Origin of the sequence: Alteromonas sp. BL110, from assembly GCF_003443615.1 — a bacterium.
Taxonomy (GTDB): Bacteria; Pseudomonadota; Gammaproteobacteria; order Enterobacterales; family Alteromonadaceae; genus Alteromonas.
Genome location: NZ_CP031967.1, coordinates 3,460,019 through 3,517,689, shown reverse-complemented (window position 1 = coordinate 3,517,689; position 57,671 = coordinate 3,460,019). Strand labels below are relative to the sequence as shown.

The window sequence follows — 57,671 nt, the reverse complement described above, 5'->3', positions numbered from 1 at the left end:
CCTACAGGACCATTGAAAGTAATGTTTCCGTTATTGTTGATGAAAAATCTATCGTATGAAGTACCAAAAAAATTTACGCCGTTATCAAAACCGAGCGCTTCGAATGTGTTGAATACGATAGGGCCTGAAGAACCATCATCATTACTATTCATCGCTAAATTGCCATATCGACTCTCCGTAGAGCCTTCCCAACCGGAGAGGAGTACAGAAGCATTGGCAGTGGTACTTGAGATTGAAAATGCTAGCGCAGCACTTGCAAGCAGAGATAGTTTAAAACGCGAAGGTTTACTCACGGGCACGTCCTTGTAATTATTGTTAATGAAATTTTTTATATGTCAGCAAAACGTTAGCAAATTCCAGACCAAATAGTTTTATCGTTAAAATTCAGCAATATAAAACAACTGCGATTTATTAAGTAAATCATATGTAAAAGAAACTGACATCCTTGTCCTACCTTCGAGTCGTACTACCGCTTATACATTGCAGGCGCACCTTTGCGTGGCGTGCTTGCTTCTATAAACTCGCGTAAGTCTTGGTTTGATTGGTTCAAGTCATCGCGACGCAGGTACATCATGTGCCCGCTGCGATACCCTTTAAAGCTTAAACGGTCTTTTAAGGTGCCACTTTGATCAAGCTGCCACATGGTATATTTGGCATCGAAGTAATTCGTTGCACCATCGTAATAACCCGCTTGAATCATTACATTCAAATATGGATTTTGCGCCATGGCTAATCGTAAATTCTGCCCCGTTTGATTGTTACTTCTATCCCATGGGTGCACGTTTCCGAACATGTTGTACTTAATATCGGTTTTGTAGTTTAACTCTTCACGCAAATAGTAATTGATAGCAGGCGTGAAGGAGTGAAGCCATGAGGTAAGTTCAGCCCAATAGTCAGGGCGATCGCCACTTTGCTTAGCATCTATACCCAAATAGCGACTATCCAAACGGCCTAAGGTCTTCCCTTCATCTCGTAATAAATCTTTCCAGAAGAAAGCTGTGCTTACGTCTAGGTTATTTTGCGCAATAGACGCTTCAGTTAAGCCAGAATAACGCGCCATTTGTTTTAGTACATCACGCTTTTCTGTATCACTAATAAAGCCACCTTTAGCAAGTGCTGGAATAAGCGTGTTGATAGTGAAATCTTCGACTTCGGGTAAGAGTTCAGTTAGGTCTTTATTTTGCAGTTCTGGTTCAAGCTTATTGTGATACCAGGCTGCGGCGGCAAAATAAGGCAGCCGATTAGCGGCTTTTACTGGTCCATTGCGCTCAATGCCAATATCTGTTGGTGACACCAAAACGACGCCGTTTAAATACATCCATTGGCGATTTTGAAGTTCTAATGCTAGGCCTGAAACCCGTGTTGTACCGTAACTTTCGCCAATGAGGTATTTAGGAGAGCGCCAGCGATTATTGCGTGTTACAAAGGTATTCACCCAGTCTGCTAAATAGCTAATATCGGCGTTAACGCCAAAGAACATCTTCTTTTGTTCATCCTGCGAGGGCATGCTGCCGTCAGCTTTCGGCAGTACTCGGCTGTAACCAGTGTTCACTGGGTTAACAAATACAATATCAGCGACATCCAAAATAGAATAAGGGTTGGTTTGAACGCCATAGGGCTGAACAGGGTAACCTTCGTCATCAATATTAAGAATACGCGGGCCTGTGTATGCTACATGCATCCATACTGACGCTGAGCCCGGGCCACCGTTGAAAGAGATGATAAGCGGGCGCTTGGTATTTTCTTTTACGTCGGTTCGCTGGTAGTACGTATAAAACAAAGTGGCAACCGCTTCGTCTTTACTATTCCAAACAGGCTGTGTACCCGTCGTTGCACTATACTTTATGCGCTTACCAAGAATTTTGGTTTCATGCTCCGTTACTACACTACTATCAATTTTAATCGCGCGAGCATGTGCAGATGCGCTTTCTTCTTGGGCTGAAGCACTGGCTATCAAACCGAAAAAAGCAATCATTACCGTTGTAAGCCATGCTAATGGACGGTGAGTTTTCTTAGTACGTGCTAGTAAATGGTGAATCTGTGATTTGTGTTTGGAGTTAACCTGACTAAATAACAGGTCTCTCGTATTTCTATTTGATGTGAGATTATTTTTCATTTTTTCGTCTTTTGTATGTCGTTAGATTTTGGTTTTGTATTTGTTGAGTGCAAGCTAACCTGTTTTCCATACCGGGCATAATGCACCATATTAAGACTATATCGCTGTTAATAGGTGAGCTTAGCAATCAACGATAGAACTACCAATTTCTTCGATACGTTTCTGTTAAGGCGGTTTTAACCGTTATTGATATTTTCAAGGCCCCTGTCTTTTATATGGCCGATGAGGTCCGGGAAAAATGCAAGAAATCTCGCCTCTATTTCCTTTTTATTCGCACTAATATCATCTACCGCGCGATGAAAAGTGTTCGTGAACCGAATTCGTTTAGCAACGACAGAAATGGCCTTGGCAATGCCCTCTTCTTTTGCATAATCAGCAAACCAATCGTGGGTAATCATGTGCCCTACGCTGTGCTGCATTGCCCTTGGCATAGTTGGTAATCTCTGCTCAAGCAAAGAGAAGCTTTGCTCTCGAAAGTCACTAAAGCTTTGTGATGTAAACGTCGACCAATGTTTTATAAGCAAGTGGTCGAAGTAGATATCTAGCGCCACAGGCGCAAACCGCCTGCGACTCTTATCAAATAGTTTTTTTGCGGCCAAAACACTGTCGTGACTGTCGGTGAATTTATCTACTTCGTAGTGGTTTTTAAGCCCCAACTGCACTGCTTTTCCATATGTGTTTACATCAACACCACGCCTGAAATCGCCAAGTAAATTACCAAAATGGGAGTCGGCAGTAGGACGCGCTAAAAAAAGATGAGCAAGGTAATTCATTTTGTAATTTATTGGCCTCGATTTTAAGTTGTAACGGCTTATGGGTATCAAGTAAAATCAGCGCTCAGCTCAGAAGCATCGAATTTGGATAGCCTCAGTTTTGATCGCAGGCAACTGCGTTGCCGACACTAACGTTGAAAGTATGACAAATTCAAATGTAACTGAAAATTTGTAGCACTTAAAATTGAGTTTCAACATGTCTGTAATATCTTCTTCTGAAGTCACGTCTTTACTGTCCCCCGTCAATGATTTTTTACATTGCGAGACGCCACAGTCGTGGATTGACGAAGCGCAGAAAGAAGAAAACCTCCGGGTTATTCTTACTGATCACTTAATATGCGAGCTTAAAGCCGCGCAATCTGCAATGTACTTGCTTCGCCGCTATGTTGCCGATGCGGAAACCAGCAAGGTTTTACTTAGCTGGCTGAAGCCCTATGAAGACTTCACCTACCGCCATGAGGGCGATTGGCAATCGCTTAATACTAAGCACTTGTCTAAAAACGTGTTTAATGTTGAAGGTTTGGATCCGTTTAAAAAAGACATGTTAGATAAGATGGTCATGCTTATTAAAGAAGAGCTTCACCATTTTTATCAAGTACTCGAAATTATGCACGAGTTAGGCTTTGAATATAAGTCGGTGACATCAAGTCGTTACGCCAATGGTTTGCTACGTCACGTACGCACCTACGAGCCTGAAAAGCTGGTTGATAAGCTCATTTGTGGTGCTTACATTGAAGCCCGCTCGTGTGAGCGTTTTGCGAAGCTAGCCCCTTATGTTAGTGAAGATTTAGGCAAATTCTATGTGTCACTGTTACGCTCAGAAGCCAGACACTTTGAAGATTACCTCACCCTTGCTGAGCAAATTGCCAAAACCGATATTTCAGAACGGGTTACTCACTTTGGAAGCGTTGAAAAGTCGCTAATTGAAAGTGACGATAAGGAACTGCGCTTTCACTCCGGCGCTCCTCAATTAACCTAGCAGCCTATAGCCGTCTATAAATTAATCAATTTATATTGACGGCTTTGCATTTGTGCTGCACACTCAGATTGTAAACATATTGTTAATGGCAGTGTTTGGCGCTTTGCGTTGTGTTCTTGTTCTCCTGATTTTACGGTTTGTCCGTGTGTTTACCCTGCCTCGCAACAATATTCTTTAAAATAATAACGTTGGTGAATAAGGCAGGACTCTATGATTTTGAATCATCTAATCGGTATTTACACTCATCCAAGAGAAGAGTGGCAAACCATTGATACCAAACACGAAACCTATTTTTACGCGCTTACCCATATTGCTTTTATTGCACTTATCCCTTCCCTTGTAGCCTATTACTCCAGTGCTCATACAGGGTGGAGTATTGGTGCTGGAGACATAATACGACTAAGCGAAAATACCGCCATTATGATGGGTATAGGCATGTACTTTGGTTTAATTGCTGGTGTGGTAGCGCTGGCAGTGTTAATTCATGAATTGGCTAAGGCCTTCGATGCTACGCCAACGTATACCCAGTCACTAGAACTGGCGGCTTATACTGCCACACCATTGTTCATGGTCGGCTTTGCCGGTCTTTATCCTGAACTATGGGTAGTGATGACAGCACTGCTAGTGGGTATTAGCTACTCGGTTTACCTACTCTATTCCGGCGTACCTATTTTGATGCATATGCCAGAAGACAAAGGCTTCATTTATTCCAGTTCGGTAGTGACATGCGGGCTGGTTTTATTGGTTATTCTAATGACTGGTTCGGTGTTAATGTGGGGATTAACTGGCGGGCCAGTGTTTGTTCACTAACGCTTGCAACTATTCACAAAAAGAATAATGAAAAAGCCGCTTTAAAAGCGGCTTTTATCGTTAACTATTAACTTATCTCAAAGTTGCTAATCAGCAGCGTCAATATTGTGCACATCAAGGTTACTCAGTTCAGCTTGCACCACAGGTGCTTTTCTTGCTGCCTCACCCCGCGACATATCGATGCGCTCAAGATACTCCTGGTTAATATCGGCAGTGATATAGTTACCGTCAAATACTGATGTTTCGAAACGCTGAATCGTATCATTCTCTTCGCGAACGGCTTCAACCAAATCAGAAATATCTTGGAAAATAAGACCGTCTGCTTGAATAAGCTCTGCAATTTGATCTATTTCTCGTCCGTATGCAATTAACTCATTTGCAGAAGGCATATCAATACCGTATACATTCGGGAAGCGAATTTCTGGTGCCGCCGACGCAAAGTACACTTTCTTTGCACCAGACTCTCTGGCCATTTCGATAATCTGACCCGATGTAGTACCGCGCACAATAGAGTCATCTACAAGCAATACACTCTTGCCTTTAAACTCAGAAGAGATGGCGTTTAGTTTACGACGCACTGACTTCTTACGCATGGTTTGGCCAGGCATAATGAAAGTTCTGCCGATATAGCGGTTTTTAACGAAACCCTGACGATAAGGCAGTTCAAGTGTGTTAGCGATTTGCAGCGCTACATCCATCGACGTTTCAGGAATAGGAATAACCACATCGATATCGAGGTCTGCCCATTCACGCTTAATCTTTTCACCAAGCTTACGCCCCATGTTTACACGGGATGCGTAAACAGAAATACCGTCAATAAAGCTATCTGGGCGAGCAAAATAAACAAACTCGAAGATGCATGGTGACGTTACTGGGTTCTCTGCACACAATCTGGTATGTAGTTGACCTTCTTCGGTAATAAATACCGCTTCACCTGGCATTACATCGCGAACAAATTGGAAGCCTACAGCATCAAGTGCAACGCTTTCCGACGCTACCATCCACTCTTCACCTAGTTCGCTCATACGCTTACCAAGCGCAAGCGGACGAATACCGTGGGGGTCACGAAAAGCCACAATACCCTGACCGATAATGGCTGCAACTACAGCATAAGCACCGCGTATTTTTTTATGAACTTTAGTTACCACTTCAAAAATGTGTTCGGCGCTTACGCTTAGACCTGCAACCTGCTGAAGTTCATGAGCAAGAATGTTAAGCAGTAGCTCGGAATCTGACGTGGTATTGATGTGACGGCGTGCTATGCGGAACACTTCTTCTTGTAGCTCATGAGCGTTGGTTAAGTTACCGTTGTGAGCGAAGGCAATACCAAATGGTGAGTTTACGTAAAATGGCTGTGCCTCTGCAGAGCTTGACGTACCCGCCGTTGGATAGCGAACATGACCAATACCCATGTTGCCAGACAATCTTTTCATATGACGCGTATGGAAAACATCTCGAACCAAGCCATTTGCCTTACGCAAATTAAACATATTTTGGTCGATAGTCATTATGCCTGCGGCATCCTGTCCACGGTGTTGAATAACCGTTAGACCGTCGTACAGTGACTGAGCTACGGGCGTTTTACCAACTATTCCGACTATACCACACATGTGCGTTACCTATTTCAAGCGGGATTTAAGAAACTGGAGGAGTCTTTCACATAGCTGAAAAACCACTCAATGATGACACCAAACTCTGGAATGAGCACCGATGCTTGCCACCAATTAGAAGATGCAGCGCCGGTGAAGGTATCCATAAAAAAGAGCAATGCGCTAACTATCAGCACGCCACGCAGAGCACCAAAAACTATACCAAGGGCCCTGTCTGTACCAGACAACCCCGTTGCCTGTACCAACTGGCTTATAACGTAATTGATCATTCCGCCCAGGATGAGCGTTGTAATAAATAGCGCAGCGATTGCAGCGCCATTTTTCAAATAAGGTTCGTCAATGGCTGTAAAATAAACGGCGAGGTCAGCGTAGAAATTGCTTGAAATAAAGAGTGCAGCAAACCACACCACTAACGAAATGGCTTCTTTAACAAACCCTCTAATAAGGCTTATTAAGGTAGATACCGCAATGATACCCAGTATGGAAAAGTCTACCCAGTTCATCGTCTCTTTATTGCGTTGATGTTGCTTTTTAAGGTAAAGCAACGAGCCTTTGGCGAGATGGCGCGCATTCTAACAGAAGATAGAAATATTACTAGTCTGTAATGCAAACCCTGACACTCCCGTTTTCAGTAAGCGTTGTTCAATATAGAAAGAATACGTCCTACTCGACTTTGAACGTGGTGACCTTACCTTTAAGTTTCGTGAGCTCTTTTAAATGGGGTAGTGCCGATTCTAATTTCTTTTTGTCTAAATCAGGGCCTACAAAAACTTTATTGAGCGGACCAGAGCTGGTCTGAATTTTACGACTGAACGCGCGATACCCTGCCTTTTCTAGCTTTGCCAACAATGCCTTTACGTTTTTTTCATGACGAAAGCTGCCTAGCTGGATTACCCAGCCTGCGTCGTCATCGGCAGTGGCGCTTTTCGTATCAACAACTGTTTGGCTCGCTAGCTTGTCCTTTTCAACAAAGGCTTTTGGGGCTGGCGCTCTAGTGACGGTAGCTTCGTCAGTGTTTGGGCTGTCATCAGCACTTGAAGCAACCAACTCTTCATCTAACGCTGTTTCATCTTCAATTTCGACAGCTGGAACCGCTGCTTTCGCTACCCGCTCTGATGGAAAAGATTCAGGCTCTACGATGGGCTTTTTAGGCGGATTTGCAGGAACAGAGACAAATGGCTCTCTGTTCGTTTGCTTTTTGCCATCAAGAAAGTCTGGTAAAAAGATAACCGCTAGGGCGACAACAATAATTGTCCCCACCAGTCTATTCTTTAATGCCGATGTCACTGTGCTCTCCTGCTTGAATACACGGTTTTACTTACAATGCGCGTGTTAGTTTTGCTCAGCAAGCACGTCTGCAACGGTAACAAAAGAACCAAAAACGAGAATAAGTTCACCAGTTTGATAATCTGCAAGCGCACGTTGATATGCTGAGGTCACGTCTTGAAACGTGTCTATATTCTCTATGGTTGTGCCAGCATTAACAAGTGCATTTTCAAGTACTTCTGCACTGCAGCCTCGCGGCCCACTTGTTGAAGCTAAGTACCACTTGGCGTTAAGACCCGAAAGTGGCGCCAAGGTTTCAGCAATTGATTTATCTTTAAGCATACCCACAACTATACGCATTTGGCTAACATCGTAACGGTTAAGCCACTCTTGCATGGCCGTGGTCGCTTGGGGGTTATGGGCGACATCTACGACGACAAGAGGCGATTCACTAATTATTTGTTGGCGACCCGGCATAGTAGTGTTTTCGATAATATCTCTAATTACATGCTCTTCGGGCAGTAAGTTAAGCAGCTCCAACGCAGCTAATGCTGTGCTTGCATTTTGTAGAGGGATTTTAGGATAAGGTAGCGACGCGAAGCTGTTACCCTTTCCTTGCCAGCTCCACTCGCTGTAATCACTTGCCACTACTGTTACGAAGTCTTGCGTAGCCCAACGCACGTTTGCCTGTAACTCGTTAGCTACATCGTATAGCGACGATGGCGGGAACAGTTCACCCACTACTGCACTGCCATTTTTACGCATAATTCCTGCTTTTTCGCGAGCAATTTTTTCGCGCGTATTACCAAGCCAATCTTGATGGTCAAGATCGATAGTCGTAATAACAGCAAGATTAGGGTCGATAATATTTGTAGCGTCTAGACGCCCGCCCAGTCCCACTTCAAGAATAACTACATCGACCGCCCATGACTGCATCATTTTCATTGCAGCGAGGGTACCAAATTCAAAATAAGTTAGGGTAATAGGGTCGCCGGCAGTGTCCTTTCGTGCACGTTCAACAAACTCAAAAGCATCGACAAATTCTTTGGCAGGCGGTAGTTCGCCATTGTAACGCACCCGTTCTCGGTAGTCGGTTAAATGAGGCGAGCTGTATACCGCAACACTTTTGCCTTGCGATAGCATGGCTTGTTCAAGCAAACGACACGTTGTGCCTTTACCATTTGTGCCTGCAACGGTAATAACCACCGACTGGCTGAGGGATAATGCCATGGCGTTAGCCACCGCTTTCACTCTGTCTAGCCCCATATCGATGGCACTAGGATGAATAGATTCTAGGTAGGATAACCACTGGCTCAGGCTTTTTTGCGAAGCTGAAGGCGCAGGGGCGCCTTCTGTATTTGGCGCTGAGCCAGGTTTAAAATTATTTTCGTTATTCACTAATTCTTGTAATGCAACTTAACCAACAGGCTGTGTAATCTATCACGCATATCTCTGCGGTCAACAATCATATCAATTGCACCTTTCTCAACAAGGAACTCACTGCGTTGGAAACCTTCCGGCAGTTTTTCTCTTACTGTTTGCTCGATTACGCGAGGACCCGCGAAGCCGATAAGCGCTTTTGGCTCGGCTACGTTAACGTCACCAAGCATTGCCAAACTTGCAGATACACCACCCATTGTAGGGTCTGTAAGTACACTAATATAAGGCAGGCCTTTTTTGCTCATTTTGGCAAGGGCTGCAGATGTTTTAGCCATTTGCATTAGCGACATCAGTGCTTCTTGCATACGCGCGCCACCACTTGCACTGAAGCAAATAAGCGGCATATCATTTTCTAAACATGCATTAACAGCGGCAACAAAACGTGCACCTACTACTGACGCCATTGAGCCGCCCATAAACGCAAACTCAAAACACGCAACCACTACCGGCATACCTTTTAGCTTGCCCTGCATTACCACTAGCGCATCTTTTTCGTTAGTCGACTTTTGCGCAGCGACAATACGGTCTTTGTAACGTTTAGAATCTTTAAACTTGAGTACGTCTTGAGGCTCGTGCTCTGCACCTAACTCAACGCGATCGCCATCGTCTAGGAAAGCATCAATGCGTCGGCGTGCCGTAATACGCATGTGGTGGTCGCACTTAGGGCAAACTTCCTGAAGTTTTTCCAGTTCGCTCTTATACAGCACTGCTTGGCATGAACCACACTTTGTCCAGATACCTTCTGGCACATTACCTTTGTGTGAAGTTTGCGTGCGAGGAAGAATTTTTTGAATCCAGCTCATGGAAATTGAATCCTTTGTTTTTGTTTGCCGACCATAACGATTAACGTTCATTCATACTTGTGGTCAACAACGCATTAAATTTTTAAGTTTCATACTGTATTACAAAGAAAAAATACGTAACACAATAGAACAGCTACCTAATATAGCGCGCTATTAGACCACAATACAACGAAATGGAAAAAACAAAACTGGTCTTAGAAGTTGGTAAGCAGTGGTTTAAGGGGGGGGCCACCAGATTTTACCTAAGTTAACCGCTGATGAAATAGCAGCTAACTAAGGCGTGAGGTATTTTGGGTGCGTGGAGAAAAGCTTATACTTCTGGAAGAAAAAGCGGCCCTAACGGCGGTTTAGGTAAGTAATGCTCTTCAGGGTAAGTTACATCTACCAGATACAAACCATTTGGCTTCGCTGTGGCTGCCGATTTACTTCTATCTTTTAGACTTAATAAGTGAGCAATCCAATTCACATCTTGATCCCCAGCCCCAATTTCAACGAGCGCACCAGTGATATTGCGAACCATGTGATGTAGGAAAGCATTGGCACGGATATCAATAATCACATAGCGACCTTGGCGATACACACTTACATCGGTCACATTGCGAAACGGGGTTTTACTTTGGCACAACGCTGCACGAAACGACGTAAAGTCCTGTTCACCCAATAGCGCTTGGGCGGCAAGGTGCATTTTCTTCTCGTCTAATTCACGGTGAATGTGGGTAACGCCCGAGTTCAAAATTGCCGGGCGCATTTTTGCATTATGGATGACGTAGCGATAGCGGCGGTGGGTAGCAGAAAAACGAGCATGAAAATCATCACTTACGTTTTTCGCCCAAGTAACAGCAACAGAGTTGGGAAGGTTAGCGTTAACCCCAAGCGTCCATGCGCGCTCTGAACGAGGAGCATCGCAATTGAAGTGAACCACTTGCCCAGTCGCGTGCACACCTGCGTCAGTGCGTCCAGCGCATTGCACTTCAATAGGTTGGTTGGCTACTGTCGATAGTGCCTTTTCAAGATGCTCTTGAACACTCGGTACTTCGCGCTGGCGTTGCCAACCGTAAACTGCAGCACCGTCGTATTCAATCCCTAAGGCAATTCGCCCCATATCAATTTTACCCCGTTTCTTAAAAGGCGCTAAGTGTAGTCATCTCGCTTGCAACATGCAATGCTGCTTATAATCAAAGCCCAGCTACTGCATGGCAAATAAATGCAAGTTGATGAAATCAAAAGCGGCCTGTATATCTTTTCAATATACAGGCCGCTCAATACGACAATCAATGCAGGTTTAAGCCTACTCCTACAAGTGAATTAGGTTATTTTTTGTAGAATTGAAGCCGCTTCCTGTTTCTGTTCTTCGCTGCCTTCTTTCATGACTTCTTCAAGCAACTCTTTTGCAGCATCCGCATCTTCCATTTCAATGTATGCACGAGCCAAATCTAAATTGGCGTTTTGCCCTGCATCTTTATCTATATCAATTACCGTGTCTTCGTCAGAAACGCCAGTAAAGTCAGATAAACTCACATCGAGGTCTAACGCTTGGCTATCTGGGTCAAGTGCGTCGGTATCGTCGCCATCATCCATCAGCGCTTCTACATCAAGAAAATCTTCGGATGGCGTTTGAGGTTCACTTTCCGCGTCGACATCGCTTAGTAAAGCAGCCAAGTCTAAGTCAGGGTTATCAAGCTTCAGCTCTTCCTCTTGTTCCTTTTCTGGCTCAGCTTGTTCTACCCCCTGCTGCTCCTCTTCTATCTCCGTAGGCGTGGCGATATCTAAGTCCACATCATCTGGAATGTCGAGGTCGTCTAACGCTAGTTCAGAGTCTTCGTCTTCAAGAGCGAATGTCTCTTCTTCGTGTTCCTCCTGCGCTGATTCTTGGTCACCGCTATCTTCTAACTCAAAAGTTTCGTCGTTTTCATCTAGCTCGACAGTATCATCGTTTTCAGTTGGCTCAAGGTTGTCATCGACATTCTTTTCCAACTCAAACGCAGCTTCGTCATCAGCTTCCTGCTCAAGTTCGAACGTATCTTCATCATTTTCGGCAACAGACTCTTGTATATCTTCACTTTCGATGTCGCTTGCATCTGCGGCATCATCTGACTCAAGGCTCTGAAGAAGTTCATCAAACTCAGCACTGTCTAAGTCATCAAGTATCTCGTTGTCGTCAACAGCATCGTCTTCGTCAGAACCTGACAACCAGTCGTCAAGACCAGGCACGTCATCAAGTTCGTTGAATTCTTTTTCTTTACTGTCTTCCGAGTCAATCTCGTTTGGGACTGGCTCTTCGTCTGAGCCCACTTTTTCAGCGCTACCAAAGTCTTCGAGCTGCTGATCACTTTCATCAATGCCGTCGACTTCTTGTTCAAGTTCAAAGCTGTCTATTTCATCGAATGCTTCATCTAATAGACTGTCGTCGTAACCATCAATGTCTTTTTCTACCGGTGATTCTGTTTCCTCTTCGGCAAGATCATCCGGTGAAAGCTCTTGCGACGCCGATGACTCTTCGTTAGCGGAAGGCTTTTCTTCTGCTGAAGGCTCTTCCATGTCGCCGAAAGAAGGAATGTCGTCCATCATTTGCTTTTCAAACGCTTCTATGGCGTCGTCTAACGGATCGTCTGAATCATTTTCCGTATTGCCTTCGCCGCTCTCATTAGCACTTTCGAGTTCAGATTCCGGCTCTATCTCAGCTTCTGCTTCTTCCTCGAATTCCAACTCTGCTTCAGGCTCAGGCTGAGACTTTAGCTCCGCTTCTAATTCAGGTTCTGACTCTGACTCTAGTTCTACCTCTGTACTGGCTTCTTGTTGAGGTTCTACTTCAGTGCCAAACTCTGGCTGCCCTTCTAGCTCTGGTTCTGATTCTGACTCTAGTTCTACCTCTGTACTGGCATCTTGTTCAGGTTCTACTTCAGTGCCAAACTCTGGCTGCCCTTCTAGCTCTGGTTCTGGTTCTGGTTCTGGTTCTGGTTCTGGTTCTGGTTCTGGTTCTGGTTCTGCATTATCTTCTAGCTCTAACTCTGCGTCTTCTTTAAGTTCTACCTCATCTTCAGGTGCTAATTCGCTTTCTTCTGATTCAGTAGCAAACTCTAGTTCTGCTTCAGATTCTGGCTGAGACTCTAGCTCTGGCTCTGTACTAGTGCTTTGTTCAGGCTCTACTTCAGCGCCCAACTCTGGTAGCGCTTCTGGCTCTAGTTCTGGCTGTGGCTCTACGTTATCTTCAAGCTCGGTAACAGCTTCAGCTTCCGCCTCAACCTTGTCTTCTGGTGCTAACTCGCCGTCTTCTGATTCAGTATCAAAGTCTAGTTCTGCTTCGGGTTCTGGCTGAGATTCAAGCTCTGCTTCTAGCTCAGGTTCTGACTCTAGTTCTACCTCTGTACTGGCATCTTGTTCGGGCTCAACTTCGGCGCCCAACTCTGGTTGCCCTTCTAGCCCATGCTCAGCTTCTTCAGATTCCGACGCGGCCTCATCATCAGGGTCAAACTCTGTGTCTATGTCATTTTCAGACTCTATTTCAGATTCAAGTTCAGAAAGTAGTTCGTCTGTTAGCTGTTCTACGTCTTCGTTACTTTTAGATTCCTCAGCTTCTAGTTCAGCGAGAAGCTCATCAGTGAGAGGATCGCTAAAGTCTTCTACGCTTTCTTCTCTTTCAGAAACAGCTAGGTCGGAATCTTCATCGGCCGCGTCTGGATTGGCGTCAGGGCTAACTTCTGGTTCACCTTCCAGCTCGGCTTCAAGCTCAGCGAGCAACTCGTCAGTAAATGGATCTTCAAAATCCCCTTCAGGCGTATGATCCGCTGGGGGCATTTGATCCGCTGAAGGCATTTGATCCGCTGAAGGCTCTTGCGCAAGTTCATCTTCTGCCTGAAGTTCCGCAATAAGGTCGTCAGATAAAGGGTCACTGAAATCAGCATCCGTTTCTATCTCGTCCGTGACTATTTCATCTAAATCATCAGTAATAGCATCAAGGCTTTGGATTGACTGAGGTGACGGTGCCGATGTAGTTATCTCATCTTCAATATCGTCTTCGTCATCTTCTTCGCCTAAACCACCCATCATTTCAATTTGCTCTATTTCGTTAAGCAAGTCGTCGGTGATTTTATCTATTTCGTTGTTTTGCTGATTTATTTCATCGTCGAGCTTACTCAGCATGTCCTCGTTGATAAGGTCATCGTTGCTGTCTAGCTCATCGGTAAGGCCTGCATCAACACCATGCTCTTCAAGCAAATCGTCAATGCTTATCTCTGGCTTGTCGTCTTCATCTTCTACACTCGGCAAAGATGCAGTACTTTCTTCCTCGTCTTCAGCCTCTGACAGCGAATCAACAGAGCTTGCAAGTAAGGCATCTATATCGTCTTCGTCGACGTTTTCAGAATCGGTTGTTCCGTTAACCTCGGCAAGGATGTCGTCAGGATCTATATCGCCTGACTCATTGAGTTCGTCACTTTCAGATTCTTCGGTACCTTGACTTTGTACATCATCAAGCAAGTCATCAATATCAAAATCGTCGTCATCTACTGATGCTGTATCTTCAGTAGCCGCTGCCTCTGACTCACTATCATCTGCGCCATCTTCATCAAAAATGTCGTCGTCCGCTGAAAGGTCAAAGCCTTCTAGGTCATCTGCGTCTTTGTCATTTAACACCTTGTCAGATAGGTCATCATCATCAAACAAGCTGTCTAACTCACTCTGGTCGAGCTCATCATCGCCAGCCTCGAACAGATCGTCTCCACCATCGTCTGGCACTAACATATCATCTTCAAGATCTGCGAAGGTTTCTAACTCATCATCGAGGCTTTCTTCTAAATCTGAAGTCAGAACGTCATCGAGCAGGTCGTCATCATTGAACAAGTCGTCGTCTGACAACTCCGCTTTATCGTCTAGATCAGGGGCTAGTGCACTTGAAAGGTCATCAATGTCAGCATCTGGCACGGGTACTTCATCGTTATCAGCGGTAATAGTAGGTCCAGGTGCAGGCGCTTCCTCAGGCTTACTGTTGCGTCTAAGCAGCCACATGATTAGGCCACCAACCAACAAGAGCGACAGAATTGCAGAACCGATGATTAAGCTTAACGGGCTAGTAAGTGCGCTCAAAAACGAAGACCGTTTTTCTGCTTCGCGCTGCGCTTGCTCGGCTTTAATCATATCGAGCAATTCTTGCTGAAGCGCCACTTGCATATCAAGCTGGCTCTTAACGTCTCCCTCCACTTGGCTACGCAAGGTTTCTAGTTCGCCATTAACGGCCTCAACACGCTCGTACAAACGTCTGTTTTCGTTGAGGATCGCTTCAACATTTTCGAGTGAGGCGGCAAACTGCATACGCAGTTCGTCAAACTGACGGGTTTGTTCCTGATCTAAACGGGTGATCTTTTGCTCGATATCAGTTTGCGTTTGAGTGAGATCTTGTTGGTTAACCAACGGCGATGCTGGCTTAATATTTCTAACACTGCTACCAGGCTTGTTAAGCGTTTCAGCAAACGCCCTATCATCCTGCTCAGCACGCATTTGTGCTTTTTGTTTGTCGATTCTGGCAATATAACGCTCAGAAGGCAGCTTCAAAACCGCGCCATCTACTAGTAAGTTTAAATTACCATTTTCAAATGCATTGGGGTTGAGTTCGTAGATAGCAGTCATAACCTGATAAACACTCAGGTTATTGTTTTGGCGATAGCGCTCGGCGATACGCCACAGGGTATCGTTAGCGTCGATAGGTCCGTACTCTAGACCCGAATATTGATCAGTTGCGTCTTTCGGACCTTTTAAGAAGGTAGCGCGTTCTTGTGCATCAACAGTGATTATAGGGCCAGACAAACATAGTGTGAGTAAAAGTAAGCCCGTCAAATGCAATTTCATAGCAGTCCTATATGCCCTCAAGCGTCTTTACCGCCCAGTTTGTGTGGGCGGATTTTTCAGCCAATCACTACAGAAAAATATATTGGCTTTTATTTTTATTCTTAAGCCACCTTGAAATTATTAATTGTCAAGCTAGCGTTTTACAGTCTCTACGACCCTGGCAGTAAGATTTGTTTGCGCTTTTTAGAGTTCTTACTCTTTGCCTAAGTGTCTGACTGACTATTGTTTTTAACGTTGTTCTATTCCTAACTCTACAAACTATAAACCAGTTATTAAGGGTGATCTAGTTAGACAGTAGTATTGGTCTAGTCTAATGCTTAAAGTTTTGCTAAATGCCGCCTATTTATTGACCTGAGAATTATCTTCCCATCCCATTGAGCGCACCAAATTCGCTACACCCGCTATCTCTTTCACAGTACAACAGGCGCAGTCTTTGCTTCGCATCAGACCCTATGCTTATTTTGCGTATCGGCAAGCACAGAAAAATGTTTACCTTTTCCTGTGCTTATCCGATTAATCAGAGGCAGAACCTCTGCTGAAGTATTTACAGGTAATCGCGAATTAGCGTTTCAGCAATTTGAATGCTGTTTGTTGCTGCGCCTTTACGGATGTTGTCAGACACAACCCACAAATTTAAGCCACACGGGTGGGTAATGTCGTTTCTAATTCTGCCCACGTGAACAATGTCGTTACCGCTAGCACTACTAACCTGAGTTGGGAACTGCTCATTTCCGTCGTAAACCGTAACACCTGGTGCATCAGCTAGAAGCTCTTTAACCTGCTGTGCATCTATGGGAGAGCGTGTTTCTAAGTGAATTGCTTCCGCATGACCATAAAATACAGGCACGCGCACAGCTGTAGCGTTAACCAAAATACTTTGGTCGCCCATGATTTTTTGGGTTTCCCATAGCATTTTCATTTCTTCTTTGGTGTAGTCGTTATCTTGGAAAACATCGATTTGAGGGATAACGTTAAAGGCAATTTGTCGACTGAACGACTCTGGCTTCACTTCGCGAGCATTTAGCAAACCCGCAGTTTGTTTAGCCAGCTCTTCCATGGCCTCTTTACCCGCACCAGACACTGACTGGTAGGTACACACGTTAATACGGTCAATACCAACAGCTTCTTGGATTGGTTGAAGTGCTACCAACATTTGAATAGTTGAGCAGTTTGGGTTCGCAATTATATTTCTATTGCGAAACTCTGCCAATGCATGCGCGTTAACTTCTGGCACTACAAGAGGGATATCTGGCTCGTAACGAAACTCTGAAGTATTATCGATTACAATACAGCCTTCTTCTGCGGCTAGCGGAGCAAATTTTGCAGAAATGCTGCCACCGGCTGAGAAAAAACCTAATTGTACTAATGACCAATCGAAGTCGTCAGCATCTAATACTTCAATGTCTTCGCCTTTAAACGATACAGTACTACCAGCTGAACGTTTACTGGCAAGCGGATACAAACGGTTTACCGGAAAATCTCGCTCTTCTAATAGTTCAATCATGGTTTGGCCCACTAAACCAGTGGCACCAAGTACCGCTACGTCAAACGCTTGCGACATAATGCTTTATGCTCCTAATAAAAAAATATCTAAACCAGACTAACGGAAAAGCCTAGTTTGGTGAAAGTGTTTTGAATTTGTTTGCTGGTGTTCTTTGGCAATTGTAACGCATAGGCGCTGCACTCGCGACGTACTCTGTATTGCTTGCGCAATGCAGAAAACGTATTCGCGACATCAGAATTCGTTTTCTCGTTATTTTTTGACGTTGATGAAAAAGCGTTTCGCGTTATTTCGTCATCAATAGCGACATCGTACACCTTGTGAAATACTGCAATAAGATCTTCAACCGATAGGCGAGATGCTTCTGGCGATGCCAACTCAGCGTTTATTGGTCTGGTCTTATCTAGAAAATCGCTGAGCTCTTTATCTGGTGCTGTACCCACTACCTCACAAATTTGCTCGTAAATCATTTGCGTACCGCGCACTTTGCCTTCTACAGAATGACCCGCAATATGTGGCGTAACGAACCAAACGTGGTCAAATAGTGCTGTGTTTATGGCAGGTTCATTATCGAACACATCGAGCACCACCGTTGGCGCCTGTTCTTGTTGAATCAGGTTAAGTAGTGCCTCTTCATCTATAACCTCGCCCCGGCATGCATTGATAAGCAGCTGGTCAGGTGTTAATGCTTCAAGAAAAGGTTTGTCGATCATCTGGTAAGTTGGATAATCGCCGTCTTTGACAAAAGGCACGTGAAGGGAGATAACGTCGCACTTTGCGATTTGTGCTAAATCTACAAATGACTGCCCGTTATGCAGCGTCTCGCCAGTTCGCGCTAACGCTTGCTGTAGCGGTGGGTCGTACAAGCAGTGTTTAACATCAATTGCCGTTAAAATACGTGATAGCGCGCTTCCCACGTTACCCGCTCCTACTATACCGACTGTCGCATCGTATAAGCCGAGCTTTTGCGCTTTTTGTGCATGTAATAAAACACTTAATACATACTCAGCAACTGCAACGGCATTACATCCTGCTGCGCTACTATGTGCGATACCGACCTTGTCTAAATGTATTTTATCTAGATGATTGGTCCCTGCCGTTGCTGTAGTAACAAACTTAAGCATAGTAGCGTTGCTCAGCAGTTCAGGGGTAACTTTAGTGGTAGAACGCAGCGCAAGAATATCAACATCGCACAACATCTCTGGCACAAGAGACTGCCAAGCATAGGTTTCAACTTGACCTACGCTGTTAAGGTATTCCGTGCCAAAAGGGATGGTATCTTCAAGAAGTATTTTCATGGCGCTAAGTGTACCTTAAGTTAGGCTTTTAGTAACCTAGCCCCCTTAATTTACTTGCTTTTAATTGGCTTTAATTTACGTCATTTAATACAGGTTTGGCTGCAATATTCAAAATAAGGCCGAAATACAAACCACCTGCTTAAAACCATTACTTATCGTATCCAGGGAAGCGACGCTCAACACGACGTTTAATGCCCGGCCACGCCAGTGACCCACCCGCTTGCTTGGTAACTTGCTCGGCTTGAGCGCGAATACCCTCTAAAATTTGTGAGTGAATTGGAATTAGCGGCTTCCCTGTAGCCTGAGCTTTTAGCTGAATTTCACAGGCGCGCTGCATGATAAACATAAACAAAAAGGCATCGGGAATATTGTCTGCACAGGTTAAAAGCCCGTGATTGCGCAAAATCATAAATTGGGTATCGCCTAGGTCGCGAACCAGCCGTGCTTTTTCGTCTGGGTTTAACGCCACCCCTTCATAGGCATGATAAGAAAGCGACGCTAGCGGAAACAGCGATTGCTGCGAGTATGGCTGCAGGCCGTCCTCTAAAATGGATACCGCTACGCCTTCTGCTGTGTGCAAATGCAACACGCATTTGGCATCATCACGCGCTTCGTGAACAGCGCTGTGAATAGTAAAACCCGCAGGGTTAATGTCGTACTCGCTTTCCATCACTTTATTGCCGTTAAGGTCAACTTTTACTAGGCTGGATGCAGTAACCTCATCAAACATTAAACCGTAAGGGTTAATTAAAAAATGATGGTCAGGCCCTGGTACACGAGCGGAAATGTGAGTAAAAATAAGATCGTCCCACCCATACATAGCAACCGCACGATAACACGCGGCAAGGTCAACACGGGTTTGCCATTCTTCACTGCTTACCTTCGACTTTACTGAATCTGTCATAGCTTTACTCTTGTTATGTCTAAAATAATTTCATCGAAATCTGTCAGCCGTCTTTTGAAGGCTCTACAACATAAGCGCTTCAACGAAACTTCCAATTACTTTCTCTTACCGCCTACATTACGCGCAGTAATTGCTATACACTGTCGGATATACGACATTGTAAGAAACTTGTTAAATGGAAAAATTCAAACCTGTTCTGGCTGGCTCTACTTGGTTTAGCGCAATTCCTTCTTATTTACAGGAAGCCATGTTCGAAAAGATGCGCCTTAAGCATTTAAAAGCAGGACAGCAATTGCATGCCAAAGGTGAAGACGGCGCAGGTTTTTATGGTGTGTGCGAAGGCCGCTTAAGAGTTGTGACCGTGGGAGTAGACGGCCGCGAAATGCTATTTGCGTTGCTGGGGGCCGGCACCTGGTTTGGTGAAATATCAATGTTCGACGACCTCCCTCGTACCCACGACAACTTCTGTGAAACGAACTCCACCGTTGCTATTATTCAGAAAAACGCGTTCAAGGCATTACTTGAACAGTATCCAGAGCTGTATCCGCATTTTACTCGGCTTTTATGCACGCGAGTGCGCAGTGCATTTCAATTTATTGACTCAAGCGCAGGGCTTAGCCTTAAACACCAGCTGGTAAAACGGCTATTGATGCTTACCACCAGCTATGGTCAGCATTTACCTAAAAACAACGCGATTACACTTACGCTTTCGCAAGAGTCTTTGGCGCAAATGATAAATAGCAGTAGGCAAACGGTTAATCAGCTTTTAGGTGAGCTTGAAAGTGAAGGTTTGCTGAAACGGCATTATGGGAAAATCACTATTCCCGAGCCAGATACTTTGTTTAGCCGTTACCAGTTTACTTGACCGAAAGAATTAGCTGTATCGCGCAAGAGTTTGTGGAGTATTATTAAAATCGTAGAAACGCAAAGAAAAGGACAGTTCGCATTGAAAATTTTATCTGCCAGCATAGTTTTGATTTTATTGGTTGGTTTTGTTTATCAGTCATATTCAAGCTATGCCGACTCCACCTCTTTTGACAAGCGTGGAGAAATGATAAACGTCGGTGGCTACAGTCTTTATGTCGAGGATTCTGGAACAGGAAAAGTTACCGTTATTTTTGATGCTGGTATGGGTGATGACTCATCAGTCTGGAATAAAGTAGCAGATGAAGTCTCACAGTTTTCTCGGGTCATTACCTATGATAGAGCTGGCCTTGGGTGGAGTGAAAAAAGCCCGCGCGAAAGAGACAGTAAAGTCATTGTCGCTGAACTTCACTCGGTTCTAGAAAAAAAAGATATTACCGGACCAATTATCCTTGTAGGCCATTCATTTGGCGGGGTAAACATGCAACGCTATGCCCTCACCTATCCCGAATATATAGCCGCTTTGGTGTTGGTAGACTCAGCCCATGAAGATCAGATAGATGAGATGCCTCAAACGAATTCTCTTCAAAAATACCTTTTTAAATTTGGAATGTGGGCAGCCCCTGTCGGTATTCCCAGATTGTATCTTTCCAACACTTATCCAGAAGAAAAAGCCAAAAAAAGTACAACCAAGCATCAATATACCAGCTTAGATGAAGCCGAATACTTTCCAAGAAGCCTTAGTGAATTAAATGAATTAACGCCTAACTTTGGCAATTTGCCTTTGGTGGTTGTAGCTCGAAATAAAGCGTCTTCTGACATCGATAAGACAAAAACCAGAGATTTGGTATGGGCGACTTTGCAGGAAGACATTGCCACTCGCTCTACCGATAGCACAATTGTTTTTTCAGGGAAACGTCAGCATTCTATTCACAAAAGGCAGCCAGAAATTATTATTGAAGCAATTCAAAAGTTAGCTGAAAAGCTTTAAGTAATACTAGAACTCCACTGTTGAGTGCCTTGTAGTTATTTTCTGAAAACCTAGTAATGACAAAATAGATGTCCGCTACTACCAACGTGAGCTTACGGTTTTACTTAGCTAGATATGGATTTGTACGTGACACACTGTGTTGAGCGGTGCAACTTCGTTTCCGTCTTTATGGTCCGCTTAAAACAAGGAGCGGCCACCGAGTTTTGTTTGTTCGCTTGATTTAGAGCCAGTTAACGACGTCTTGCCCACCCAGAATTGCCATTATCTCAACTTCAACACCATTGTATCGATAGTAAATACTGTCTGAGCCATAAGCGCAGCGTCTATACCCCTGTCGAATATGGTCAACTGATTGGTATGCCGATGGATTACTCGCAATTTTTTCAAATGTCTGAAAAAAACCTTCGAAATACTTATCTGCTTGGAGTTCGCCAAATTCTACAAATCCATATGTATAAATACGCCTGAGATCCTCTTTTGCATTCAGCGATAACTTGTAGCTTTCCATTTATCTTTTTAACTCAGCCTTGAATTCTTTCAGCATATCTTCAGGTGATTGCTCAATGAATCCGCTTCTTTCTGCACTGACGAGCTTTTGATTTATTTCCTCAGCGCGTCTGGCTCGGCGAATTAAATCATTCACGAGTTCACTTTTGTTTGCATATTCTCGCGTATCTTCAACATGACTCTTGAGCCACGCATCATTTTTTTCAGTCAGAGTGATACTTTGACGAGGCATGACATTTACTCCAATAAATATTAGCTGGTGCAATATTACACCAGACTTGGTTAAACATCAGCATTTTTTAATTTAGAGAAGACAAAAGCCAAAATTATCACAGGCAGCTTGAGTGACGGGTAAATGCACGCAGCCGAAGAATAGTCTTTTCTGGCAACTACAGACAAACAGCAGACCTTCTCCCCCACACAAATGGTCGATAACGCGTGGGATAAAATTAGAAACGAAATGATGTAGCCCATGTATTAGCTTCCCAACGATCAGAACAAGCGCCTCAAGTGCACTATTAGAACTTGCCAAGCGTTTTCCCTAAAAATATGAATAGAGCGCCGCCAACGAGAAGGCTTATAGATAATATTAATCCATTTAATAAAACTCTATTAAGGCCTAGCGCTTGAACATTTGTAAATTCGTAAGGGTAAAATTCTGTCCATTTTCCATGAGACATTGTGTACGCCGCATAAGTCAGCGGAAAAATGAGCCAATAGCCTAAATTAGAGTATTGAAGCTGCGTTTTTTCCACAAAGAAAAACCAGTAGGAAAGTGTGATTACGGGTGTAACGGCATGAACTAATAAATCTGAAATGCGTTCAAACAATGAGAGTTTAAGCCACCCATAGATAAGGTAGTTGGCAATTCCAACTGTAACTATATAAAAAGTAATTGCAGTAGCTACATTCGGATTTTTAGCAAACTGAGTAAGTGAGTGCTCAGGCCAAAAGGTCAAAGCCGCGAACCAAATTAGGACAAGAAGGTTCGAGAGCGTTGTGTAATAACTAAAATATTTCCAGACGACAACGCCTATGCTGTCGCTGCCTCGTTTCCTAATTTCTCTTATAAGGCTAATTATTAGTGCTAATGCTGTAATTAAAAAAAGAACAAAATCCATTTAAAGTCTTTTCGAAGAAAGAAGGTTCTAACAAATAGATAAGGCTCAAGTATTAAACTAGTCGAACTCTAAAAAAAAGGAAACTGCTTTTTAGGCCTACCGATACTAAATAAATTCGTCATAAACTTAGTATATTTAGCAAATGATAGGAAATAGCAGCCGAGTCAAAGTGATAAGAACAAGTGCAAAAGCATTTTCGTCAGTAAGTAGTTAATAAAAAATATGTTTGCCTACAAATTAAAACAACTTTACTCTAACCTTTACCTGTGAATAGCTTTTGCGTTTTTCTACAGCGTATTGATGTTTGCTCTTCGTCGGAAAAATTGAAAATTAGTGATAACAAGGAATCGTTATAATGCCCAAGCTTGCAGCCCGTCTAGTCATTAGTTTTCTACTATTGATTGGTTTATTCGCCTGCCAACCATCTTCAAAACCTGAAAAGCCTCTTAATAGCCCATCACAACAAACTATCGAGTTTGACCGACTATTTACCCAATTCGATGATATTAATAAGCCAGGGGCCTCAGTTGCAGTCCTGCAGGATGGAGAGATTATATTTTCAAAAGGTTATGGTAGTGCAAACCTAGAATACGATATACCTGTTACGCCAGAAACTATGTTTCACGTTGCTTCTGTATCCAAGCAATTTACCGTATTCGCCATTCTTCTACTTGCAGAAGAAGGTAAGTTAAATTTCGATGATGACATACGACAATACATTCCAGAAGTGCCAGACTTTGGTCACACCATAACTTTACGACACTTAGCATCACATACAAGCGGCATGCGAGATCAGTGGAATTTATTGCGTATGGCTGGTTGGCGATTAGATGATGTGATCACTACCGAACACGTACTCAAAATAGTAGCGAGACAAAAAGAGCTTAACTTCGAACCTGGGGAAGAGTTCCTGTACTCAAATACTGGGTTCACACTATTAGCGGAGGTTGTTGCACGTGTTAGCGGTAAATCTTTTGCTCAATTCACACAGGAAAGGCTGTTCACGCCATTGAATATGAGTAACAGCTTGTTCTATGACGACCATCAAAAGATCGTTAGCAATAGGGCCTACTCATACGAGCGCAATGGCAATGGTTACAAAAAAAGTGTGTTGAACTATTCAAATGTAGGTGCAACCAGTTTGTTTACGACCGCAGAAGATCTGCTGAAATGGTCAGCTAATTTCTCCGAACCAACTGTGGGTAGCCCTGCTATCGTCAAGCAGATGAATACCCTTGCGTCCTTAAACAACGGAGAAACATTTGGTGGCGCATATGGGCAATTTATTAGCCATTACAAAGGTACCAAATATATTCAGCATAGCGGCGGAGACGCAGGATTTCGTTCGTATTTGGCTCGTTTCCCTAAACAAAATTTAGCAATAGCAATATTGAATAATGGCGCAGATGCAAGGCCATGGGAATTGGCTATGCAAATTGCTGACAGACTTTTGAAGCAAGACAACCCTCCCCCTCAGAACGCGATTGCTAACGCATTTCTGGAGTCAATCTCACCTAAACAAATATCTGATTCTATTGAGTTAGATGAAGAGACACTCAATGCCTATGTGGGCCACTATTGGCATGAACCAGAAACGTACTCGCGAGAGATATATTTAAAAAACGGTAAGCTAATGTATTCTAGAGGCAAAGATGACGTAAGCGAACTCGCTCCTATCAGCGAAAACACCTTTAAAATGCTGAATGTAGAGGGAGAGATTTATGTTGAATTTACTAAAAGTGACGGGAAAAACTTAATGACAGTACGGGTAGACAATGTCGATACGTATGTGTCGGTTGCCTATACACCAGTCAAAATAACCAAAACCTGGTTATCGCAATACGCCGGCAGTTACTTCAGCCCTGAACTTTCTTCCACTTATCACTTGTCACCAGAAAATAAACAGCTGAAAATTTCTCATCACCGCCTAAGCGACCATTATATTGCGCCAGTCAAAGATGACTTTTTTAGCTCACAAGTTGGCGATATCCTATTTGAGCGCGATGGTCACGGTGAGGTGAATGGCTTCAGGATATCTAACGGTCGTGTGCGCAATCTTTATTTTAGAAAGCTATAGACGAGAACAATAAAAACAATTTTTAATTTTTACTCTCATTAATAGGCGGCACAAACATGGCGGCTATAATCGGAACGAAGTGAAACATCCCCCATGTTTGTAGCTCAGCGCGAACGCGAGCGACTTTATTAGATTGTTAGCAGACACCAGCTAGTAATGGTAACGACACGAGATAACCGTAATTGCGGTATCGTCCACGGCATATACCAAACGGTTGGTGTCATCTATTCTACGGGACCAGAAACCAGCAAGATTTTCTTTTAGAGGTTCAGGCTTTCCAATCCCATCAAACGGAGAGCGCTTAACATCGGTTATTAATTTATTGATACGTTTCAAGGTTTTCTTGTCTTGAGATTGCCAATAAACGTAGCTATTCCAAGCTTCATCAGTCCATGACAACAACTTGTCACTCATCAATAAGTTCTCGCTGTGCCGTTTTTGCCGCTTTAAACTGTGTAATCGAACGATTTAAGTGTTCAGCGTTAGCTGGAGAACGAAGTAGATGAACGGTTTCCATAAGGCTGTTGTAGTAATCTAATGACATTACAACAGCATCTTCTGAGTCACGACGAGTGATTACTGTTGTATCTGCATCGTTGACTACATTGTCCAAAACGGCTTTTAGTCCATTTCTTGCTTCTGTAAAAGAGACGATTCGCATTTTTCACCCCACTTGTACATTATATAGGACAATTCTAGACCGCAAATGAGCACATGTACAGGATATTGTGCATTACGGAGGCGTGATAGCTAAAAGCTTATTGCTGACTCTTCACAATAACGAGTGTGGACGTTTGCTTCACGCACAAAACTCTCGATTACGATCACTTAAGCAACAATGTTGCTAAAGTGATTGTAATCGAAATGCAGGTTTAATTGAAAAACGGCAATAAAAAAGGGCGTAAACACAAACACTCATGGTGTTCAGGTTTACGCCCTTTTTGTTTTTGAAACTTCTTAAATAAAGCTAAAAAGTTTACTAATTCAAGCGGTTTTATTTAACCGTTGTAACGCTGCATAACCAGCGTTGCGTTAGTGCCGCCGAAGCCAAAGCTATTTGACATCACTGTGTTCAGTGTTGCTTCACGTGCTTCAGTAACAATATCTAAGCCTTGTGCTGCATCGTCCAGCGTGTCTATGTTAATTGATGGCGCGATAAAGTTATTTTCCATCATCAACAAGCTATAGATAGCTTCGTTTACACCCGCTGCACCTAGTGCGTGACCTGTTAGTGACTTGGTTGCACTAATTGGCACGCCCGCTTGACCAAACACTTCTTGAATCGCCGCAAGTTCTTTTACATCCCCCACAGGCGTAGACGTGCCGTGAGTGTTCAAGTAATCGATTGGAGCATCGATATTTTGCATCGCCATTTTCATACAGCGAATTGCGCCTTCACCCGATGGTGCAACCATGTCGAAACCGTCTGATGTAGCACCGTAACCTACTACTTCACCGTAGATTTTTGCGCCGCGTGCTAGTGCGTGCTCAAGTTCTTCAACAACAACCATACCACCGCCGCCAGAACTTACAAAGCCGTCGCGTGCTGCGTCATAAGTGCGTGATGCCACAGCTGGATTATCGTTATATTTAGAGCTTAGTGCGCCCATAGCGTCGAACTGGCTTGATAATGACCAATGTAGCTCTTCACCGCCACCTGCGAATACTACATCTTGCTTACCAAGTTGAATAAGCTCTAGCGCATTACCAATACAGTGGGCACTGGTTGCACATGCAGAGGCAATTGAATAGTTCACGCCGCGAATTTTAAACGGTGTGGCTAAGCACGCTGATACCGTAGATGCCATACAGCGAGGAACCATGTATGGGCCTACACGTTTAACGCCCTTTTCGCGAAGAATATCAGCAGAAAGTACTTGATTTTCAGAAGACGCTCCACCTGAGCCTGCGATAATACCTGTACGCTCGTTTGAAATGTCGCTTTCTTCTAGACCAGAGTCTGCAATAGCTTGTTGCATAGCCACATATGCATAGCCTGCCGCATCGCCCATAAAACGCATTGCTTTACGGTCGATGTGCTCTTTTAAATCAATATCGATGTCGCCCCAAACTTGGCTGCGAAGGCCCATTTCGGCGAACTGTTCTGAAAATGTAATTCCAGACTTACCTGCCTTAAGTGAAGCAAGTACGTCTTCTTTATTTACGCCGATGCTTGATACAATACCAAGACCGGTGATAACTGCTCTTCTCATAGTTTACCCTTTGCGTTGTTGCGGCTTATGGTAACGATTTTGAATGGTAAAGTGGTCTGCTCTGCCGACTGCCATACTCAAATTAGCCAAACTTAAGCGTTGCAGTACCTGTTTCAATTCTGGGCTTATGTGTATAAACAGGTAGTTTCCACTTCCCTTCTTTTTCGTTTTTTGCCGTCTTCGTCTAAGTTTTCTTGTTCTGAATATTACCAATGTAGCACGAATGCACAGGGTCATGACTAGCGTTAATTTATACCTTCACAAAACCTTCAAAATAGCTTTAGTGGCTTCTTTTATTGACTAAATTGGGCTCTAAGTTTGTTCTTAAATATTTTACCCGTATCTTCTCTGGGCAGAGCATCGAGTATTTGCAACATTTTAGGCCACTTGAACCGCGCTAGCTTGCCACCTAAATACCCTTGTAGCGTATCAATAGAAAGCGTATTGCCGGGTGAGCATTGAACAGCCACAACAACTTTTTCGCCATACTCAGCATCAGGCACACCGAATACCGCACAGTCTGCAACCTCAAACATTTCTATGATGACGCTTTCTATTTCAGCAGGAAATATATTGGCGCCACCTGAGATGATCATGTCTTTTTTTCTATCGCAAATATATAAGTAACCATCTTCGTCCACATAACCCATATCGCCTAATGTTGTGAATTCACCAGCGTGCAAGTCACTCGGCGCGCCCGTAGTATTGGTATATTTGAATGGCGCGAACATAGAGAGATGCGCGTATATAACGCCAACGTCCCCTACTTCACACGCCTCTTTATTGTCGCTCAGTATTTTAATTGCGGCACCGGGAATGGGTTTACCCACAGAGTTAGGCTTAGCTAATGCCTCTTGAGACGAAATTAGGGTCATAAATCCCAATTCACTCGCCCCGTATGATTCATAAAAAATTGGACCAAACCATTTTATCATTGCTTCTTTAACATCGCTTGGCAGTGCAGAGCCTGTCGATAGCGCAAACCGTAGGCTTGAAATGTCGTATTTGCTTTTTACCGATTCAGGAAGTTTGAGTAGCCTCACCATCATAGTAGGTACGATGTAGGCGTGAGTTAACTTGAACTGCTCGATGTCTTTTAAAAACCGTTCCGGGTCAAACTGAGGCTCAATGTATACGTCTATATTGCCTGCCGCTAAGCAGCATAGGGTAAGTGCGTGGGGTGCGCTGTGATAAAGTGGGGCAGAGACATAAAAGCGATCACCTTTCGATAATTGCATTAACGCTTCAGACAAACCCTTAAATATTAAATAAGGGTCCGGCCGTGTTAGGTCTTCATCACGCTTAATACCTTTAGGTTTTCCTGTACTGCCCGACGTATACGGAAACATGCCCTTGAAGCGTTTTGGCGGTTTATTGTGGCGCTTTGCGTTTGGGGCAGCTAATAGCGTATCAAGGCACTGATACTGTTCCCTAGTTTTCGGTTCTGATGCTAACAGTGAATTACCTTTAAGGTGATAGCGCTCTAAAATGCTGTCCGGCGTTTTAATCGTGTATATCACTGACAAGGTGGGAACGAGTGACAATGGTTTGAGGTCATTCTCACCGTTTAATAAATCGCGATGAGCGAACAGCACTTTAGCGCCACAGTCGTCCAGAATAGGCAGAAGTTCGGCAACAGGGCTGTGCCAATTAAGCAGAACATAGCGCGAACCCACATATCGGCATGCCTCTACTATTTCGAATATATCGACGTGGTTTCGCATAAAGATAGCTACCACATCGTCTTCTTTTAGATCTTGCAAAGCAAGTGCATGCGCGATGATACGTGCACGATCATCCATTTCGTCTCTTGTGCGTTTGCAGATGCTTTGACCACATTGGTGAAACACGCCCGCCATGCCTTCTCCTTGAACTAACTTCAATAGACTTACAGCTAAATTTAACAAATTATTTACAACAACAATTAAATAAACGTATTGTTTTTACTGATAGATTGTTATTTGCTGAAGCAATAAGAAAAGAAGAGTTTTAAGCAGACACAAACTTTTGCGGAAAAACAAAAAGGTGACAGGTAGAATACACGGCAAAACGTACGAAATTTAGATAAAACTGAAGATTGCTGTGTTATTAAAAAAGCTAAGAACCATTGCTCTACGCATTTACCAAAGTGCAGTGCCCCGACTCTCTTTTATGGTGTCTGCCTTTATCATTGCTTCTGCAGCGACTGTCTCAACAGCTGAACCTATCGTCCTTCCCGCGCTGCCAGAGCCTGTTTCAAACAATGCCGTAGCTTCTGTCACCATAAACGACACACAATATGTATTTAGTTTTATGGGGCTTGGCAAAGGCAAGACCCATAAAGACGTGCACAATCGTGCTTGGCAGCTTTCTATCGATAGCAAAGATAAACCTTTGCAGTGGCAAGCCCTTCCCCCAGTTCCATCCAGCCTTGCACTAAAAGGTCGTTTGGCTTCCGTAGCAGTGGGCGTTAATGACAGCGTTTATATTTTTGGCGGTTACACGGTTGATGAAGATCACAATGAAATTAGTACGCCAGATGTTTATAATTACTCGCCCACGAGTGGGGAATATACGCTATTGGCGCCTATGCCCGTCCCTGTTGATGATGCAACTGCACTGGTTTACCAAGACCGCTACGTTTACTTAGTTTCTGGTTGGCACAACGATGGCAACGTAAATCTTGTGCAGGTTTACGATACGCAAACCGACCAATGGCAACAGGCGAGCCCTTTTCTAGGGAATTCGGTATTTGGTCAAGCTGGCGGCATCGTTAATAACACTATGGTAATTTGTGACGGCGTATCAGTAACACCGCACAGTGACAAACGCCGTAGCTTCGCTGCAGAAACTGCCTGCTTTAAAGGCGTAATTGATAAGAAAAACCCTTTAAAGATTGATTGGCGTACACTTGACCATCCAACAGGTACTGCGCGCTATCGCATGGCGGCAGCGGGCGATGAGGCCACCAATAAAATCTATTTTGTGGGCGGTTCGACTAATCCGTACAACTACAATGGCATTGGCTATAACGGCGAGCCTTCAACTGCGGATGACGCCATTTGGGCCTTTGATATTGCAAAAGAAACTTGGGGTATATCGAAAACAGAAGCTGAAGCGCCTACCATGGATCATCGCGGATTAATTAACGTTAACGGTTCTTGGGTCACCATTGGCGGTATGCTTGGCGCGCAGCGCGTTACTAGTAAAGTCACCAAGCATTTTTCAGCACACGCAGACGCGTCTTGTTCACCAACACAACAAACTAGCTCTAACGTTTCAAGTCAATCGTCGGATGGGCAAGCTGATGAACGAGTAAAAACAGCCCCCAATTTAGAGTGCCAACACCAAAACAATGTAAACGGAGAAAAATAAACAGTGAAATCTAAGCATGCACAGGTTCATTTTAATGAGAGCGGTACGCCTGTCGCCGACCATTTTGACGACGTTTATTTTTCTAACGACAGCGGAATTGATGAAACCCAACACGTTTTTGTTGCAGGCAACGGCCTTGCTGAGCGCTGGCAACAGTGGCCCAACCCTACTTTTGTCATCGCCGAAACAGGTTTTGGAACTGGGCTGAACTTTTTGGTCGCCATGCGTGCCTTTAACGAATTTAGAGCAGCGAACCCGAATCATCCGCTTAAGCACCTTTACTTTATTACCACGGAAAAGTTTCCTCTGCCTCAAGATGATATGCAGCGTGCGCTAGAAGCTTTTCCTGCACTTAAAGCAGAAGCGCAAGCACTCGCTTCGCTTTACCCTATGGGACTTGAAGGTTGTCATCGCTTACATTTCGATAGCCACTCTACAACGCTCGACCTGTGGATTGGTGATGTTCACGAACTTCTACCTCAATGGCATTCTCCTGTAAATGGTCTCATCGATGCCTGGTTTTTAGATGGTTTTGCACCAAGTAAAAATCCGGACATGTGGACCGATGCTCTGTTTAGCCAAATGGCTCGCTTGTCAAAAACTGGCACAACCTTTGGCACCTTTACCGCTGCGGGCATCGTAAAGCGCGGGCTTGCGGGTGTAGGTTTTACCATTAAAAAACGCAACGGTTTTGGCCGTAAGCGCGACATGCTCACCGGCGTTTTTAACCAAAACAATGAAAACGTGCAGCATAAACTTCGCCTGCCTACTGGCCCCTATTACAGGTACGCTAACGGCAGTTTGGATAAAACAAGTAAAGTCGCAGTAGTAGGCTCCGGCCTTGCCGCAGCCTCAGCGTGTCTTGCGTTAGTGAAGCGCGGTGTTAGCACTACTTTGTATTTTGATGGTGACACCCTTGCAAGCGGCGCGTCTGGCAATCCGCAAGGTGGTTTTTACCCGCAGCTTCATAGCGAAGCAAGTATTGCCAGCCGTATTCAGGCGCACAGTTTTTTATATGCTAGACAAGCCTACGACCACACTATTGAATATGTGAAACCCAATGGTCTCACCAACGTTGCTCATGATTTCTGCGGCGTTATTCAATTAAGCTTTAACGACAAGGTAGCAGAACGCCAAAATAAACTGGCAACAGCCGACGTATGGCCTGAAGCTTTGATTAGGACCGTGGACAGCAAAGAGGTGAGCGATATCGCTAACCTAGCTCTTCCCTACTCTGGCTTATACATCGGCCTCGGCGGATGGATTTCTCCTCCGCAACTAGTTACTGCCATGATTGAAGAGGCACTTCAAAGTGGCAAACTCGAGCTGAAATCCAATCATACCTATGTATCCCATAAAGCGATTGAGGGAGCGCCACACAATGAAGATAGTGGCGTTTCAACCGATGCTCTTGATGCGGATGATGTGGATATAGCTAAAGGTGACAGCGTTAACGGGTCAGCAACACAGAAAGTGCAAATTTGTTTTAACCCTGGTGAGCCTGACAAATGTGCTAAGGGTGATCTTGATAGCAACACTTTCGATAGCGACTTACCACAAGAAAACGTTATTGCCGATCACCTTATTCTTGCCCTTGGCGCAGGTGCCGTGAAAGCTAGCGATTTTGACAGCCTGTCTCTTCGCCCTGTTCGCGGTCAGGTTGAAGCTATTCCCACCCAAATGCCAATTGACCAGCTTAACACTGTGCTGTGTCACAAAGGCTATATGACACCTGCGCTCGACGACAGACACGCACTTGGTTCAACCTACGTTAAAAACGACCTAAGTACCGATGTGCGAAGCGAAGAAACCGAAACAAACCTAGCCACACACGAACAGGCGCTGGCAAACACCAGCATAGTTCAGGCATTACAACACGACGGCCAAGCAAGAGCGGCAACGCGTTTAGGTTCACCCGACCACCAGCCTGTTGTCGGTGCACTGCATGATTTTAATGCGCTGAAAAAACACTACGATATGCTTGGTGTGGGCAAGCCGTTGACTAGCGCGCCAGTCTTACCAAACAGCCTAGTTTCCACTCTTACTTGCTTAGGGTCACGAGGGCTAACCACGGCGCCTTTAATGGCAGAGGTTTTGGTGAGCAGCCTATGTAAGGAGCCGTTACCTTTAAGCAATGATCTGCTTAATGCTGTAAACACAAGCCGCTTTATGACTCGCGAAGCGATTAGAAGTCAGGGTTAATAAACGAAGAGGCCTTTGTGAAAACTCTACTGTGCCTAGACGTAGAAGATCGGATGTTTAGAGGTTATGAAGCGAACACAAAATGAGTTCGCTTTAGAAGGCAAAGGACAAAAGAAGTAAATGGCTAGTTAACGCTAGCCATTTTATTTAAATCCATCACGATAAACGCAGGAATGTAGACGTTGGCACTAGCCACCACTTGTTTATTTTCCAGAGACACAATACGGGCGTTTACTCTAACGCCTCTGTCATCTTCAATGATGGTGCCGGTTACAACATGGTCCATTTCAACCTGTTTAGCTAGTGCAGTACCATCTCGAGTAAGTACGAAATCGCCAACTGGCGTTACGGTAATGCCACCTGCAAGCTTAAAGTCGACAACCGCTAACCCAAAGTCTTGCAGCTCGGCTATTAGATACTCTGAAAGCTGATTGCCTAAGACGGTGCTGTCGCTCAACGACTGATTAAGCCTCACAAAACTCGCCACACCCACCATATCTTGCTGCGTAAGACGGGTTGCATTGTCCATCAACTCCATCGCAAGCTGCGAAGCGTAATCGTTTAAACGTTTGTGCGTTTGTGAAGGTGAATAGCCATGGTGTAGCGGGTCTTTGTAGCCGGGCTCTACTTCCACGTGCTGTTGATATTGTCTATCGCGAGAATCTGGTGTGTACTCTAACCCTGAACGGCTTGGCACAGGAACTGGCTCGGCGTGATGCGTAATTTCACCGTCTTCACCTAACCAAAATGAGCCAATAGACTCTGTGCTAGTGCACCCTGTCATACAAACACTCAGCATTACGCCAACGGCTACCCAGCTATTTGCAACAAGCTTCTTTACAAACACCATACTGAAACTCCTAGCCGCGACTTAGCTTAACGCCATCGCGCATGCCGTTTTGCTGGCTGCCGTCACTTGGAATAAGTGCATCTACCACGTAGAAGGGCACTAACATTTGCGCTGTTGCCACCACTGCACGCGACTCCATGCCTAAAATACGGGCGTTAACTAACACGCCACCTTGGTGCTTGGTCATTGTTCCGGTTAACACGTATTCAATAGGAAGGCTGCTGCTCAATTCCAAATAGTCTCGGCTTAATACAAAATCGCCATCGTCAGTAATGCGAATATACTCGGTAGCTTTGAAGTCTATAACCGGCACGCGGAATTTATGCAGTTCGTGCACAAAGGATTCCGCCATCTGACGACCAAGCAAATCCGTTTTCTGCAAGTCTGTATCTAGCAGTGCAAAATGAGTTACACCGATTGGCGTCTTGTTATTCACGTATTCCATATTGGCAATTAAGTCTTGCGCCATGTTCTTCACATAGTCGCCAATGTGCTTGGTTAGAGGTCGACCTTTATACGCGCCCTGTACGCTCGAATACAAAGGAGGTTGACCGATAGCGCCATACGCATCCATCCCCTGAGACTGGATCTCACTGGTATTTTCAACTGGCTTCGTAGGAGCGCGATCGGCGGCAGTAATATCAATCACGTTCATGGCTGGGCGCTGAGGCGCTTGTTCTGCTACCTCTTCTTCCCCCATCATCATAGAGCACCCGCTAATGCTTAGCAGTGAAGCACAAAGCGAAAGCGCCGCGTATTGATTTCGTCTTTTCATGGGGTTACCTCGTACCTTCAGTTCTGTATAACTTGCCGTTTCTGGTGGTTACTTGTTCTTCGCGCCAAAACAGTTCGGCAGGGAAAAAGCGTGTTGCTGCAGCGACAATGTTTTTATTTCTAGCGTTGATAATTCGAGCGTTAACCACGGCACCAGACTCTTGATACACCAAGGTGCCGGTGATATAGAAATCGACGCGCTCAATATTGGAAAGCTGGTCGATATTGCGCGTTAACACTCTGTCGCTTTCGTCACTAACAATTATATCGTTCGAAAGCTTAAATTCTTGAGTAGAAAAGCCTCTTTTCGTGGCCTCAGTAATCATTCCCTGTTCCAGCTGATGGCCCAATAGCATTAACGGGTGTTGATGGTCGGCACTGTATTTCATAGTATCGGCAGGTACGAAGCCGACTACCGCATAGCGAGACTGACGTGCTGGACCCACATCAGCAAAAAGTTCGTTCGCCAACATATAGGTATGGTATTCCACATTCCCCAATGCCGATACGCTACTGGTATCGGCTTGCGCGAATTGGCTTTTAGGTTCGTCAGATGAAGAGCAACCAGAGAGTAAGCCCAAGAGAAGCGCGGTATATGCCAAGGCTTTCGCGACTAAGCGACCATTTTCTGTCAGCAAAGCGTGAGAGACAGGTTTTGTCATACTTTTCATTACACGTGTCCAGTGAAAAACGTCAAATTTCTATCGGAAAGAAGCAAAAACTCATCGAAAAACAGTGATCAGCTACTACGCAAACCGACATTTTCAGTGTCTTTAAACAGGCTTTTGCAAAATTCACACCAAAGAGAGGCTGCAAGCTGCATTAAGAACGCTACTTTTAAACGTGTTAGATATGGCGGCTATATTCAGGGGATATATATTTTTTAATGCTGAAAGAATTCGATATTCATCGTCATACTATTCATAAAAAGCGGAGGTGACTTGCCGCCTTTAAACGGAAAGTTGCCGTTGTTTGAAAGACGATAATTACGATACATAGTGATTTGAATAAACTTGAGAACTCTTAAGACTTTCATGTCGCGTTAATGACCAGGTAGCTAAATAAACCTGCACATGCCTAGACCTAAACTTTCACCATCACGAGGTTCAAAACCGAACTTAAGATAAAAACTTTCCTTACCATGCGCAGCCAACAAGCCAATCGTTGCGCCAGGTGCGCAGCAAGACTCTAAATGTGTAATCAAGGTGTTCATTATTTTCGATCCCAAACCTTTATTCTGATGTTCTGGATGAATAATGACGTCTTGAATGTAAAAATACATTGCGCCATCGCCAATCACCCGACCACAGCCTACAAGGTTGTTTTCGAGGTAAATGGTTGCCCAAAACAACGAGGCATCAATACTTTTTTGAACAACCGATAGGCACGGGTTACTCCATCCAATCAATTTTCTTAAACTGGCAAAGTCTTCAACTGACGGAGGGCTTTCTTTAATGGTGTAATTCGTATGCATCATTCGTCATTCCGTCCCTCATTCTCGCAAAAGCTAGCTACCTAATTCAGTAATATGAAGAAGCTCGCCCGACGGGCCCCATAGATAGAAAACACTTCCCCAATGTCGTTGCTCAATTGATGAAATTTTCGTTTTATGTAACGAGCGCGAGCACAAATCAAAAGCGTCCTGAATGTCTGCTACACAGATTTGTAGCATAAAGTTATTCGCCAATTCAGGATTATAGAAGCGCTGAAGAAAGAAGAGACAATCACCATTTTCAAACAGTGTTAGATCTTCATTTACGTATTCTGCATTAAATCCAATCTCAGAATAAAATGCTTTAGAAATGTCGTAGTTTTTGCTTGGAATAAAAGTCTTAATATCTATGACGTCCATATCTTGAGATCCCTCGCATTTCGCTGCTTTAAATTTAAATCGTGGCTAAATGGCAATAACAGCAAGCATGTCTTCGCCATCTTCATCTAACCCCACCTCTTCGAAACCAAAGCTTGAATAGAAGGCTTTGGCGACAGGATTCTTGGGGTTGTAGCATATCTCTATTTGTTTTAGCTCTGAAGTTTGCTTTATGAGCGTGATAGCTTGAGATAAAGCAACTCTGCCAATTCCCCTATTTTGATGGCTCTCATCAATCATAAAACGCCAAATAGACACCTTAGTTGGCGTTTCCTGAACCCACATAAAGAACCCTACGGGCTGGTTGTCGCAATAAATAGCTTTGCAGGTATGGCTCTGGTTGTAAAAAGACTCAACCAGCGACCACATATTGCACGCTACAAACGCTTGCTGATCTTCGGCCACGTCCAAGTCACAAACCTGCTCATAGTTAGATTTGTTTATTTCTTCCAGTGAAATTTTCATCCTGTTTTCTTTTATGCACGTTTTATTTCAATACGCATTATACGCAGAATTTTATTCAATTAATCAACGAGCGATTATAGCCAGCTCTAAAGGACGGGCCTAAGAACCAATGCCGAAAGGTACAACCCTAAGCCAAATACTGCATGGTTTAAAACGCTATGTAGACGGACAGCGTTAGGATTAGGCGCTTTCGACGCAGCAATTCCTGCGCCCATACCAGGCTGCAATACGAAAAATGGTGCAACTACTGTGGCTATACCTAGTGCTAAAGCTGGCCCTGCCGATGGTTCTAGCAACCAAGCCTCTCCAAATATAAGAAAAAGTAACACCGCATAGCCAATACCGATCACATAATGCGCTGTCCACCCAATAGTTTTCTCACCACTCACAGCATTGGCGTTGGCAATAGAAGTATGGAAGAACCGCCCTTTTCTCATATGCCCTATCCAGCGCCCCACCATGCCCCAATTTGTTGGAGCAATACCAAATAATTGTTGCCTTAGCAACGCCCATAAATCCATCACTAGGGTAGCCCCAATGCCAATCAGTACGATAAAAACAATGTTCTGCATATTCACACTCAACAGCTAGTTTCAATTAGTAAGAAATGCTAGCCTACAACTTAAAGTTAACTTTAAGTCAAGTAATCCTTTGGAAAATGTATGGAAATATCTCAAGTAGCCAAAAAGTCAGGAGTGTCAGCATCAACACTTCGGTTTTATGAAGAGAAAGGTCTTATCAGTTCTATTGGTAGGCAAGGTATACGTCGTGTGTTTAGCCCGAATATACTAGAGCGTCTTGAGTTAATAGCATTAGGTCGCGCTGCAGGTTTTTCTTTAGAAGAGATTGCGGGTATTTTGGGGAACGAGGCAAAGCCTGAAATTGATCGTGAGCTACTACTGAGAAAAGCTAATGAACTAGACGGAACAATAAAAAAGCTCACAGCCATGCGCGATGGTCTGCAACATGCGGCAGCCTGCACCGCGCCAAGCCACTTAGAATGCCCGAGATTTCGTCGTTTGATGAACCTTGCCGGTGCGGGGGCAATAAAAGGTTTAGCATCGGGTAAAAAGTAAAACGAAGCGATTATGAGGCCCTGTTCATCGGTTGCACGCCCGCATAGCACAGGCGCTTGTTGGTTTCATGCGAAACAGCTCTACCTACCAGCATCGGAACGTAGAAATTATTTGTTCAAACTATCGATAAAACCCTGCTGCGATGACGTCTGCTTAGGAGGCAACAACACGATTTTACCCACGTGCTTTTTCTCAGAGAAATCTTTTTGGGCTGTAACGATATCTTCCAGCGGGTAAGTTCTAGCTAACATAGGTTTTATTTCACCGCGTTCGATATATGAAATAAGATTCGGGAATACCGGTTCATCCCACGCGGTACAGCCAATGAAGGTAAGATCTTTTAAATAAAAGTTGCGCATATCAAGGGTGACTATTGGCCCCGCGATGGCGCCGGAAGAAGCGTAGCGACCACCGCGTTTCATAACCACGGACATTTGAGTGAACCCTTCACCTGCAACGTTATCGATAACTACATCTACCGACTTTTCTCCTAACACTTCAACTAGGTCGCTGTTGCGTTCGATAACGCGGTCTGCACCTATTTCCTTAAGCACGTCCATTTTATTTTTACCAACAACGGCGGTAACTGTCGCACCACGGCGTTTAGCTAACTGCACAACAGCAGAACCTACGCCACCGGAAGCCCCAGTCACCAAAACATGCTCCCCTTTGGAAACACCGGCTCGATGAACCATATTTTCAGCAGTACCATAAGCACAAGGTATGGTTCCGAGTTCGGCATCCGACCAATCGCAGTCGACAGCGAAGGCTTCACTTGCTGTAATCTTTACGTACTGTGCGAAAGCGCCATCGAAGTCTGACGCCATCCAAATATTCTCTAATGAGTCCCAAGAGTCTTTGCGGATACAAGAACGTATCAAAATTCGCTCTCCGATACGTGTAGAGTCCACGCCTTCCCCAACCGCTACGATTCGACCACAACAGTCAGTTCCTTGAATAAATGGAAAAGGGGTTTGTTCATTCCACCCACCGTCTAACTCTTCTGCAGCGCTTGATTTCTCATCGTCATTCTCATCCAACGCGTCAGTGCCTTGAGTGACTTTAGAAGAATACCAACCTAATCGAGTATTAATTTCTGTATTATTGACACCTGCTGCTAAAACCTGAACTAACACCTCGCCAGCAAGCGGTTTTGGCATGGGAACATCGGTGTAATTTAACTGCTCATAACCACCGTTCGCCATGGTCACCACAGCCTTCATAGTCGTATCAAGTGGTTTTACATCGAATCTCTGCTTGTCGCCAAGCAAGTTAGTAATACTCATAATCTCTCTTAAGCTTCGAATTAATAACAATTAGTAAGCTAAAATAACGAATGCCTGTTGCTCATGCAAAGTAGCTACGCCAATCAGCTATATTTTAAAACGGTTGAATAGTATTTTAGATTTGCTGCACTTAAGGATTTCTCCACCGCGCTTTAATACCACGGGTATCAATATGAATAAATGGACCTCGGTGAGGTTTAGGTCCGTAAACCCCCATACCACCGATTAAGCCTTTATATTCACTGCGTTTATTAAGCTCTGCAATCATGTTGGCCATTACGTCAGCATCTTTAATATTCACTACCCCATCGCTGTTCAAATCGTCCATTCTGTAGTTACCGTCATTATCTACAAAAATGTCGGCTGCATCGCCATATACATGTCGACTAAATTTGACGTTACCGATTGCCTTATTATATTGGGGCGTTCTGTAGCCGCTCATTATTACCATGTTTGAAACATGAATATTTTTCATATTCATTTCTCTTCTAAGCATTTCGAGCTTTAAAAGTAGAGACGGACGAAGATACACGAATTTAGGGTAGCCAGAGCGCTGTTTACTGGTGAACTCTTTTAACTTGAAATGCGGAGACAATAGTAAGTCTTGGTTTTTCTGGGTAACTTCAATAAAGCCTTCGGGTTCAACGTAAACGTCTTTATTTTTAACTTCGCTTTCATCCGGATAGGGCCCTATATGATAATATTTTAAGCGTCCACCTTGTACTTCCTCGGCAGGAATCATCACAAATACATTTAACGACATATTGACCTGTCCGTCTTCGCTTCTTATTTCTAGGCGCTGCTCGCCAGGGGCATCTTTCGCCTGCCAATGCCATGTCATAGACTCGGATTTTGCAACCATTACGCCGTTTTCAAACAGCTGATAGGTTTTGTCCGGTTGCGGATAAATAATTTCTAGCTCTGTAATCTCTTCAGGCAATACAAATAAAGAAAAGACGTTGTAAGGCACCACGATATTATTGATCTTTAAACTAAACTCAGCATCCTCCAAGTGAGCTTTATTCTCAACGACAACTGGCTCATGTGGCGCTCCTTGAGTGCTTCTTTGAGAGACTTTTTTCTGAACCACCTCGGCATTTTTCGCATCTGCGCCCTGCGCAAGGGCATGTGCATAATGTGCGTTAAAAAGTAATGCGAATGCCACTACCGAAGCTATTAGGTTGTTCACTATCATCTTCATTTACCTTGTTACCACTGTTATTCGTTTATATTTTTTTACAGAGACGCTACCTGTGTAAGCGCCTTAGCGTCGCGTCTATCGCGCTGATAAATATCATTTCTAAAGTTCACGGTACCGTCTTGGTCAGCCCATGCGGTCCAATACACCAAATGAATAGGCAGAGGCTCTTCAAGGTGAAAGGTTTTTGACTGGCTTAATTCACGAGCTGTTATGACATTGTCCATTAAACTCTCTACGCCCTGCTCTTCTGCAATTAACTTTGCTAGTGAAAAAGGGTCTTCTAATCTAATACAGCCGTGAGACGCTGCGCGGTTTGTTTCACTAAACCACTGTTGATAAGGCGTATCGTGCACGTATACGGCGTGTCGATTCGGGAATAGGTACTTAACCTTGCCTAACGGATTTTTCTCGTTGGGAAGCTTTACTAAAAAATGATCAAACTGATAGGGCTTTATGTTTTCCCAATCGATTGTATCGGGGTCAACCAACTCATCATCAACAAAACTATTTTTACGAATAACGATGTTGTTTTCTTCTAAGTAATTAGGGTTGCCTGCTACTTTTGGGGCGATCTCTTTAGTCGCGATGGAAAGTGGTATACGCCATTCTGGGTTAACTACAAATTTTTCGATATGATCGCTAAAAGAAGGTGTAGCCCAACTTGGCTTGCCTACTACCACGTCTTTAGTGGCTTTTACTCTACCTTTACTAATATAACGAAGGCGGAATTCTGGAATGTTAACTAACACGTAAGCATCGCTGTCTTTTTCTTCGAACATTTCCAAGCGTGTTATATTCAGTGCTAATTGCTGCGCTTTCTCATCTGCCGACACATTTAATGCAGCAAGCGTCTTTTTGCCTACTACACCATCTACTAGAAGGCCATGACGGCGTTGAAAATCTTTTACTGCATTTTCGACATCTTTATCGAAAATGCATGGCTTGGAGTGAGTCGCTGTTAATGCATAAGTACAATTTCTACCTATCGAGGTGTATTCTCTGCCTAAACGAGCGACTATTGCACTTACAGCTTGAGCTTCCTCTTCACTGTAGGTAGGTGTTGCATCTGCTGAAGCCTTTCTCAATGCACCATGTTTAAGAAGCAAGTCTTCGTTTAAGGCTTCCCAACCACCTTGCTGAGCTATAGAGGAGTAAAAAGCATAGGCACTTTTCATTTGCTTTAACTGTGTCTGCAAAACAGAGTTGTTATTTGTCTGTTCTAATGCTTTTGGCGAGGAAGTAGAAACGGTCGAGGCAACACCTACTAAAGGCAACCAGAAAGATGCAGCAGCAATAATGAGTTTTTTCGCTATGCTAGAAGTTCGCTTTTTAGGCGCTAAAAAGCGACCAGAAGGGTTCACTTCCAATTGATCACTATGGCGCAATTGAACAGTATGCTTGACGGCTCGATGTTCGGTTTCCATTTTTCCTTTCCTTGAGAATACACACATAGGCAAGGTCGCAAAACAAGTGCCAGGGAATAACAAAAAGCACAACCTACTGAAAAATATAAATTATTTGTATAAACAGGAAGTGAAAGGCTTTAGATAACAGAATTATTATGTGTAGGTAATTCAGCTTTTCAGTAAGATTTTTACGGGAAAAGGTTAGAAAATCGCCGTAAAACTTACAAAGAAGTAAGTTTGAGATGTGTTAGAAAGTATTAGCACACTTACAAATCATATTTGTTCAAAGCGAAAGTCAATCACCACTGGAAACTAATAAAAATCTATAGCACCATTCACTCAAACCAAGTATTGCTACAAATAAGCACTCTGCACTAATAAATAGTAGAGCGAAGATGCTCGCTTGTTCGTAATAAGTGAGAAGAAACCCTACACATGTAATCGCCCAAAGAAAGTTTGCAATAGCTAAAGCTGCTACTTCGTTAAGTGATCTATTGCGTATAAAGGCAAGCCTTAATGCGTATATGCCATAGCATACATTAGCACCCGCTAAGAATAGAATGAGCCCTTTCGGCAGTTGGTAGAAGTCGCTCGCTATATCTTGGAAAAACAGAAGCAATAGGCCAACACTCGTTCCTGCGATACCATCAATATGAAGTATGTATTTACCTAAAAAAGCTTTCATCTGTGCTGTAAGGCTTAACCTATTTCAATGTGGCATAGATATGGCTATCGTAAAAATGTCCGTTTTTAAAAATGGCGCGTTTCAATATCGCTTCCTGCTTAAATCCAGAATCTAGCAGCAGCTTTTGCGAAGCAAAATTGGATGAAAATACGCAGGCAAAAATGCGCTCTATATTTGTGTTTGAGAAAATAAGCGCAATAATCTGGCGCAGCGCATCGCGCATAATGCCTTTTCGCCAATGTGATGAACAAAGCCAATATCCAACTTCTCCAGACCTTTCGTATTCAAAATGACCGGGGTTAATACCAATACACCCTACTAACTCGCCCTCATACTCAACAGCTTTTATAAAACCGTCTTTGCTTCCCTCTTGAACCCACCACATAGCATCTTCTTTTGTATAAGGGCTGGGAATTTTTGTCGAAAGATATTGAGTGACCGACGGTTGATTCAAAATATCTACCAGTCTACCTACATCGCTCATTTTAAAATCTCTGAGTGTTACCATGCGCTTTACTTCCCACCCGCTAAATCAATAAACGACCCAGTAACATACGAAGACTGAGATGATAGAAGCCAGGCTATCGCCTGAGCGACTTCGTCAGCTGTACCGCCCCGCTGCATAGGAATTTGTGAGCTTAGCCGCTCTACTCTGCCAGGTTCACCGCCATCCGCGTGAATGTCGGTTTTGATAAATCCAGGCCTAACGCTGTTCACACGAATATTTTTTGCGGCAAGTTCTAAAGAAAGCCCTTTGGTGAATGAATCCATAGCTCCTTTCGATGCGGCATAGTCTACGTATTCAAAGGGCGCACCTGTACGAGAGGCTATGGATGAAACGTTGACTATTGCGCCACCCGTAACGTTTTGTCTGACAAAAGCTTTTGAGCACAAAAATGCACTAAGCACATTGGTATTAAGTGTTTTGGTAAAACGCTCAGCACTGACATTGATAAGCTCAGTTTTGGTAAATAAAATGCCCACATTGTTTACCAAATGCGTTATTTCACCCCATTGGCTGTTCACAGTCTCAAACATGTTCAGCACTTGTGCTTCATCTGAGACATCGGCTTTATGGGTAAATGCAACGCCACCACTTTCGGCTATCGACGCGCACACCCTATCCGCAGCATTTTTATCTGATAGGTAATTAACGCAAACCTTATAATCTTTACTTCCTAGCAGTTTAGCGGTTGCGGCACCAATACCACGGCTTGCTCCTGTAACAATGATTACCTTTGTCAAAAAAGTCATTCCCTTATCAAGCATCCAATGCTGCATTAACCTTATAAGACTAACTTACCAGCTGGCTCCGTCTTCCGAAAGTCTTATTCACCATTGACAGGTAAACAGAAAACTTCACAATAGTTCTACTTCTTATCCACTCGCAATCATAATGCTGTATCTTTCCGAATTTCAAACAAAGCTTTCTAATCAATATATTACCCCTGCGTTTTCGTTAACGCTACATAATGAAAAACCACCCTCGCATTACCTGATTGCAGGTAGAAATAGTAGCGGGAAGTCGCTCTTAATTTCATCACTAGCGGGTAACGGTAAAGTAGAAAGCGGTATTCGCGAGAGTAGTTCTCTTGTTGCGGAAGTATCGGTATTTAAGCAACAGGCGTTAATTGAAGAAGAAAAACAAAAAGACAGTGCGGATATTTTAGATGTAATCGCTGAGCCAACACAGGTACGCGAGTTATTCTTACGCACCAATGAGGATTATCAAAATCACCCTTATTACAGCGAACTTACTTCTGCGTTGAGAATTGAACATCTATTTGATAGTGCTTTCCTTTCGCTGTCGACGGGAGAAACCCGCAAGGTAATTATCATGCTAGCGTGGTTGAGCGATGCTCCAATTATTCTGCTTGATGAACCTTTCGAAGGCTTAGATGTTGAGGCGATTAATGCATTTAGTCGCTTTCTTGTTTCTCAACAACAAGCCGCACTGGTGCTGACCGCCAACAAGCTTGCAGACATTCCTGAGGGCCTTCACGCACAACTCATTGTGATGGACGATCTAGCTATAACGTGGAAATCTGACGGCACACTTAACTATGATGACTTGCGCTCAGAGTTAAGCACTTGGTTTGCCCTAGAATCTGATGATATCGATGTACCCGCTGCGCTTAGCGCTAACGACCCAAACGGCAAGGATCAAAACCGCAATGACCAAAATCATAATAAGCAGAATAGTGAACTTGATTCACTACCCCATACCTTAATTCAGCTGAATGACGGCTTTGTGCGTTTCGATGAACGTACTGTATTTGAAAAGCTTAACTTTACGCTGAATAAAAATGAGCATTGGCAGATAACCGGCCCGAACGGGTCAGGTAAAACTTGTTTGCTTCAAATGTTTACTGGTGATAATTCCCATTGTTATACCAACGACTTAACAATGTTTGGCATAAAACGGGGGACTGGCGAAAGCATATGGGATATTAAAAAGCACATTGGAATTATGTCAAATTCGCTGCACATGCAATACAAAGTAAACGCAAGTGTTGAACATGTAATCATTTCTGGCTTTCACGACAGCATTGGTCTATACACTCGCCCAACGTTGGCTGAGCGAAACGTAGCAGAACAATGGCTTGCTGTACTGGGCTTACAACAGAAGAAGAATACACCGTTTCAGTCGCTATCGTTTGGCGATCAACGATTAGTGCTTATAGCGAGGTCTATGGTAAAACACCCTGCACTGCTTATATTAGATGAACCCTGTAACGGTTTAGACGACTTCAACCGCCAAAAAGCACTTAAGCTTATTGATATATTGGCACAGGCTGGCACCAGCACGCTCTTGTACGTTAATCACAATCCAGAAGAGCGCATTCCCAGCATTCGCAACACCTTAAATATGAAAGACTATAATGTTTAGGTCTGAAGTCTTAATGTTTAGCTTTTGAATATGCCTTGTCTAAAAATCAGCGAGACAAGGCATATTTTTAAACAAACCTTAAAACAAGCGAGATAATAACGCCGGTTACGATAAGCTGAACTAAGCAAAATCCCATTATATCTTTGGCTTTTAGGCCCGCTATGGCGAGTACGGGTAGTGCCCAAAACGGCTGAATTAAGTTCGTCCAAGCATCACCCCACGCCACTGCCATTGCTACCCTATTTACTTCCGCACCCAGTTCAGCGGCCGCGGGTAGAATTACAGGAGCTTGCACCGCCCACTGCCCTCCTCCCGAAGGTACGAAAATATTAACAATGCCTGCACTAATAAAACTCCATACGGGCAAAGACTCGGCAGATGCAAAACTTATTAGCCATTCTGACATAGTCTGCGCTAATCCAGATTGCACCATAACCGCCATGATGCCAGCATAAAACGGAAACTGTATTACAATTCCGCTGCCGCCCTGAACGGCTTGCTGCAAACTATGTAAAACATTGCGTGGCGTACCATGAAGGACAATAGCAAGAAAAAGAAATAACGTATTAACGATGTTTAGGTTTAGCCCGCCGCCAGAAATAAAATAGTTTGTAAGGTAAGTAAGCCCAGCGAAACCGACAAGTAAACCGAGAGCTTTGCTGTTTTCAAGTCTATCGGCGGGTCTTTCGTTTGTCGCTGAAGGTAAAGCATCGTCTTGTAGCTTTGTGCTATCCACAATCACGCTTTCAGATTGAGGGGGTAGCATAAGGCGATTCACAAGAGGGATAACCACAAACATAATCGCCAACAACAGTAAGTTGAAGCCGCTAAAAATAGTCTCGCTGGTACCAATTACGCCTATTTGTGTCTCTGAAAAGTGCCCCGGTGTTGCAATAGTTAACGGTACAGAGCCCGCTAAGCCGCCATGCCATACGACAAAACCTGAATATGCGCTCGCCACCAATAGTCGATAATCTACCGACACTTTTCTTGCAAGTGCTTTGGCGAACAGTGCACCTACAACTAGCCCAAAACCCCAGTTTATCCAACTTGCTGTAAGTGACACTAAAGTAACCAGTACAATAGCGCTTCCTGGGCTTTTAGCTAGTCGGGCGAGACTTTCAAGCATTGTTTTGACTAGCGGCGTGCATGCCAGCATAAACCCGGTTACTAATACCAAGAGCATTTGCATTGAGAAGGTTAGCAGCCCCCAGAAGCCGTCTCCCCACTGTTGAACTGTGGTAAGTGGTGATTGGTCTTGAATGACCACCGCAAAAACAATTGTTATGAGCGTCAACAATAAAACGAAAATATAAGGGTCGGGAAGATATCTTTCGACGAGTTTTACGAAGGGTTTTGATGCACGATTTAGCATTAACGCTCTCACAACTTGTTAAAAACTTGTTGCATATTAACGCGTTTACCTCCTCGTTGGCGAGAGGCTAGTTTATTTTGCTAAGCCACTTCTGTAAGGTTGAAGTTACCTTTTGGTGATCGATAGGCTTTGTTAGAAAGTCGTCCATACCTGCTGCCATGCACATTTCTTTATCGCTCTGCATGGCATTGGCCGTCATCGCAATAATAGGCGTACTTTTATAGGTATCTCCTGCCGCCCCTTCACGAATGCATCTAGTTGCTTCAAACCCATCCATTTCAGGCATTTGGCAATCCATAATAATTGCGCGGTATTGTGCTTCAATCTTGCAGCTCTTCAACATGTCTAACGCTTCTAAGCCGTTGTTTGCCACATCTACCTGATACCCTTCGCTTTCGAGCGCGTTGGTAGCAACAAGTTGGTTTATCGCATTGTCTTCAACTAACAAAATGCGCTTTGCTTCAACAGTAAGAGGGCGATTTTCGGTTTCTAGCTCTAGTAGAACCTCATCTGGATGTTGATCTAAAAAATTTGCAGCACCCATACGTAACTGCCGTGGATGCACATCGTTTTGCGTGCCGGGTTTACCTACCGTATTTTCTAGTATTCTTAGTAAGTCTGAAGTCGTTATGGGTTTGGGCAGACATTCGTCAATCGGCAGCCCTCTAAACTCACTATAGCTATCGACATCGCTTAATTTGGTCATAAGAATAGTACGACTGCACCTTAAGTTTTCGATACCCTTAAGGTTCAGTAATTGATTGCCTTGCTCGTGGTCATCAACGACTTTTTCCAAAAACAAAATATCAATACTTAAAGGGTCTTGTTCACTAATCTCATCAGCTAAGTAAAGCGTTGCAGCCTCTTCTAATGACGATGCAGTTAACGCATTCACACCCCACAGCCCAAGCTGATTTTGGATTGCGTGCCTTGTAGACGCATTGTTATCCACTATTAAACAACGCGTGTTCTCTATAATAAGTTCAGGTTGCAGTGTCGTGCTTTCCTTTGAGCCCGTAACTTTGCATATAACGTTGAAGCAGCTACCTTTGCCAAGCTCTGACGCAACGCTTATGTCACCACCCAATAAATGACACAAATTCTTTGTAATACTTAAACCAAGTCCTGTGCCGCCGAAGCGCCTCGTTGTAGACGCGTCTACTTGGGTGAAGGCGTCGAACAAATGAGGAAGTTTGGATTCCGGGATGCCTATTCCCGTATCTTTTACAGTTAAGTGCAGCATAGCTTCATTTTCAACATCACTTGGAAGCAACTTTGCTGCAATGTATATTTCACCCTGTTCAGTGAATTTAACGGCATTGCTCAAGAGATTAGTCAGAATTTGTTGAATTCGGTTTGGATCTGAATATATCTTTGTTTCGCTGATCTCAGAGACATCAACGACTAATTCTAGATCTTTTTCTTGGGCTGAGTGCGCTACTGATAGCGCGACACTTTCCACTAGCTCCCTTAGGTCAAAATCTACCGACTCTAGTTCAAGCTTGCCTGCTTCTATCTTTGAAAAGTCTAGAATGTCATTAATAAGCACCAGTAGCGAGTTAGCACTGGTTTTTGCAATACTCACACGCTGGCTTTGTTCTACTGTAAGGTCACTTTTCTTCAACAGACCAAGCATGCCCAAAACCCCATTCATTGGTGTCCTAATTTCATGGCTCATATTGGCGAGAAATTCAGACTTCAACTTAGTGGCTTCTTCAGCGCGCTCAAGCGCTTGTTTTAAATCGTTCGCCTGCGCTTTTAGCGATGAGGTTTTTTCAGATACTTGCTGTTCTAGTGTTTGAACAAAGCGTTTTTGTTTAGTAATTTCGGTTTGCTGTAGACGAGTACGCAGGTAAATCACCAAAACCACGATACCTAACAAGAATAAGGCGTAGAGGGTATATGCCCACCAGGTTTTCCATGGCGCTGCAGCCACATGTAAATTCAACGATAGGGTATCATTACCCCACTCACCATTTGGTTTCATTGCTTTTACGAGCAACCTGTAGTCTCCCCCATTTAAGTTGGTAAATGAGACCGAAGTATGATTTCCAATATCAATCCAATGCTCATCATATCCTTCTAGCTTATAAGCAAAGTGGGCGTGCTTAGGATCTGAAAAATCCAAAAGCGCAAAATCTAATGAGAAAAAGTAGTCTTCATAAGAAAGGTCGATATCAGTAACATAGGACAGTGGCTTATTAAGCTCTACTGTTTCTCCCATTTTGTTAAAACCTGTAAGAACTATGTTTGCGCTAACGGCGTCAATTTGTTCTCGGTTATATTTGAAGTACTCTATCCCCCGCTGGCTACTCGTAAAATAGGTATTCTTACCCGCTTTAATTAAGCTATCTGAGTAAAAGTTTTTACCTGCCAAATCTGTGGCACTGTTGTAGCTAACAACATTTTGTGTGTCAGGATTATAAAGAAAAACACCTTTATTGGTGGTAAGCCACAGCCTGCCGTCCTCGCCATCGGCGATAGCTCTTATTAAGGTGGTGGGCAGCCCATTCTTTTCATTGAAATGCTTAAAGGATTTAGACTCGGCGAAATACTGGTGCAACCCCCTTTGGGTAGCTATCCATATTTCTCCATCATTCGTTTGGTGGATGTCTTCCACAATGCTATCGACCAAACTTCCCTGCTGATCCTTTGCGCCACTAAAGAACGCGAAACTTTCATTTTCAGCTGACCACAAATTCACACCTCCGCCCGTGCCAACCCACATATTGCCGCTGGCATCTTTATATAGGCTGTGGATTTCTGGGTGCGTTAAACCGTCTTTAGTTGTGAGGTGCTTAAATTCCTCGGTATGCTTGTTGTAAATGTAGATACCGTGCTTATAGGTACCAATCCAAACGTTGCCATCATCGTCTAGTTCAAGTGCTCTGAATTCACGAAACTGACGATAATTACTGTCAGTCTTAGGGTATTCAATGCGTCTTATTGCTTTAGTACGTCGGTCAACTCTAGCCACAAAATCATCTTGTGCTACCCACAGTAACCCATCGTGATCTGGCACTATAATAGGTCTTTCTATAACCCCACGATCTTTATAGCCTTCAAGCTCTTTAAATACCGAGTCGTACTCCTTTTGCAAAAGCTCTTCTTTCACTTTCCATTTGAACACGTCGGCGTTTGCCGTGACGATAAGTACATCGCCTTTTTTATTGCCATTTTTATCGACGTTATCAAGTGCGATACCACTTGGTGCGGTTAGTAATTCACTATTAATTTGTTTAATTTTGCCGCGAGGGGAAAATTTAAAAATCCCATGAACCTCACTGGTAATCCACTTGGTTTTAGTATGGTCTTCAAAAATTATGCGAAGACCGTTTTCATAACCAAAGTCAACTTTTTCAACATAGTTCCCTTCTCCAGTATGACGATATAGCCCCTCTGTAGTGACGAACCATATTTGACCATCATGGTCCTCAAGCATTGAGTTTACCTGACCTAACGGTTTACCTTCTCGTGTGGTTTGAGCCAAGAACACACCAGAACTGGGGAAAAATAAGAAGGGCCCATTTTGCGTTGCGACGAATAGCTGGTGTGAAGATGTGCGAAGTAAGCTACGTATTTCATTTGCCCCTGTTGCCGTTTTATTTTTTGGATCCGGCAAATAATGTTTGGCAATTAACGTTTTTTTATTAAGTAAATTCACCCCATAACTGGTTGCTACCCACAGACTATTAGCGTCGTTATCAATGATGTCCCAAATGCGGTTATGGGAGAGGCTATTTTGATCACCTTGTATTTTTTGAACTCGCTGAAAGCGTCCATTACCTAAAAAACGATTAAGCCCTTTGTCGTAAGAGCCTAGCCAGACATCACCTGCATTATCTTGAAAAAGTGACTGAATTCGGTTTGATGATAAGGAATTTGTATCACTAGGCACGTTTGAGTAGCGCTCATACTGCCCGATTGTAGGATCGTATTTGTTAACCCCCCCGCCCCACGTACCTATCCAGATATTACCCTCTGCATCCAGCATCAAGTTACCCGCGTCGTTGTGAGAAAGGCTCTGTTCGTTTTCGCTATTCGACTCAAACAGCTTTACGTTGCGACCGTCGTAGCGCATGACACCATTTTCCGCAGTACCAAACCAAAGGAAGCCTTGACGGTCTTGGACTATTGAATAGATTTCTGACGAAACAAAGCCATCTTCAGCGGTCAAAAGTTCGACAGCATATTCATTCATCAGCTTGCTCGAACCTGATGCGAGCGCAACAGTAATACACACTACATTTAGAAGAGCTATTGCAAACACGCGAATGGGTGAGAGTAAAAGTTTTGTCGTGTTCACCAGAAAGGAAATTTTCAAGTTAAGAATCGAGTTACTAAATTAAACTTCGGTAACTGTAGTGCATGTTACTGTCGCTAACCATTCTACAAAAGGCGCATTTGTCACAGATATATAAACCACTATTGACCTGAATCATGTTGCTATTAAGCCACAGGTATATGATGAATGGTGACATTGACCAACGAGGCTAGTAGATAGCCTCTTTTTACGCGCTTTTGTGCTGCAAGAAAAAAGACATGAAAGCCCGATATCATTCATCTTAGGAGAACACCATGACAAAGTCATATAAAGAAATTACCGATAGCTTAAATCCGTATCTGGCTGAGGTTAAAAAAGGCGTACCAGAAGTGATGAAAGGGTTTTCTGATATGGCCAAAGCAGCGACTGCCGATGGAGAATTGGATAAAAAAACCAAAGAACTTATCGCCCTTGCGATTGGTATCGCAACGCGATGTGATGGCTGCATAGGCTTTCATGCTAAAGCATTAGTGCATTTAGGTGCTACCCGTGAAGAAATCGAAGAAGTGTGCGGTATGTCCGTTTACATGGGAGGCGGCCCATCATTTATGTATGCTGCCGATGCTTTGCGGGCATTTGACGAATTTAGTGAATAATTTTGAATAAAAAAGGGCCGAGAAATTTCTCGACCCTTTCGTTCTCTTTGCAGTGTCGCCTATTACAGTGAATTCATGCTTTGAACACTGACAGGTCCAAGTTCCGCTGCTTCAACATCCGCTTTGATTTTTTCCGCATCACCAATGATGATCCAAGTCAGTTTTTCCGGATGCAGCACCTCTTTCGCCGCACTACTTAAATCGTCTAAAGATAAGCCATTGTACTTTTCGACCAAAGACTCTGGATAATTATATTCTCTATTAAATCTCTTGCTCGATAAGAGGCTATACATCACCGCATTGGCAGTTTCGAACTGACCAGGCAACGAGCGGACTTCATCCAATCGAGCTCTTTCCAATTCATTCGCCATCGGCGGTTTTTCCCCTATATATGCATTGAGCTCTTTTTTGAGTTCAAGCAGAGACGGCCCTGTTTTATCGGTTTGCACTGGCGCATACACCATAAACGGCCGCTGCCCTCTGGCGTCTTGCAGGAAGGTATACGCACCATAAGACCAGCTTTTATCTTCGCGTAAATTCATATTCACGCGAGCAGTGAAAGCGCCACCTAATGTTTGGTTCATAGCATTGATGGCTATATTATTGTCAGCCCCTGTTGGAGGCGCCAAATGCGCGGCCAGAATAAGTGACTGTTGCGCACCTGGGCGATCAATAATAATCGCTTGGCCTTGGTCGGGCATTGACGCTTCAGTAATTTGTTTCGCGCCCTTGTCGCCTTTGACTTTCCAACGGCCAAATTCCTTTTCCAGCATTGGCTCAATTGTATCCAATGTGGTGTCACCCACTACAAAAATTGTCGCGTTATCAGGGCGTAGCCACGTATTTTTAAAGCCAACTAGATCGCTTTGCGTAATTTCTTGGACGTCTTTAGCGACACCTGTACCGGTAAATGGTATGCCATAGGCATGATCATCACCATAAATGAGTGGCGGAAGCAAAGTCAGCGCGATACTTACAGGACGCGTTTTTTGCTGTGCAATATTGCTTAATATAAGGGCACGTTGACGTTCAATCTCTTCTTCTTTAAACGTGGGCGATTTCAATATATCCCCCAATAGCGCCAAAGAAGGTTCCATGTTTTCCGTCAACATCGACATACTAACTGTGGTGGTGTCTAGATTTGAACCTGCATTTAAATTCGTTCCCAACTGTTCAAGCTCTGCAGCTAGTTCTAAGGCATCGTATTTACCCGCCCCTTCGTCGAGCATCTGCGTGGTGAAACTCGCAAGCCCAAGCTTGCCACCCGCATCGGCAGCATAACCTGCATCAAACTGTACAGCCACATTAACTAATGGAACCGTAGAGCGTTTTGCAAATACTACATTAATACCATTGGATAGCGTAGTTTCTGTCACTTCAGGAAAGCTTAATTTGGTTTCGGCATTAATCGATGGTAAACCTGAACTACGGTCTACACCTTCAGTAGATGCTGTATGCTCAATAAATGGCATAACCGTAATTTGGTGCCACCCTTCTTTCAACCACTTATTCGCAGCCGCTTTAACGCCTTTGGGCGTCGCCTCTCCTAGCTCCTCTAATTCAGTTTTGAAGTAGTTAGGGTCGCCAGCAATAAATTCTCCACTGGCAAGAGTATCGGCTTTACCACCAAAGCCCCCTACCTCTTCGAGCCCTCGAATGATTGAAGCGCGTTGTTTCGTCGACACAAGCTTAACTTCGTCTTTGCTCGGTCCTTTGCGTAAGAATTCGCTGATGACGTTATCAATCTCTTTTTCGACTTTAGCCACATCAACGCCGTCTTTTACGTCAACCGTCACACCGAAGATAGACGCCATTTGTAGCTCGTAATTAAACACCGAAGCATTGGTAGCGATTTGCTGATCGTAAACAAGTTCTTTGTAAAGACGTGAGTTTTTGCCATCCCCCATCACACTTGCGGCGATAAAAAGATCGGTTGCAGTTGAAGATGTATTTTCAGGTGAAACCCAAAGACGATAAATACGCGACTGTGGTACTTTATCTTGGATCACTTCCCGGGTGTTTGCACTGCGTTTCGGTACCCATGCTTCCCACTTAGACAGTGCGGGGCCCGGTTCAATATCTGCAAAGTATTTATTAACTAAAGGTTTGGCTTCTTCAGCGTTAATATCGCCACTTAGTACCAATATCGCATTGTTGGGCCCATAATATTGGTTAAACCAGCCCTTCACGTCGTCTAAAGAAGCTGAGTTAAGGTCTTCCATAGAGCCTATTACCGTATGGTGATAGGGGTGCCCGACGGGAAATAAGCCTTCAAAAATATGGGTAAATACGCTTCCATAAGGCTGATCTTCGCCTTGGCGCTTTTCATTTTGTACAACGCCACGCTGTTCGTCTAACTTTTCTTGTGTAACCGCACCTAACAGGTGCCCCATACGATCAGATTCCATCCATAGGATACGGTCAAGAGCGGGTGTCGGTACGGTTTGAAAATAGTTAGTACGGTCAAAGTTTGTAGTACCGTTGAGGCCTGTGGCCCCGGCTTCTTGAAGCGGCCCGAACCACTCGTCATCATAGTTCTCGGTGCCGTTGAACATTAAGTGTTCAAATAAATGCGCAAACCCAGATTTACCCTCTGGCTCATCTTTTGAGCCCACTTTATACCACACCGCCACAGCAACTACTGGTGCTTTACGGTCTTCGTGAACAATTACGGTTAACCCGTTATCAGTAGTAAATTTTTCGTAATCGATGTTGATATCGTTCTTGGCAAACGCTGAACTAATCAGCGCACTGCTTATAGCCAGCACACCTACGCTCACTTTCAAGCGCTGGGTGAGATGCTTAAGTACAGTCATGTCGTCATCCTTAATATTTTTATACCAATCCGCATATTATCTGCGCTGAACACCAGAATGTGCTAGGCACCACAAAGCGGCCTTACGCCTGTACTAAACATAAACCAATCTGGCTGTTAATAAAGGGCTGTGATACAGAAAACTGTAACGGATTGTAAAAGAGGGAAAAACGATGAGCGGAAGAGATAGTTCTTATGGAAAGACAGATAAGGAAAGTCGCAATTACATTGCGACTAACCGCGCCCAAAGTGCTTTGACTTGCTGAGCGTCATTACTTTCTAATTCGTTGTTAGCGAAAGCATTATTAAGACTTTCCAGCATTTTTTCATTAAGCATCCCAACGGTAGCGCCTTCTTGCATCTCTAGTTGGCGTGCCTCTACCGCGAAATGGCCTTGTAAGTAGCTGGCAATAAACAATTCATCATCACTACCGTGATTTACCACGTCATCAAGCGATGCCTCAATATCTGCAATAGCTTTAACGACACTTTCTGGTGCTGCAGCAGGTGGTAACACGTCTTACTCCTTTCTGTTGTTAATTTCAGTTCTTTATTTCTAAATTTCAATTCCCATTTAGAGATAATAAAATTTGGTTTTAAGGCAATGAATCGCACTAGTAATATTGGGCTGAGTCTTTAAATTCCCTGACAAAGCACTTTATCTTTGTAGCCCGTTATCACCGTAAACGCGCCTGCTAGTTCAGTGTCTAGTGCTGCGTCGCTTGAGTCTAACCGAAGCGGCTTGCCGTTTAACGCCTGTAGTTTTTGTTTAGTGGCAACGACGAGCATGTTTTGTTTGCCAACTTGACGAATAAACGCTGGGCTTAACTGTTGATTTCCACGCCCCAAAATGTGGCCTTGACCACCAATAACCGTCAAAATGACTTTCGTGGGATTGCCTTGTGTCAGCGCAATTAGTTCGCTGGCAGTAACGTCACTTGCGATTAGCTCACCTTGCTTCACCACATCAACGCCTAGCAAGGTGTTATCTAAGCCGAGGAACTCCATGACAGCGCCTACCGTAGAGCCAGAGCCCATAACAAAGTAAGTGTCAGGCTCATCGTCCATGATTTCGCTCACATAAGCAGCAAGGTCATCAAGCACCAAAGCCTCGTCTTCTTTGCCGCCCATTTTTACAGCTTGAACATAAGTGAGTTCAGCAGGCACACGCATTTCACCGTAATGTTTAGCAATAACTTTTCCGTCACGGAAAGCGTTTTCGTCAATATCTCGAACTTCAGCATCCATTTCACTTACAAGCTCGCCTGCAATCATTTGACTCACTACCTGACCTGCTGCTGAGGGCGACACGCAGTAAACGCCAGAATGGATTTTACAACCTGCAGGCACACCTAGCACGGGCACCTGAGTCCCCACTACACTACAAATATTTCGCGCTGTACCGTCGCCACCTGCGAACAGCAGTAAGTCAACGTTGGCATCTACCATTGCTTTGGCTGCGCGCTCTGAGTCTTCACCTTCAGTTTGTGCGGCATCAGCTGTGTAGATTACTTCATAAGGAATACCTAGAGATTCACATATGGTCTCGCCCATATCGCCTGACGCGGTCATGACAGTAAATTGCCCGGATAGAGCTTCTAGAATACTAAGCGCTTTGGCCATTTTTTCGTTGGCTTTTTTCTCTGCGCCCATCGCGAGGGCTTTTTCACGAATTTCAGCACCATCGCTACCTTTAAGCGCAAGCGCTCCGCCAATACCGGCAAAAGGGTTAACTATAACGCCTAGCTTGAATATAGGCTTGCGCTCAGACACTGATTGACTAGTGCTAACTTGACTCATTCAGCAACAACTCCTATCCCATAACCTGTTTCGCTTTTTTCTAAATTTGATGGCGTATTTCCAGCTTTCTTATGTCCTGCTGTGCTGCTGGGTAAAGTAGACAACTTACTTTTGCCAAACACAGATGACAGCGCGTGTATAAAACGTTCAGCTCGTGGTGGAAAGCCATTAGCTTTATAGGCTTCTAGCTGAGCAGCCACGTTTCGGGTAAAGCCTTCTCTGTCGGGCTCAGCACCATTTAAGTTATCTGTACTTACCTGAAACTTTCTGCCTGCCGCTTCTGTAAACGCCCACTCGATAGCCTGAGGCTTGATTTCTACTTTTTCAAAGTCAGCTTGCTGCGCTGCATCTCGCCCGTCTGGACAATACCAGTAACCGTAGTCTTCTAATAGTCGGCGCTTTTCTCCCGCAATACACCAGTGCGCAATTTCATGCAAAGCACTTGAAAAGAATCCATGAGCAAACACGATTCGATGGTAAGGCTTTTCAACGCCTGCAGGGAGGTAAATGGGTTCATCATCACCTAAAACCAAGCGCGTATTAAAATCTTCAAATGTAGAATTAAACAGCGCTATTAACGCGGGAACGTCGGGGTCAAACAAAGCGTGATGACTTGCGATCTTCATGGCGGTCAATAAGTTCTAAACGAGTGAGCTAAATCAATGGCGGTGGAGTATACCAGTAAAACTTTGTCTTCTCACTTGAAAGGCACGCATGCTTAGGTCAATCTAGGTTTACAGCAGCGAACCAGTCATATTAGTTCAACAGGGAGTTTCGCATTTGGCGCAAGAGATCATTAAACATATTCATCGGGTAAATGCCCTTCGTGATTTAGCTAATCAGTTGGGTGTAATGCCTATCATTCATCAACTGCAACATTGGCAGTGTAAGCGTTTACTGGTCACTCACGACGACTTGGCAAAGCAAAAGCGCTATCAAAAAGCCATGGCGTTTTTTGTAGATGAATTGTACGGGCCAAAAGATTTTAGCCAGCGCGACGCCGACTTAGTTCGAGTTATTCCTAAACTCGCAAAAGTATTGCCCGACAAAGCCATGAACGCTATGGACGACGCATTATCGTTAAATGCACTTTCGTTCGATTTAGACATGGCAATGGCCCAATATCTACAAAGCCATTTTCCTGGTGAGCCCATCAACCGAGACAACTACGCCTTGGCTTATCGTAATGTGGGCAGGATGGAAGATAGAGCGCATCAAATCGACATAATTTCTCATTTGGGCGATAAACTCTCTGATGTAATAAAAATTCGTGGTATAGGTATGTTAATTTCGTTATCTCGTCGCCCAGCTAAATTAGCCGGGTTACTAGCTCTGCATGAGTTTTTAGAGCGCGGGTTTAATGCTTTTAAAGCCCTAGGCGATGTACAAAGCTTTATACAACCTGTTTTAGTAAGAGAAAAAGCAATAATGCAATTATTGTTAAAGGACGATTTGGCCTTACCAGAGGAAAACCCATTGCCTGTTTTGTAAGTTGCCAAAACAGGCCGGCGAAAACAGCGATGCTGGGCTAACAGTAATGTAACAGCCAGCATAAAAACAACGTATACAATTGAGGAAGAAGTTTGAG

General features: G+C 44.0%; 49 protein-coding genes and 1 pseudogene (1 of these 50 cut by a window edge). 11 read left to right on the top strand and 39 right to left on the bottom strand.

The features are described 5' to 3' along the window. The 3 genes from D1814_RS15190 to D1814_RS15180 form a co-directional block, all read right to left on the bottom strand. A protein-coding gene (locus tag D1814_RS15190) for a nidogen-like domain-containing protein (RefSeq protein ID WP_118493784.1) crosses the window boundary here: on the bottom strand, window positions 1–293 show its beginning. It extends 961 nt beyond the left edge of the window; the window shows 293 of its 1,254 coding nt (coding positions 1–293); it begins with the start codon at window positions 291–293; its stop codon lies beyond the left edge, outside the window. 173 nt (window positions 294–466) lie between these two features. Next, window positions 467–1,975, bottom strand: coding sequence for a S10 family peptidase (locus D1814_RS15185; protein ID WP_162889864.1), 1,509 nt, complete (start codon window positions 1,973–1,975; stop codon window positions 467–469). Between the two features lie 317 nt (window positions 1,976–2,292). Further along, window positions 2,293–2,889, bottom strand: coding sequence for an acyl carrier protein phosphodiesterase (locus tag D1814_RS15180; RefSeq protein WP_118493778.1), 597 nt, complete (start codon window positions 2,887–2,889; stop codon window positions 2,293–2,295). 196 nt (window positions 2,890–3,085) lie between these two features. On the opposite strand from D1814_RS15180, the gene miaE reads away from it, so the two are divergent. Together miaE and D1814_RS15170 are read left to right on the top strand one after the other, a co-directional pair. Continuing rightward, window positions 3,086–3,868, top strand: a complete 783-nt coding sequence (miaE, locus tag D1814_RS15175) for a tRNA isopentenyl-2-thiomethyl-A-37 hydroxylase MiaE (RefSeq protein ID WP_118493775.1) — start codon at window positions 3,086–3,088, stop codon at window positions 3,866–3,868. Window positions 3,869–4,078: 210 nt separating this feature from the next. Beyond that, window positions 4,079–4,678, top strand: a complete 600-nt coding sequence (locus D1814_RS15170; protein WP_118493772.1) for a Yip1 family protein — start codon at window positions 4,079–4,081, stop codon at window positions 4,676–4,678. Between the two features lie 86 nt (window positions 4,679–4,764). Here D1814_RS15170 and purF read toward each other — a convergent pair whose 3' ends face one another. From purF to D1814_RS15120, 10 genes are all read right to left on the bottom strand, one after another. Continuing rightward, window positions 4,765–6,288, bottom strand: coding sequence for an amidophosphoribosyltransferase (purF, locus tag D1814_RS15165; RefSeq protein ID WP_118493769.1), 1,524 nt, complete (start codon window positions 6,286–6,288; stop codon window positions 4,765–4,767). 14 nt (window positions 6,289–6,302) lie between these two features. Then, a complete protein-coding gene (locus D1814_RS15160; RefSeq protein ID WP_118493766.1) occupies window positions 6,303–6,791 on the bottom strand; it encodes a CvpA family protein in 489 nt (162 codons plus the stop codon). A gap of 160 nt (window positions 6,792–6,951) precedes the next feature. Continuing rightward, complete coding sequence (locus tag D1814_RS15155; protein ID WP_118493763.1) at window positions 6,952–7,575, bottom strand: SPOR domain-containing protein; 624 nt, start codon at window positions 7,573–7,575, stop codon at window positions 6,952–6,954. A 45-nt stretch (window positions 7,576–7,620) separates the two neighbouring features. After that, window positions 7,621–8,952: a bifunctional tetrahydrofolate synthase/dihydrofolate synthase gene (gene folC, locus D1814_RS15150; protein WP_118493759.1), complete on the bottom strand. Its 1,332-nt coding sequence runs from the start codon at window positions 8,950–8,952 to the stop codon at window positions 7,621–7,623. Then, entirely contained in the window at window positions 8,952–9,797 is an 846-nt protein-coding gene (accD, locus tag D1814_RS15145; RefSeq protein ID WP_118493756.1) for an acetyl-CoA carboxylase, carboxyltransferase subunit beta, read from the bottom strand. The genes folC and accD overlap by 1 nt, the downstream gene beginning before the upstream one ends. A gap of 310 nt (window positions 9,798–10,107) precedes the next feature. After that, window positions 10,108–10,899 (bottom strand): tRNA pseudouridine(38-40) synthase TruA, encoded by a 792-nt coding sequence (gene truA / locus D1814_RS15140; RefSeq protein WP_118493753.1) that lies wholly within the window; start codon window positions 10,897–10,899, stop codon window positions 10,108–10,110. A gap of 203 nt (window positions 10,900–11,102) precedes the next feature. Beyond that, window positions 11,103–15,638, bottom strand: a complete 4,536-nt coding sequence (locus D1814_RS15135) for a FimV/HubP family polar landmark protein (RefSeq protein ID WP_118493748.1) — start codon at window positions 15,636–15,638, stop codon at window positions 11,103–11,105. A 544-nt stretch (window positions 15,639–16,182) separates the two neighbouring features. After that, the gene (locus D1814_RS15130) at window positions 16,183–17,199 is read right to left on the bottom strand and encodes an aspartate-semialdehyde dehydrogenase (protein ID WP_118493745.1); all 1,017 of its coding nucleotides are present in this window, start codon (window positions 17,197–17,199) and stop codon (window positions 16,183–16,185) included. A 29-nt stretch (window positions 17,200–17,228) separates the two neighbouring features. After that, complete coding sequence (locus tag D1814_RS15125; protein ID WP_118493742.1) at window positions 17,229–18,437, bottom strand: 4-phosphoerythronate dehydrogenase; 1,209 nt, start codon at window positions 18,435–18,437, stop codon at window positions 17,229–17,231. Window positions 18,438–18,585: 148 nt separating this feature from the next. Then, window positions 18,586–19,341 carry a class II aldolase/adducin family protein gene (locus D1814_RS15120; protein ID WP_118493739.1) on the bottom strand — a complete coding sequence of 252 codons (756 nt, stop codon included), beginning with the start codon at window positions 19,339–19,341 and terminating at the stop codon, window positions 18,586–18,588. 175 nt (window positions 19,342–19,516) lie between these two features. Between D1814_RS15120 and D1814_RS15115 the strand changes: the two genes are divergently transcribed. Then, window positions 19,517–20,206, top strand: a complete 690-nt coding sequence (locus D1814_RS15115; protein ID WP_118493736.1) for a Crp/Fnr family transcriptional regulator — start codon at window positions 19,517–19,519, stop codon at window positions 20,204–20,206. Window positions 20,207–20,287: 81 nt separating this feature from the next. Beyond that, window positions 20,288–21,196: an alpha/beta fold hydrolase gene (locus D1814_RS15110; protein WP_147402515.1), complete on the top strand. Its 909-nt coding sequence runs from the start codon at window positions 20,288–20,290 to the stop codon at window positions 21,194–21,196. Between the two features lie 220 nt (window positions 21,197–21,416). On the opposite strand, the gene D1814_RS15105 is transcribed toward D1814_RS15110, so the two are convergent. The 3 genes from D1814_RS15105 to D1814_RS15095 form a co-directional block, all read right to left on the bottom strand. Continuing rightward, window positions 21,417–21,704 (bottom strand): type II toxin-antitoxin system RelE/ParE family toxin, encoded by a 288-nt coding sequence (locus tag D1814_RS15105; RefSeq protein ID WP_118493730.1) that lies wholly within the window; start codon window positions 21,702–21,704, stop codon window positions 21,417–21,419. Beyond that, window positions 21,705–21,935 carry a ribbon-helix-helix domain-containing protein gene (locus D1814_RS15100; protein WP_118493727.1) on the bottom strand — a complete coding sequence of 77 codons (231 nt, stop codon included), beginning with the start codon at window positions 21,933–21,935 and terminating at the stop codon, window positions 21,705–21,707. It abuts the gene before it with no gap. Between the two features lie 286 nt (window positions 21,936–22,221). Further along, a complete protein-coding gene (locus tag D1814_RS15095) occupies window positions 22,222–22,824 on the bottom strand; it encodes a Pr6Pr family membrane protein (protein ID WP_118493724.1) in 603 nt (200 codons plus the stop codon). A gap of 355 nt (window positions 22,825–23,179) precedes the next feature. On the opposite strand from D1814_RS15095, the gene D1814_RS15090 reads away from it, so the two are divergent. Next, window positions 23,180–24,901, top strand: coding sequence for a serine hydrolase domain-containing protein (locus D1814_RS15090; protein ID WP_118493721.1), 1,722 nt, complete (start codon window positions 23,180–23,182; stop codon window positions 24,899–24,901). A gap of 150 nt (window positions 24,902–25,051) precedes the next feature. Here the strand turns inward: D1814_RS15090 and D1814_RS15085 are convergent, their stop codons facing one another. The 4 genes from D1814_RS15085 to D1814_RS15070 all read right to left on the bottom strand — a co-directional run bounded on the left by D1814_RS15085 (window position 25,052) and on the right by D1814_RS15070 (window position 28,973). Beyond that, window positions 25,052–25,315 (bottom strand): Txe/YoeB family addiction module toxin, encoded by a 264-nt coding sequence (locus tag D1814_RS15085; RefSeq protein ID WP_118493718.1) that lies wholly within the window; start codon window positions 25,313–25,315, stop codon window positions 25,052–25,054. Next, window positions 25,308–25,562 (bottom strand): type II toxin-antitoxin system Phd/YefM family antitoxin, encoded by a 255-nt coding sequence (locus D1814_RS15080; RefSeq protein WP_118493715.1) that lies wholly within the window; start codon window positions 25,560–25,562, stop codon window positions 25,308–25,310. Before D1814_RS15080 ends, D1814_RS15085 begins: the two co-directional genes overlap by 8 nt. Before the next feature lie 337 nt (window positions 25,563–25,899). Beyond that, a complete protein-coding gene (gene fabB, locus D1814_RS15075) occupies window positions 25,900–27,114 on the bottom strand; it encodes a beta-ketoacyl-ACP synthase I (RefSeq protein WP_118493712.1) in 1,215 nt (404 codons plus the stop codon). A gap of 293 nt (window positions 27,115–27,407) precedes the next feature. Next, a complete protein-coding gene (locus D1814_RS15070) occupies window positions 27,408–28,973 on the bottom strand; it encodes an AMP-binding protein (protein ID WP_118493709.1) in 1,566 nt (521 codons plus the stop codon). Between the two features lie 223 nt (window positions 28,974–29,196). Between D1814_RS15070 and D1814_RS15065 the strand changes: the two genes are divergently transcribed. Further along, the gene (locus D1814_RS15065; protein WP_118493706.1) at window positions 29,197–30,468 is read left to right on the top strand and encodes a Kelch repeat-containing protein; all 1,272 of its coding nucleotides are present in this window, start codon (window positions 29,197–29,199) and stop codon (window positions 30,466–30,468) included. Window positions 30,469–30,471: 3 nt separating this feature from the next. After that, window positions 30,472–32,670, top strand: a complete 2,199-nt coding sequence (mnmC, locus tag D1814_RS15060) for an FAD-dependent 5-carboxymethylaminomethyl-2-thiouridine(34) oxidoreductase MnmC (protein WP_118493703.1) — start codon at window positions 30,472–30,474, stop codon at window positions 32,668–32,670. A gap of 124 nt (window positions 32,671–32,794) precedes the next feature. Here the strand turns inward: mnmC and D1814_RS15055 are convergent, their stop codons facing one another. The 7 genes and pseudogenes from D1814_RS15055 to D1814_RS15025 form a co-directional block, all read right to left on the bottom strand. Further along, window positions 32,795–33,520 carry a FlgO family outer membrane protein gene (locus D1814_RS15055; protein WP_025255671.1) on the bottom strand — a complete coding sequence of 242 codons (726 nt, stop codon included), beginning with the start codon at window positions 33,518–33,520 and terminating at the stop codon, window positions 32,795–32,797. Between the two features lie 10 nt (window positions 33,521–33,530). Beyond that, entirely contained in the window at window positions 33,531–34,295 is a 765-nt protein-coding gene (locus D1814_RS15050) for a FlgO family outer membrane protein (protein ID WP_118493700.1), read from the bottom strand. A 4-nt stretch (window positions 34,296–34,299) separates the two neighbouring features. After that, window positions 34,300–34,965 carry a FlgO family outer membrane protein gene (locus tag D1814_RS15045; RefSeq protein WP_118493697.1) on the bottom strand — a complete coding sequence of 222 codons (666 nt, stop codon included), beginning with the start codon at window positions 34,963–34,965 and terminating at the stop codon, window positions 34,300–34,302. Window positions 34,966–35,351: 386 nt separating this feature from the next. Continuing rightward, on the bottom strand, window positions 35,352–35,771 hold the full coding sequence (locus D1814_RS15040; protein ID WP_118493695.1) for a GNAT family N-acetyltransferase: 420 nt from the start codon (window positions 35,769–35,771) through the stop codon (window positions 35,352–35,354). Next, window positions 35,768–36,146: pseudogene (locus tag D1814_RS15035) on the bottom strand (lactoylglutathione lyase). Before D1814_RS15035 ends, D1814_RS15040 begins: the two are co-directional and overlap by 4 nt. Window positions 36,147–36,191: 45 nt before the next feature. After that, window positions 36,192–36,629: a GNAT family N-acetyltransferase gene (locus D1814_RS15030; protein ID WP_118493689.1), complete on the bottom strand. Its 438-nt coding sequence runs from the start codon at window positions 36,627–36,629 to the stop codon at window positions 36,192–36,194. Window positions 36,630–36,715: 86 nt separating this feature from the next. After that, complete coding sequence (locus D1814_RS15025; protein ID WP_118493686.1) at window positions 36,716–37,201, bottom strand: DUF2938 domain-containing protein; 486 nt, start codon at window positions 37,199–37,201, stop codon at window positions 36,716–36,718. Window positions 37,202–37,291: 90 nt separating this feature from the next. Between D1814_RS15025 and D1814_RS15020 the strand changes: the two genes are divergently transcribed. Beyond that, window positions 37,292–37,705, top strand: coding sequence for a helix-turn-helix domain-containing protein (locus D1814_RS15020; RefSeq protein WP_118493683.1), 414 nt, complete (start codon window positions 37,292–37,294; stop codon window positions 37,703–37,705). Window positions 37,706–37,812: 107 nt separating this feature from the next. On the opposite strand, the gene D1814_RS15015 is transcribed toward D1814_RS15020, so the two are convergent. The 6 genes from D1814_RS15015 to D1814_RS14990 all read right to left on the bottom strand — a co-directional run bounded on the left by D1814_RS15015 (window position 37,813) and on the right by D1814_RS14990 (window position 43,528). Next, window positions 37,813–38,991, bottom strand: coding sequence for an alcohol dehydrogenase family protein (locus D1814_RS15015; RefSeq protein ID WP_118493680.1), 1,179 nt, complete (start codon window positions 38,989–38,991; stop codon window positions 37,813–37,815). A 130-nt stretch (window positions 38,992–39,121) separates the two neighbouring features. Next, the gene (locus D1814_RS15010; protein ID WP_409049188.1) at window positions 39,122–40,186 is read right to left on the bottom strand and encodes a YcbK family protein; all 1,065 of its coding nucleotides are present in this window, start codon (window positions 40,184–40,186) and stop codon (window positions 39,122–39,124) included. Between the two features lie 41 nt (window positions 40,187–40,227). After that, a complete protein-coding gene (locus tag D1814_RS15005) occupies window positions 40,228–41,616 on the bottom strand; it encodes a L,D-transpeptidase family protein (protein WP_118493677.1) in 1,389 nt (462 codons plus the stop codon). Between the two features lie 277 nt (window positions 41,617–41,893). After that, the gene (locus tag D1814_RS15000) at window positions 41,894–42,283 is read right to left on the bottom strand and encodes a hypothetical protein (protein WP_118493674.1); all 390 of its coding nucleotides are present in this window, start codon (window positions 42,281–42,283) and stop codon (window positions 41,894–41,896) included. Between the two features lie 19 nt (window positions 42,284–42,302). Next, on the bottom strand, window positions 42,303–42,791 hold the full coding sequence (locus tag D1814_RS14995; RefSeq protein ID WP_118493671.1) for a GNAT family N-acetyltransferase: 489 nt from the start codon (window positions 42,789–42,791) through the stop codon (window positions 42,303–42,305). A gap of 5 nt (window positions 42,792–42,796) precedes the next feature. Continuing rightward, window positions 42,797–43,528 carry an SDR family oxidoreductase gene (locus D1814_RS14990; RefSeq protein WP_118495405.1) on the bottom strand — a complete coding sequence of 244 codons (732 nt, stop codon included), beginning with the start codon at window positions 43,526–43,528 and terminating at the stop codon, window positions 42,797–42,799. A 151-nt stretch (window positions 43,529–43,679) separates the two neighbouring features. On the opposite strand from D1814_RS14990, the gene D1814_RS14985 reads away from it, so the two are divergent. Further along, the gene (locus tag D1814_RS14985; RefSeq protein ID WP_118493667.1) at window positions 43,680–45,173 is read left to right on the top strand and encodes an ATP-binding cassette domain-containing protein; all 1,494 of its coding nucleotides are present in this window, start codon (window positions 43,680–43,682) and stop codon (window positions 45,171–45,173) included. A gap of 67 nt (window positions 45,174–45,240) precedes the next feature. Here the strand turns inward: D1814_RS14985 and D1814_RS14980 are convergent, their stop codons facing one another. Further along, a complete protein-coding gene (locus D1814_RS14980; protein ID WP_118493664.1) occupies window positions 45,241–46,548 on the bottom strand; it encodes a short-chain fatty acid transporter in 1,308 nt (435 codons plus the stop codon). Window positions 46,549–46,615: 67 nt separating this feature from the next. Next, window positions 46,616–50,749, bottom strand: a complete 4,134-nt coding sequence (locus D1814_RS14975) for a hybrid sensor histidine kinase/response regulator (protein ID WP_118493661.1) — start codon at window positions 50,747–50,749, stop codon at window positions 46,616–46,618. Between the two features lie 377 nt (window positions 50,750–51,126). On the opposite strand from D1814_RS14975, the gene D1814_RS14970 reads away from it, so the two are divergent. Beyond that, entirely contained in the window at window positions 51,127–51,468 is a 342-nt protein-coding gene (locus D1814_RS14970) for a carboxymuconolactone decarboxylase family protein (RefSeq protein WP_118493658.1), read from the top strand. 62 nt (window positions 51,469–51,530) lie between these two features. Here the strand turns inward: D1814_RS14970 and D1814_RS14965 are convergent, their stop codons facing one another. From D1814_RS14965 to D1814_RS14950, 4 genes are all read right to left on the bottom strand, one after another. Then, window positions 51,531–54,284, bottom strand: coding sequence for a M16 family metallopeptidase (locus tag D1814_RS14965; protein ID WP_118493655.1), 2,754 nt, complete (start codon window positions 54,282–54,284; stop codon window positions 51,531–51,533). A 222-nt stretch (window positions 54,285–54,506) separates the two neighbouring features. Next, on the bottom strand, window positions 54,507–54,800 hold the full coding sequence (locus tag D1814_RS14960) for a YfcL family protein (protein ID WP_118493652.1): 294 nt from the start codon (window positions 54,798–54,800) through the stop codon (window positions 54,507–54,509). A gap of 119 nt (window positions 54,801–54,919) precedes the next feature. Further along, window positions 54,920–56,083 carry an ATP-NAD kinase family protein gene (locus D1814_RS14955; protein ID WP_118493649.1) on the bottom strand — a complete coding sequence of 388 codons (1,164 nt, stop codon included), beginning with the start codon at window positions 56,081–56,083 and terminating at the stop codon, window positions 54,920–54,922. Continuing rightward, window positions 56,080–56,709, bottom strand: coding sequence for an elongation factor P hydroxylase (locus D1814_RS14950; protein WP_232368898.1), 630 nt, complete (start codon window positions 56,707–56,709; stop codon window positions 56,080–56,082). The genes D1814_RS14955 and D1814_RS14950 overlap by 4 nt, the downstream gene beginning before the upstream one ends. 154 nt (window positions 56,710–56,863) lie before the next feature. Here D1814_RS14950 and D1814_RS14945 point away from each other — a divergent pair, with 154 nt between their 5' ends. Next, window positions 56,864–57,574 (top strand): FFLEELY motif protein, encoded by a 711-nt coding sequence (locus D1814_RS14945; protein ID WP_118493646.1) that lies wholly within the window; start codon window positions 56,864–56,866, stop codon window positions 57,572–57,574. Window positions 57,575–57,671 lie beyond the last annotated feature (97 nt).

What these genes read in the sequence shown, in the direction of transcription:
- D1814_RS15020 (WP_118493683.1), top strand. Translation starts at nt 37,292, where the DNA reads ATGGAAATATCTCAAGTAGCCAAAAAGTCAGGAGTGTCAGCATCAACA.
- D1814_RS15170 (WP_118493772.1), top strand. Translation starts at nt 4,079, where the DNA reads ATGATTTTGAATCATCTAATCGGTATTTACACTCATCCAAGAGAAGAG.
- D1814_RS14975 (WP_118493661.1), bottom strand. Translation starts at nt 50,749, where the DNA reads ATGAATGAATATGCTGTCGAACTTTTGACCGCTGAAGATGGCTTTGTT.
- D1814_RS14955 (WP_118493649.1), bottom strand. Translation starts at nt 56,083, where the DNA reads ATGAGTCAAGTTAGCACTAGTCAATCAGTGTCTGAGCGCAAGCCTATA.
- D1814_RS15120 (WP_118493739.1), bottom strand. Translation starts at nt 19,341, where the DNA reads ATGACAGATTCAGTAAAGTCGAAGGTAAGCAGTGAAGAATGGCAAACC.
- D1814_RS15070 (WP_118493709.1), bottom strand. Translation starts at nt 28,973, where the DNA reads ATGGCGGGCGTGTTTCACCAATGTGGTCAAAGCATCTGCAAACGCACA.
- D1814_RS15185 (WP_162889864.1), bottom strand. Translation starts at nt 1,975, where the DNA reads ATGATTGCTTTTTTCGGTTTGATAGCCAGTGCTTCAGCCCAAGAAGAA.
- D1814_RS15130 (WP_118493745.1), bottom strand. Translation starts at nt 17,199, where the DNA reads ATGTCGCAAGCGTTTGACGTAGCGGTACTTGGTGCCACTGGTTTAGTG.
- D1814_RS15125 (WP_118493742.1), bottom strand. Translation starts at nt 18,437, where the DNA reads ATGAAAATACTTCTTGAAGATACCATCCCTTTTGGCACGGAATACCTT.
- D1814_RS14995 (WP_118493671.1), bottom strand. Translation starts at nt 42,791, where the DNA reads ATGGTAACACTCAGAGATTTTAAAATGAGCGATGTAGGTAGACTGGTA.
- D1814_RS15055 (WP_025255671.1), bottom strand. Translation starts at nt 33,520, where the DNA reads ATGGTGTTTGTAAAGAAGCTTGTTGCAAATAGCTGGGTAGCCGTTGGC.
- purF (WP_118493769.1), bottom strand. Translation starts at nt 6,288, where the DNA reads ATGTGTGGTATAGTCGGAATAGTTGGTAAAACGCCCGTAGCTCAGTCA.
- D1814_RS15010 (WP_409049188.1), bottom strand. Translation starts at nt 40,186, where the DNA reads ATGATAGTGAACAACCTAATAGCTTCGGTAGTGGCATTCGCATTACTT.
- D1814_RS15015 (WP_118493680.1), bottom strand. Translation starts at nt 38,991, where the DNA reads ATGAGTATTACTAACTTGCTTGGCGACAAGCAGAGATTCGATGTAAAA.
- D1814_RS14970 (WP_118493658.1), top strand. Translation starts at nt 51,127, where the DNA reads ATGACAAAGTCATATAAAGAAATTACCGATAGCTTAAATCCGTATCTG.
- D1814_RS15085 (WP_118493718.1), bottom strand. Translation starts at nt 25,315, where the DNA reads ATGAGTGACAAGTTGTTGTCATGGACTGATGAAGCTTGGAATAGCTAC.
- D1814_RS15180 (WP_118493778.1), bottom strand. Translation starts at nt 2,889, where the DNA reads ATGAATTACCTTGCTCATCTTTTTTTAGCGCGTCCTACTGCCGACTCC.
- D1814_RS14950 (WP_232368898.1), bottom strand. Translation starts at nt 56,709, where the DNA reads ATGAAGATCGCAAGTCATCACGCTTTGTTTGACCCCGACGTTCCCGCG.
- D1814_RS14985 (WP_118493667.1), top strand. Translation starts at nt 43,680, where the DNA reads ATGCTGTATCTTTCCGAATTTCAAACAAAGCTTTCTAATCAATATATT.
- D1814_RS15095 (WP_118493724.1), bottom strand. Translation starts at nt 22,824, where the DNA reads ATGGATTTTGTTCTTTTTTTAATTACAGCATTAGCACTAATAATTAGC.
- D1814_RS15105 (WP_118493730.1), bottom strand. Translation starts at nt 21,704, where the DNA reads ATGGAAAGCTACAAGTTATCGCTGAATGCAAAAGAGGATCTCAGGCGT.
- D1814_RS15000 (WP_118493674.1), bottom strand. Translation starts at nt 42,283, where the DNA reads ATGAAAGCTTTTTTAGGTAAATACATACTTCATATTGATGGTATCGCA.
- D1814_RS15090 (WP_118493721.1), top strand. Translation starts at nt 23,180, where the DNA reads ATGCCCAAGCTTGCAGCCCGTCTAGTCATTAGTTTTCTACTATTGATT.
- D1814_RS15115 (WP_118493736.1), top strand. Translation starts at nt 19,517, where the DNA reads ATGGAAAAATTCAAACCTGTTCTGGCTGGCTCTACTTGGTTTAGCGCA.
- D1814_RS15045 (WP_118493697.1), bottom strand. Translation starts at nt 34,965, where the DNA reads ATGAAAAGTATGACAAAACCTGTCTCTCACGCTTTGCTGACAGAAAAT.
- fabB (WP_118493712.1), bottom strand. Translation starts at nt 27,114, where the DNA reads ATGAGAAGAGCAGTTATCACCGGTCTTGGTATTGTATCAAGCATCGGC.
- D1814_RS15080 (WP_118493715.1), bottom strand. Translation starts at nt 25,562, where the DNA reads ATGCGAATCGTCTCTTTTACAGAAGCAAGAAATGGACTAAAAGCCGTT.
- truA (WP_118493753.1), bottom strand. Translation starts at nt 10,899, where the DNA reads ATGGGGCGAATTGCCTTAGGGATTGAATACGACGGTGCTGCAGTTTAC.
- D1814_RS15135 (WP_118493748.1), bottom strand. Translation starts at nt 15,638, where the DNA reads ATGAAATTGCATTTGACGGGCTTACTTTTACTCACACTATGTTTGTCT.
- accD (WP_118493756.1), bottom strand. Translation starts at nt 9,797, where the DNA reads ATGAGCTGGATTCAAAAAATTCTTCCTCGCACGCAAACTTCACACAAA.
- D1814_RS15025 (WP_118493686.1), bottom strand. Translation starts at nt 37,201, where the DNA reads ATGCAGAACATTGTTTTTATCGTACTGATTGGCATTGGGGCTACCCTA.
- D1814_RS14965 (WP_118493655.1), bottom strand. Translation starts at nt 54,284, where the DNA reads ATGACTGTACTTAAGCATCTCACCCAGCGCTTGAAAGTGAGCGTAGGT.
- D1814_RS15005 (WP_118493677.1), bottom strand. Translation starts at nt 41,616, where the DNA reads ATGGAAACCGAACATCGAGCCGTCAAGCATACTGTTCAATTGCGCCAT.
- D1814_RS14980 (WP_118493664.1), bottom strand. Translation starts at nt 46,548, where the DNA reads ATGCTAAATCGTGCATCAAAACCCTTCGTAAAACTCGTCGAAAGATAT.
- D1814_RS15050 (WP_118493700.1), bottom strand. Translation starts at nt 34,295, where the DNA reads ATGAAAAGACGAAATCAATACGCGGCGCTTTCGCTTTGTGCTTCACTG.
- D1814_RS15160 (WP_118493766.1), bottom strand. Translation starts at nt 6,791, where the DNA reads ATGAACTGGGTAGACTTTTCCATACTGGGTATCATTGCGGTATCTACC.
- D1814_RS15030 (WP_118493689.1), bottom strand. Translation starts at nt 36,629, where the DNA reads ATGAAAATTTCACTGGAAGAAATAAACAAATCTAACTATGAGCAGGTT.
- miaE (WP_118493775.1), top strand. Translation starts at nt 3,086, where the DNA reads ATGTCTGTAATATCTTCTTCTGAAGTCACGTCTTTACTGTCCCCCGTC.
- D1814_RS15040 (WP_118493695.1), bottom strand. Translation starts at nt 35,771, where the DNA reads ATGATGCATACGAATTACACCATTAAAGAAAGCCCTCCGTCAGTTGAA.
- D1814_RS15100 (WP_118493727.1), bottom strand. Translation starts at nt 21,935, where the DNA reads ATGCCTCGTCAAAGTATCACTCTGACTGAAAAAAATGATGCGTGGCTC.